A 53,852-nucleotide genomic window follows, 5' to 3' on the forward strand; every position below is an offset into this window, starting at 1 on the left:
ATCACCTCGACGCAATTGCTCTCCCGCTTGTGCAGGCGCACCACGTGATGCTCGTCATGGCCATGCGTCTTGAACCAGGCCGTATCCTCGCTCGCCCCCACCTCCACAAGACCCCAGTCCTCGGCATAAAACGCGCGCTCCGCGGCAAAATCGCTGGTGCCGTATCCGACATAGCGAATCTCGGTAACTCTGCTCATCACGTCTTCCTAAATCGCTTGGGCGGTGACTTCGAACATCTCCGCCGTGGCCTTGTGGTTGTCGACGGGAGAGCCTTTGCCGATCTGGCCGTGGCAGATCGCCAGCGAGCTCTCGACGATATACTTGCAGCGTTCGAAACGCCGCGCGCGATAGGCTTCGAACGCCTCTTGTGCCGTGTCCGCCTTCGCCAGCTCCTCGGCCAGCACGATGCTGTCCTCGATCGCCATGCCGGCCCCTTGCCCGAGGTGCGGCGTCGTGGCGTGAACGGCATCGCCCAGCAGCACCACGCGTCCCTCGTGCCACGCTCCATAAAGCATCATGGTTTCCAGCGGGCGGTAGACCACGCCATCGTCGTCGGTGATCGCCTCTGCCAGCTCGCGTATCGACGGGGCGGTGCCTGCAAGCTTTTCGCGCATGGTCCGAGCGAGGCCGTGCTTGTCATACCAGGGATTGTCCGGCTCCGGCGTGGTGACGTACATATACATCAACTCTGCGCTGATCGGGACCAGGCCAACCCCGGTCGGGCCGTTGTAAACGTGCAGGGAATCGAGATCATCCGGCCGAGGCAGGTTGTAGCGCCAGACCGCCTGACCCGTGTATTCCGGCGCTCCGGCATCGGGCATGACCCTCGCGCGCGTGTCCGAATACACGCCGTCCGCACCGATCACGATGTCGTACCGCCCTTCCCGGCCATCGGAGAAGCGGACCGTCACGCCATCGCCATCATCGTCGATGCTGTCCACCGTCACGCCGAGACGCACATCGGCGCCCGATGCGATGGTGCGATCGCCCAGCACCTCGTGCAAGGCGGGACGGCCGATGCCGACATTGGCGGGATAGCCTTCCACCAGCCGCGGAGTGGGCACCTTGGCCATCTGCGTCCCGTCGGGCGCATGGATCGCGACGAAGTCGAAACCGACCGCTGCGTCCATGTAATCGTCGAGGAGGTCGAGCTCCTTCATCGCCCGCAGGACATTGCCTTGCTGAATGATGCCCACACCGTAGACGGCCCATTCGGGATCTTTCTCGATCACGGTCACCGCATGGCCATCCCGGCGCAGTGCAATGGCCGAGGTCAGCCCCCCGATCCCGCCGCCAATGATCAAGATGTCCAGATTTCGCATGTTCAGAAACTACCCCTCCCGGGCATTGCATTTGTCGCCATGCGCCGCAGCAGGCAATCTAGAGGCTTCCAACCATCCGAATAATTTTTTCTTTTTCTCATTCATCATCGATGCCGTTTGTGGATGGCGATCGGAACTGAGGGGCATGTTCAGGGATGCGCGAACCGGGGCGCATTTCTGTGACGACTTCATCGTTCAAGATTGCAGCAGTGGTCGCAACGGCAGGTGCGAGTTTTCAGCCCTGTCGTTCGCGTCAACCGCCAGTTTGAACCTCTTGCTTTGCATCCGAAATCGGGACGTTGCCGCCTCGATCCCGCCGGTCAGCGCATTGGCCATCAATCCTCCTGCGGCGTCGCCAGTGTGCGCTGCCACCTCGCGGGCCAATGGGAAAGAGGGGCCGACGCCCGCGCGCACCTGTATCATTTTGTCGCAATGCCGCCGGGCGGCTTCGCGATGGAAACCATGACGGACGCTCGCGGGTTGGCAAAGGGGGCGGGAGAGGTTTGCTTATCCTTCGTGCAGAACACCGCCATGAAAGGGAAAACATGTCCAAGACCGTAGCGCATATCGTTCTCGATGCTCTCGAACAGGCGGGCGCGCGGCGCGTCTATGGCATTCCCGGCGATACGATCAATCACCTCACCGACGCGATCGCGAAATCGGACCTGCGCTGGATCAGCGTGCGGCATGAGGAGGCGGGCGCCTTCGCCGCCGGCGGCGAGGCCTACATGACCGGAGAGCTGGCCGTGTGCGCGGGCACGTGCGGGCCGGGCTCGCTTCATTTCGTGAACGGGATCTACGAAAGCCACCGCAATGGCGCGCCGGTGCTTCTCATCGCGTCGGACGTGGCGCGGACCGAAACCGGCTTCAACTTTCCGCAGGAAGTCGACCAGAAGAAGATCTACGAGCAGCATTCGCATTTCTGCGAATATATCTCCCATCCCTCGCAGGCCCGCCGCATCGTGACGAAGGCCGCGCAGGCCGCGCTCACGAAAAAAGGCGTCGCGGTCGTCATCGTGAACGGCGACATGTTCAGCGAGACGGACGAGGATGCGATGGCGTGGGACATCTATCGCCCCGAACCGGTGTGCCGGCCCAACGATTCCGAAATGGCGCAGCTTGCCGAAATGGTCGATGCTGCGGGCAAGGTCACGGTCTATGCCGGGATCGGGGCACGCGACGCGCGGGCCGAGATTGTCGCCTTTTGCGAAAAGGTGAAGGCGCCGATGGTCCACACGACGCGGGCCAAGGAATTTCTGGAGCCAAATAATCCCTTTAATGTCGGGGTGAACGGTATCCTCGGCAATCGCGCGGGGGTGGAGGCGCTCGAAACTGCCGATCTCGTGATCTCGCTGGGCTGCGATTTCGCCTATACGCAATATTATCCCGAGGCGAAGAAGATCGTGCAGATCGATATCGACCCGACCCATCTCGGCCGGCGTTCGGCGATCAGCATGGGGCTGGTCGGCGATGCGCGGACGACGCTGGCCGCGCTTACGCCGATGGTCGCCGCGAAACCGGACACGCGCCATCTCGAGGCGCAGCAGAAACAGTGGCAGGACGATCTGCGCGGCTATGTGGAGGAGGGGGAGGAAAGCGATCCCACGCTCATCCACCCGCAATTCGTCGCCAACATGCTCGACGAAAAGGCGGCGGACGATGCGATTTTCGTGTCCGACGTCGGCACCGCGATGGTGTGGATGCTGCGCCATCTGCGCGCCAATGGCCGGCGCCGTTTCCTCAACAGCCTGCTCCACGGCACCATGGCGAGCGGGATGCCGCAGGCGATGGGCGCCAAGCTCGCCTATCCCGACCGACAGGTCATCGCGATGTGCGGGGATGGCGGGTTGACCATGTTGATGGGCGACCTGCTGACGCTGGTGCAGGAGGAAATCCCGCTCAAGCTCCTGGTGTTTCGCAACGACACGCTCGGCTTCGTCGAAATGGAGCAGCGTGTCGAAGGGCTGGTCGATCATTTTACCGGGCTCAGGAATCCCGATTTCCCGAAACTGGCCGAGGCGTGCGGAATCGCGGGCTGGCGCGTGGAGAACGGCGGTGATCTGGCCGGCGCGATGGAGGCGTGGCTGCGCGCCGAGGGGCCTGCGCTCCTCGACGTGCGGGTGAACCAGATGGAGCTGGTCATGCCGCCCAAAATCGAGATTTCACAAGTAGCATCGACCGCCATGTTCGGCGTGAAGGCCGTGCTCGACGGAAGGTCGGGCGAGGTGGTGGAATTGCTGCGCAACAATTTCTTGCGATAGGCGGGCGATGCGTTACGCATCGTGCGCGCAGATGAAAGCATGGACAGGGGCCGATGTCAGGCCGCCTGAGACGAAGGATCGATCAGCGATGAAAACATTGTGTTACCTCTCTCTTCTCCTGCCGGTGTCCCTGGCTCTTTCCGCGTGCGGTGACGACGCGGCGCATGAACAGGGCGAGGTGCAACAGGCGACCGTCGACGAGCCCGGTTTCGAAGACACGGCGGCAACCCCGTCGCAGCTGCGATCCGAGGCGATGGAACTGGCGCAGCATCTGGAATCCGGCACGCTCGACATGTCCGAGACGGCGGTCGTTCTCGAAGATCTCGATCAGCTCGTGACGGCCAATATCGTCGAATTTCCCGAAGATATCCGCGCAAAGCTGACGCAGGACATCGCGGCGGCGAAATCGGCGCTGGAAACGAGCGACGCGAATGGCGTCGCCGAGGCCGCGGCCAGCATCGAAAGCACGCTCGCCTCCATGCCCGCCGATGCGGACGCCGAGGCTGGCGCCGCGGCGGCCATGGAGCCGCAGGCGGAAACCGACCCGGCCTGACCGCGGGCGCCGGCGCGACCCATGCCCGGCTGGCTCCATGCCCTCGCGGTCGCGTCGCTCGTGCTGGGCGTCGCGTGCGCGGGGATCATGGTCGTGCTGACCTCGGCAAGACCGCCGAAGATGACGGTCATGCGCTTTGTCTGGCCGTTGTGCGCGCTTTTCGGCGGACCGCTGCTCATCGCGTTCTACCTGCGCTACGCGTGGAAGGGCGGGGACATTCCCTTTGCGGCCTCGGTCGCGAAGGGGACGCTCCATTGCGGTGCGGGGTGCGCGCTTGCCGATCTCTTCGCCGAAAACCTTGCCCATGTCTTTCCGGGCGTGCTGCCCGTGTTCGGCCTCGGCTGGCTTTTCGGGCACGAGATTTTTGCGACCTGGGCGATGGATTACGTGTTCGCGCTCGCGACCGGGATCGTCTTCCAATATTTCGCAATCGCCCCGATGCGCGATCTGTCTTTCAGGGAAGGCATGGTGAGCGCGGCCAAGGCCGACGTGCTCTCGCTCACCAGCTGGCAGGTCGGGATGTACGGGCTCATGGGGATCGCGCATTTCGTGATTTTCAAGCGCGTTCTTAATACGCCGGTCGATGCCGGAGACGCGCTTTTCTGGTTCGCGATGCAGGGGGCGATGCTGGCCGGCTTCCTGACCGCCTATGGTCCGAACTGGCTGCTGATCCGGTCCGGGATCAAGGAGCGGATGTAGCGCCTCCATCGCCGCGCGCTGCACCGTGCGCACGGGTCGCTTCGCTGTCGTGCATCCGCCCCTGAAGGTCGGCGAGAATCCACACCGTCCCGCCCGCCATGATGGACAGCAGACACACGGAAAACAGCACCAGCAGCAGATCCTCGCGCGATTGCCCGCCCGAAAAGCTGAGATGCAGGAAATGGCGCAGGTGTGTCGCCACCTGAAGCAGCGCCGCCGCGCACACCGCGATGATCTTCACCATGGGCGCAAGCGGCGACAGCACCGCCGCGAAGGCTGCAATTGTCAAAACCACGCTGATCACGAAGCCGAGCGCATATTTGCGCAACTCCGCCTTCGCGCTTTCGCCGGGGTCCAGCTCGCCAGTATTGGGCCGGGTCATGAAAGCGGCACCAGGAAAACGAACGAAAAAATCCCGATCCAGACGAGGTCGAGAAAATGCCAGAACACGCCCAGCATGGAGAGGCGGACCTTGACCACATCGTCCAGCCCGCGCACGGCGATCTGTGCCGCGCTCGCACCGATCCACGCGATGCCGACCGCGACATGCAGCCCATGCAGCCCGACGAGCGCCCAGTACGCGCTCAGCCAGCCGCTTGCCTGCGGGATGCCGCCCTCCTGCGCCTGATGCAGGAAATCGCGAATTTCAAAGAACAGGAACCCTGCGCCAAGCCCTGCGCAGATCGCGAGCCAGGCCACCACCTTTCCCGCGCCCCCGTCGTATTTCACCGCCAGCGACACCCCGCCATAAGCCGCCCCGCCGAGCAGGAGCAGACCTGTCTGAATCGCGATGCTGCGCATGTCGAACAGCGCCTGCGGGCCCGGACCGCCGGCAAGACCCACGGGATCGAGCGCAGCGGCATAGGTGACAAACAGAATGCCGAAGATGATGAGGTCGCTCATCAAGAAGACCCAGAAACCGAAGACGCTCGTTTCCGCTTGGTCATGCGCGTCGCCGTGCCCCGCGCCGAGGTTGAGACCGGGGTAAAGGCCGTTGTCGCCGTTGCTCATCCCGCGAACTCCGTGATGTCGGGAACGCCCCTGTTGCGCGGGGTTTCTTCGTCCGCCCGGCTGGCCGGAGGGGCGGCCGCGACCCATTCGCGAAATTGCCGGTCGGCGCGTTCGACCTCGGCGGCGGGGACGATCTCGGGCTCCAACACGATCATCCCGCGCCACATCACCGCGGCCACGATCGCGAGCAGGGCGGCGACCCCCATCCACCACACGTGCCACACCATCGCGAAGCCCAGCGCAAAGGCGGCGGCGGCCAGCACAAGGCCAAAGCGCGTATTGGCGGGCATTTCGATGTCAGCATAATCGTCCGGCCCCTTCCACGGATCGCCGCCGCGCTTCGCCGCGCTCCAGTCGTCGCGCGCCTTCACGTCGGGGATGCGGGGGTAATTCCATGCCGGCACCGGCGCCGGGCTCGACCATTCGAGCGTTCCGCCGTTCCAAGGATCGCCGCCCGGAACGGCCAGATCCGCCCGGCGGCGCCAGCTGCTCCAGAATGTCCAGCCAAGGCTCCCCAGTGCACACAGCATCAACACCGCGCCCACCCCCGCGACATACATCCACGGCAGGAAATCCGGGTTCTGAAACGTGGGCGAACGGCGCGGCATGCCCATGAGACCCAGCACGTAGAGCGGCATGAAGGTCAGCAGGAAACCGCCGACGAACAGAAACGCCGTGCGCCGCCCCCATGTCTCGCAAAGCCGAAATCCGAAAGCCTTGGGGAACCAGTAATGGATGCCCGCCAGCATCCCGTAAAGCACGCCGGGAATGATCACATTGTGGAAATGCGCGACGAGGAAGGTGGAATTGTGCACCTGGTAATCGATGGATGGATTGGCGAGAATGATCCCCGACAGCCCGCCGATCACGAAGAGCATGAAGAACCCGATGAGATAGACCATCGGCGTCGTGATGCGCACCTGTCCACGCCACATCGTCGCCATCCAGTCGTAGATCTTCACCCCCGTCGGCACGCCGATGATCATGGTGGCGATGCCGAACGCGATATTGACGTTCGCGCTTTGCCCCATGGTGAAGAAATGGTGCAGCCACACGGTAAAGCTGATGACCGCGATGCTCATGCTCGCGATGACGAGCGAGGTGTAGCCGTAGAGCTTCTTTCCCGAAAAGGTCGAGCTGATTTCCGAGAACACGCCGAACGCCGGGAGGATCAGGATATAGACCTCCGGATGGCCGAACATCCAGAAGATGTTGGCGTAATTCATCATGTTGCCGCCCGCGCCATTCGTGAAGAAGTGAAAGCCGGCATAGCGGTCGAGCATGAGCATCGCGCTCGACACGGTAAGCGCGGGCATCGCGTAGATCAGCATGATCGCAACGCAAAGTGACGTCCAGCAGAACAGCGGCATGCGCATGAAATGCATGCCCGGCGCGCGCTTCTTGAAGATCGTGACCGCGAAATTCATGCCTGTCAGCGTGGAGCCGATCCCCGATATCGTGATCGCCCAAAGCCAGTAATCGACCCCCTCGCCGGGGCTGTATGCGATGCCGGTATAGGGGGGGTACACCGTCCATCCCCCGGTCCCGAACTTCCCGATGAGCAGCGACACCATCACCAGCGCCGCCCCCGCCGCCGTCAGCCCCAGGCTGACCTGATTGAGCACGGGGAACGCCATGTCGCGCGCGCCCAATTGCTGTGGAAGCACGAAATTTATGAGCCCGATGAGCAGCGGCATAGCGACGAAAAAGATCATGATCGTGCCATGCGTGCTGAACAGCTGGGCGAAATGATCGGGCGCGACGAGGCCGCTTTCCGGCGCGGACAGCGTGCCCAGGGCCGTCGCCTGATGCGCGCGCATGACGAAACCTTCGACAATGCCGCGCGCCATCATCACCAGCGCCAGCACGATATACATGATGCCGATCTTCTTCGCGTCCGCAGACGTCAGCCAGTCCCGGAAAAGCGGCCCCCACCACCCCATCCGCGTGACGAGCGCGACCGCGCCGAGCGTGCCGAGCACGAGAACCGTGGCCGCGCCCGCTCCGACGATCGTGCTGCTCGTCACATGGTGCAACAGATCGGTATAGGGCGTGACGGTCCAGTCGAGCCGACCGAAGATGGGGCTGGTGGGCTGGCTCATTCATCGCCTCCCTGCGGGCGCGAGGGGAGGCCGGTGCCGCCGAGTGCGCCCGATCCGCCGCCACCGGTCGCGTGATATTTCGCGACGACCCGCTCGAACAGATCCGGCATGGGCAGCGCGAAATAAAGCGGCGTCGCCTCCCGGCTCAGGCCCAGTTCCTCGCGCGCCTCGGCAAGGACCGACCGATGGCGCAGGATGCGGTATGTCGCCGCGTCGAGCATGGGTGCGCGGCGCGCGTCGGCGAGCCATGCGGCATGGCGGGCCGGTTCCATGGCGGTGACGGCGAATTTTTGCCGCCCGAAGCCGGCGCCGTTGAATTGCGTATTCTCACCCTCCGCCACGCCGGTGCGTGTCGCCGCGAAATTGAGCTTCGTCGTCATGCCCGGCATGGCGTAGATCTGCCCGGTGAGCGGCGCGATCAGCATGCTTTGCATCACCGTGTCGGTCGTGAGCGTGAGTTCCACCGGCCGCCCCACCGGGATGGCGAGCGCGTTCACGGTCGCCACGCCCTCGTCCGGGTAGAGGAACACCCATTTCCAGTCGAGGCCGATCGCCTGTATCCGAAGCGGCGCGGGGCCCAGCGGTTCGTAGGGATCGAGCCGGTTCGTCGAATACCACAGCCAGCTTGCGAGCACGATCACCACCGCCACGGGAACGCCCCACAACAGCCATTCCAGCTTTGCCGAATAATCCCACTCCGGCGTGTATTTCGCCCCTTTCGCACCGATACGGTAGCGCCAGACGAGCAGAGGCACCCCGATCAGGACGGGAAGGATCACGACCATGGCAATCGCGATCACCCGCCAGAGATGGGTCGCCTGTTCCTCGGCCACCGGCCCCATCGGTTGCAGGAAGGATTGCGTCGGCGCCGCCATCGCGGCCTGCGGCAAAAGCGCACAAAGGAGCAGGACGATGCCAGCGCAGACCGGAACGGACCGGAGCACCGCCTGCATCATTTTGCCTGAAGTTTCCGAATGCACAGCCTGCCCAGCGATCGTGATGCTCTCTGCGCATTCGCTGCCTGTTTCATGCGGCCGGGTCAATCCATGACGAGACTGGCCACGGGGCGGCAAGGGGCGCGAAAATCGCGTCCGCGCATTCGCCCCGATCTCTGCGCAGTGGTCAACGGGCGGCAAAGGGGGTACGATGGTGTCATGGCTGGCCATCACGCAGACTCCGTCGAAGCAGTCTTGCAATCGTCGTCGCGTGCCGCGCAATCCTTTGTCGCGGCCAGCTGGTGCCGTTCGGGGCTGAAGCACGGGCTCGTGCCGAGCGCGGAACGTGCCGCCGAGCTGGTGCCCGGCGCCGACCTCGCGCAGCGGCGGCAGCGGCACGAGCTCCTGCTGTGCGTGGCGCGCCCGCTGCTCGATCAGCTGTTTCAGACGGTTGCCGCCACCGGTTGCGCGGTCATGCTGTCGGACAATGACGGCGTCATTCTCGAAGCGCGCAGCAGCGCAGGCGACCGCGCGACATTCGATCAGGTCGGCCTGACGCCGGGCGGGGTCTGGAGCGAGAGCCGCGAGGGCACCAATGGCATCGGCACCTGTCTCGAAGAAGGCCGGCCCGTTACGATCCACCGCGACGAGCATTTCGCCAGTCGCAACATCGGCATCAGCTGCATGGACGCGCCGGTGCGGGACGCGACGGGGCGCCTGGTGGGCGCGCTCGACATTTCCAGTTGCCGGGCGGACCACACCGCGGCGATGGGGTCGCTGGTGCAGAAAATCGTGCAGGATGCGGCGCGCCGGATCGAAAGCGGGGTTTTCCGCCAGTATTTCGCAGGGCACCGCATCATCGACGCGAACCTTCCCGGCGGCGATGCGGCCTTGCTCGCGGTCGACCGGGATGATCTCGTCATCGGTGCCACCCATGCCGCGCGGCATCGTTTTACGCTGAGCGACGCCTGCCTGACCGGTTGCCGCAGCGCTGCGGACATCCCTGGCGGGGAGGAGGCGGTATCGTTCCGCGACTCGGAACGCACGGTGTTGCGCCGTGCGCTCGCACAGGCCGATGGCAATGCGACACAGGCGGCGAGAGCGCTCGGCATAGGCCGGGCGACGCTTTATCGGCGCATGGAGAAGGTCGGCCTCGTGCGCGGCTGACGCCCTTTGTCCGCAACTGTCTCGATAGCGAGACAGTTGCGCGTCCCTTCGGCCCGCCCCCTCTTTCCATCGATGCGGCAGTGCGAAAGCATCCTCCTTGCGACCGGGAGCAACCGGCGATTGTGACGAGGATGAACTGATGGACATGCAAACCAATCCGGCGGCGTCGATGACCGCGCCTTTTGCCGACAGATACGACAATTTCATCGGCGGTCAGTGGACCGCACCGCGCGACGGGCGCTATTTCGACAATATCTCCTCCATAACCGGCAAGTCGGTCGGCAAGGTGGCGCGCAGCCAGGCGGTCGATATCGAGGCCGCGCTCGACGCGGCGCATGCGGCGAGGGACGCCTGGGCCCGCACCAGCGTGGGCGAACGCGCGCTGATCCTCCATCGTATCGCCGACCGGATGGAGGAAAATCTCCAGACGCTCGCGATCGCCGAAACATGGGACAATGGAAAGCCGCTACGCGAGACGATGGCGGCGGACATCCCGCTCGCCATCGATCATTTCCGCTATTTCGCGGGGTGCATCCGCGCGCAGGAAGGCGGCATTTCGGAAATCGACCACGACACGGTCGCCTATCATTTCCACGAACCGCTCGGCGTGGTGGGACAGATCATCCCGTGGAACTTTCCCATATTGATGGCGGTGTGGAAACTCGCCCCGGCGCTTGCGGCGGGCAATTGCGTGGTCCTGAAACCGGCCGAGCAGACCCCGGCCTCGATCATGGTGCTGGTCGAACTGATCGGCGATCTGCTGCCCGCAGGCGTGCTCAATGTCGTCAACGGCTTTGGCGTGGAGGCGGGAAAACCGCTCGCCAGCAGCAATCGCATCGCCAAGATCGCCTTTACCGGCGAGACGACGACGGGCCGGCTCATCATGCAATATGCGAGCGAGAACCTGATTCCCGTCACGCTGGAGCTGGGCGGCAAGAGCCCGAACATCTTCTTCGAAGACGTGTGCCGCGACGACGACGATTTTTTCGACAAGGCGATCGAGGGGCTGGTGATGTTCGCGCTCAACCAGGGCGAGGTGTGCACCTGTCCGAGCCGGGCGCTCATCCATGAAAGCATCTATGACCGGTTCATGGAACGCGCCATCGCGCGGGTGGAGGCGATCAAGGCGGGCAACCCGCTCGACATGGAGACCATGATCGGTGCGCAGGCCTCGTCCGAGCAGCAGGAGAAGATCCTCTCCTATATCGACATCGGCAGGCAGGAAGGCGCCGAATTGCTGACGGGTGGCGGGGCGGCGCGCTTCGATGGCGAGATTGCGGGCGGCTATTACGTGAAGCCGACGGTGTTTCGCGGCAACAACCGGATGCGCATCTTTCAGGAGGAAATCTTCGGCCCCGTCCTGTCCGTTACCACGTTCCGGGATGATGACGAGGCGCTGCGGATCGCCAATGACACGCTCTATGGCCTCGGCGCCGGGGTGTGGAGCCGCGATGCGAACACCTGTTACCGGTTCGGCCGTGCGATCCGGGCGGGGCGGGTGTGGACCAATTGCTACCACGCCTATCCCGCGCATGCGGCGTTCGGCGGTTACAAGCAATCCGGCATCGGGCGCGAGAACCACCGCATGATGCTCGACCATTATCAGCAGACGAAGAACATGCTGGTCAGTTACAGCCCGAAGAAGCTCGGTTTCTTCTGAGGCGCTACCCCTCGCGATGCGGCGAATGTCCGCCGCATTGCATCGCGCATTGAAAAATCGAGGAGAGATGTCATGAGCAAGACCATGAAAGCCGCCGTCGTGCGCGCCTTCGGCGAACCGTTGCGGATCGAGGAAGCGCCCGTGCCCGAGGTGCAACCCGGCATGATCCAGGTCGCGATCCAGGCGTCCGGCGTGTGCCACACCGATCTGCACGCCGCGGAAGGCGACTGGCCGGTGAAACCCGAACCGCCCTTCATTCCCGGACACGAGGGCGTGGGCTTCGTCTCCGCCGTGGGGAAGGGCGTGACCCATGTGAAGGAAGGGGACCGGGTCGGCGTGCCGTGGCTCTATACCGCGTGCGGCCATTGCACACATTGCCTCGGCGGGTGGGAAACGCTCTGCGAAAGCCAGCTCAACACCGGATATTCGGTGAACGGCGGTTTTGCGGATTACGTGCTGGCCGACCCGAACTATGTCGGTCACCTGCCGGACAACATCGGCTTCAACGAGATCGCTCCGGTGCTGTGCGCCGGGGTCACGGTCTACAAGGGGCTGAAGATGACCGACACGAAGCCGGGCGATGCGGTGGTGATTTCCGGCATTGGCGGCCTCGGCCACATGGCGGTGCAATATGCGGTCGCGATGGGGCTGAACGTGGTGGCGGTCGACGTGGACGAGGCAAAGCTCGACCTCGCGCGCAGGCTGGGCGCCGTCGGTACGGTCAACGCGCGAACCGAGAGCGACCCCGCCGCCGCGGTCAAGCGGATGACCGGGGGCGGCGCGCGCGGCGCGCTGGTGACAGCGGTGAGCGAGGCGGCCTTCGAACAGGCGGTCGGCATGGTTGGGCGCGGCGGAACGGTGGCGCTCAACGGCCTGCCGCCGGGGGATTTTCCGCTCAATATCTTCGGCATGGTGCTGAACGGTATCACGGTGCGCGGCTCGATCGTGGGCACGCGGCTCGATCTTCAGGAATCACTCGATTTCGCGGGCGACGGGAAGGTGAAGGCGACGATTTCCACCGCCCGGCTCGACGACGTGAACGCCGTGTTCGACCGGATGCGCAAGGGGCAGATCGAAGGACGCGTCGTGCTCGACCTCACCCAATGACAAGCGCCCCCCGGGGCCGGGCGCGGGGCGATCGTGGATGGCGGTGTCGTCCGTCGCGCGATCGCCACCGCGGCGGGGGCGCGCTGCTCTGGGAGCTGATCGCGCGGCACGGTCCCGTGGTCGTCTGGAGTCGATTGGTGCTTGGGAGACACGGGGGCGGCTCATGCTGGGCCACATCCAACCGAACGTCTCAGATAAATACGCCACGCCTTACCGTGAGGCATATCTCGTCGATGCGCCTCGTCTCATCGAGGAGTTGATCGGCCGCATCGAAGCCGCCGCGCCAGCCGCGTTCTCGTCAAATTAGCCGGAGCGGGGTGACCCAGCAGGATCCAGAAAATGGCGGAAAATCTGGTGCACCCGACAGGATTCGAACCTGTGGCCTCTGCCTTCGGAGGGCAGCGCTCTATCCAGCTGAGCTACGGGTGCGTGCGGGATGCGATTAGCAGGGTGATGAATGGCTGACCAGCCCTTTTCAAAAGGCGTTGGTGCATTCAGGCAGGGAATCGCAAAATCCGCCGTGGGCGTGCATTTTCATGGGGCTCGAACATCCCGAACGCTTGCCAGGTTCGTATTTTGTTCTTTAATACGTCACCATGTCCGATTCGCTTTTACATACGCCGCCCGCGTCCCCATCCGCGCCACCGACACGGGCGCAGGTCGTCGCGCGCGGGATCGGCCGCCTCTTTGCGCGCAACGATATCTGGACCCTGCCGGAAGTCCCGCTGCGCAACGGGCGGCGGGCGGACCTCATGGGGATGGATGCGAGCGGGCGGCTGATCATCGTGGAGATCAAGGTGGCGCGCGCCGATCTGCTGGGCGATTCCAAGTGGCCCGATTATCTCGATTATTGCGATCGGTTCTACTGGGGGCTGTGTCCGTCGCTCGACCGGGCATGTATGGACATGCCGGAGTTCATGCCCGATTCCTGCGGGCTGATCGTGGCCGATGGCTACGATGCGGAAATCCTTCGGCCCGCGCCCTTGCTCACGCTCGCGCATGCCCGCCGCAAGAAAGAGGTGGAGCGGCTCGCCCGGATCGCCATCCGGCGCCGGCAGGTGGAGTGTGACCCGCAATGCGCACCCTGGGGCCAAAACGAACTGAGCTGAGCGTCTCGATGCGCTTCGCCGTTTGAATGACGGCGCTTTGCCGCTAAGGCACGGGGATGAGCGCGACGATACCGGGATGGGTTCTGGCCATGGGGGCATCGGCCTTGGCGATGACGGCCATCGTCGCGGTGCGCTACATGCTGACGAGCGGCGGTTTCGCGCTGGCCACGCGGATGACGCGGCCGGGCCATTATGCGGGGCTGAATACGCAGATCGGCAAGGAAATCGGCTGGTCACTGCTCGCCGCCGCGATCTACGGCATTCCGGCGGGCATCGTCGGCTGGGGCTGGCAGGAGCGCGGCTGGACCCGGATCTACGACGATGTGGGGGCCATGCCGCTGTGGTGGTTGCCGGTGTCGCTCTTCATCTATCTGTTCGCGCATGACAGCTGGTTCTACTGGACCCATCGGTGGATGCACCGGCCCGGCCCGTTCCGGATGATGCATGCGGTCCACCATGCCAGCCGCCCGCCGACCGCGTGGGCGGCGATGGCGTTTCACCCGTGGGAGGCGCTCACCGGGGCGGTGGTGATCCCGGCGCTGGTGTTTCTCGTTCCGATCCATGTCAGCGTGCTGGCTCTGGTGCTGGCGATCATGACGGTCATGGGTGTGACCAATCACATGGGGTGGGACATGTTTCCGGATGCCGTCGTTCATTCACGGTTGGGACGATGGCTGATAACGGCGAGCCATCACCAGGTGCATCATCACCGTTATGCCTGCAATTACGGGCTGTATTTCCGGTTCTGGGACCGGGTGTGCGGCACCGACCGTGGGCTCGCACCGCAAGGATGGGATCGCAAGCGATGAAATTTTTCGGGCCCGCTTTCCGGCGCGCAGGGGTAAGGATCGCCGCGTTGCCGGTCATCGCCTTCACCCTGCCCGGTGCGGTCGGGGCCGGCGACCTGCAGGTGACGGTCACCGATCTGCGCAATCACGATGGCAAGCTTTTCGCGTGCCTCGCCCCCGTGGCCGAGGCGTTTCCCGATTGCGCGCATGACGGGCGCAAGCAGGTCATCGGCGCCGCGGGCCAGCCCCGGCTGGTGTTCGAGGACGTGCCCCCCGGCCAATATGCGATCGCCGTCTTTCACGACGAAAACGGCAATGGGCGCGTGGACAAGACATTGATGATGCCGCGCGAAGGGTTCGGCTTTTCCCGCGATGCGAAGGTGCGCATGGGCCCGCCGCGGTTTCGCGACGCGTCGTTCCGCATCGGCGCCGATGGCGGGCGGCAATCGATCCGCATGCGCTACATGCTCTAAACGCCTGCGGTCTTTTTCTTGCCAGTGCGGCGCGCCCTGTGACAGGACACGGGGCATGACCGATGCTCCGCTCCTGCGCTCCGCCCTTTACATGCCAGGCTCCAACGCGCGCGCGATCGCCAAGGCGCGCGCATTGCCCGCCGATGCGATCGTCCTCGACCTCGAGGATTCGGTCGCGCCCGAGGCCAAGGCCGATGCCCGCGCGCAGGTGGTCGCGGCATTCGGGGAGGGCAGTTTCGGCCCGCGTTACCGGGTGGCGCGCATCAATGCGCATGACGGCGCATGGGGCAGGGCGGATCTCGCCGCGCTGGCGCAGGCGCCGCTCGACGCCGTGCTGGCGCCGAAAATCGACGATGCCGCGGATGTGCGCGACCTTGCCGATGCGATGGCCGGCGCGGGCTTTGCGGATGATGTCGCGCTGTGGATCATGGTGGAAACGCCGCTTGCCGTGCTCAATCTGGCGCAGATCGCGGCGTGCGCTGCGGACACGCCGCTTGCGGGGATGGTCCTGGGCCTCAACGATCTGGCGAAGGACAGCGGCATGGCGCAATTGCCGGGCCGCGCGGTGTTTCAGCCCGTGCTGACCATGGCGGTGCTGGCGGCGCGGGCGCATGGGCTGATCGTGCTCGACGGGGTGTGCAATGCGCTCGACGACGAGGACCGTCTTTACGCCGAATGCCGGCAGGCGCGCGATGGCGGATTTGATGGCAAGACCTTGATCCACCCCCGGCAGATCGCGACGGCGAACGCGATCTTTGCCCCTTCATCGGACGAAATCGCGGAGGCGGAAGCCATCGTCGCGGCGTTTGACGACCCGGCACATGCCGGGCGCGGCGCGATCCGTGTCGACGGCAAGATGGTCGAGCGGCTTCACCTCGCCCAGGCCGAAGTCCTGCTTGCCCGCGCGCGGCGTATTGCTGCCCGGCCGCAAGATGCGCCCCCGGAAGGTCAGGCGCAGGGGCGGAATTAACCACCGGTTTACCCGGAGCCGATAGCTGTTGTCGCTTCAAGTGGCGGCGACGGGAATGGCAATGTTGAACTGGAACGGTGAAAATCGCCGCCGGAAATGGCAGGACGAATTTCCCGCCGACGACGCTTCCCTCGACGCAATCGCCGATCCGGACATGCCCGATGCCGCGCAAATCGGCGATGACGCGCCCCCCGCCATCGGACAGGACGAACGCCGCATGCAGGTTCGCGCCTATAATTGCTGGGCGCAATTGCTGGGGCAGGGGCGCTACCCGTTGGTGAGCGCGATCAAACCGAACGAGAACGACGATTTCGGGCCGTTCAGCGTCATGCTCGATTTCGCCGCCGGGATCGAAAACCCGCTCGTCTCGCATCTGGGCGCCGCGCTGGCCGATGAATGCGGGGTCTCGGCGCCCGGCACCATCACGCAGCTATCCGATGTGCCGCCCCATTCGCTGCTGTCGCGCGTGACCGATCATTATATCCAGATCCTCGCGCATCAGACCCCCATCGGGTTCGAGGCGGAATTCGTCAATCGCGAGCGGCGGATGGTTCTGTATCGCGGTATCCTGCTTCCCTTTTCGCGCGACGGGCGGGGTATCGACCATGTATTCGGCGTGCTGAACTGGAAAGAAATGGTGGACGAGAACATTCTGGGCGGACTTCGCCACGAGCTGAGCCGGGGAGGCGGGGCTCTCGCCGCAGGGCATGGGCAGGGGCAGGGGCCACGCATCGGGGAAAGCGCGGCGCAGATGCTCGGCCCGTTTCCGACGGTCGGGCTGGACGCGCTCGATACGATCGGGCCGGAATATACGCTCCTGCTCGCGCGGCGGGACGGTTCGGGGCGGGTCGGCGTGCTGGGCGAACTGCCCCATGACGAAAGGCTCGTCACGCGGGCGGCGCGCAATCTGCTGGCCTCGTCCGGCACGAAAGCGGGGGTGCGTCGTTGGTGACCCCATGACGCTGTTTGAAAGAGAACCTCGCCTCGTTCCCTATTTCGGTTATCGCAACACCCACGGGCTGAGGATCGAGGCGCGCGCCTTGCGCAATCGCGAACCGCGGTGGGACCATTCCGCCAAATGGCGCAAGATCCGTGCCCTGCTCGACCATTTCGCATCGCGGGAGGAGCCGCGCCTGCCGGTGACGCTCCTGGTGCGTTCACCCGACGGCATCACCGCGCGGTATGAGGGCGTAACGAATGACGAGGGTTTCGTGGCCTTCGATATCGCGCTCGACAATTGGCCGATGCCGCCCACGACACGGTGGGAAACGGTGGAATTCCACTGGGCCACGCGCGAGGGGCCGCAACGGGCCGACGGCTTCGTGCTCGCGCCCGGCACCGATACCGACCGGGCGATCATATCCGACATCGACGACACCATCATCGAAACCGGCGTGACCGGTGGCCTGCGCTCGGTCCTGCGGAACTGGAACAGGCTTCTGGCGCAAATGCCGGATGAAAGGACCGCGGTGCCGGGTGTCGATACGTTCTATGGCGCGCTGGCGGGCGGGGGCGAGGGCGGCGCCCATGCGGGTGAGGCGGGCGCGGAATTGCGCGCGACGCGGCATCCGTTCTTCTACGTGTCGTCCAGCCCGTGGAACCTGTTTTCCTATCTCGTGACCTTCATGAAGACGCGCGGCCTCCCGGTCGGTCCGATCCATTTGCGCGACTGGGGCTTCAACCGCGCGACGCTCGGCTCGTCGAGCCACGGGACGCACAAGGTCGACGCCATCGACCGCATTCTCGCGTTCTATCCCGAAAAGCGGATCCTGATGATCGGTGATGATACGCAGGGCGACCTCGTCGCGTTCAGCCATGTGGCGGCGCATAATCCGGGCCGCGTCGCCGCGATCTTCATCCGCATGGCCGGCGACACCCATTCGCCCGAGGAGCAGGCGGCGAAGCAGCGCATCGCCGATGCGGGCGTGCCGCTATGGACCGGTTCCGCCTATGACGGGGGGCAGGCGTTTCTGGAGGAGATCGGCCTCGCCCACGACGGGGAGGCGGAGCGGATCGTGGAGGCCGCCGAGCGCAATGACAAGGAGAGCGCGGGCATCTGACGCGCCCGAAGATCGGCGCGGCGGGCCGGAGTTTCGGGAGGCAGAAGCGCGACACTTACGGATGCGGCCGGGATGACGACTGCGGCGAGGGCGGTGGGTGTCTTGTCCTCGTCGTGCGCTGGCCCTATCCTGCGGCTTCATTGCCCGTTCACACCGGCGGGCACACCACCGGCCTTCATGCGAGCCCGACCGATCATGCCCGTTTCCGCCCTGCGGTCCCTTCTTGCGCGAACGCTCTGCATCCTTGCGCTGGTGCTGCTGTCGGTGCGTCCGGCGGCGGCGCAGTCGATCCTGCGCGATGCGGAGACAGAGGCGCTGCTCGACGAGATGGCCGCGCCGCTGATCCGCGCGGCGGGGCTGGAGCCGGGGAACGTCGATCTCGTGCTGATCAACGACGGGTCGGTCAATGCCTTCGTCGCGGGCGGGCAGGCGGTCTATATCCATTCGGGCCTCATCGCGGAGGCGGACAACGCGCTCGAGGTGCAGGGCGTAATCGCGCACGAGCTTGGCCATATCACCGGCGGGCACGTCATCGGTTTTGGCGACGGGGCGAAGGCGGCGGGCAATATCTCGATCCTGTCGCTGATCCTCGGCGTGGCGGCGGCGGCGGCGGGCGGCGGCGAGGCCGCGATGGGCGTCATCGCCGCAGGACAGCAGGCCGCCATGGGCAAGTTCCTCGCCTTTACCCGCGGTCAGGAATCGGCCGCCGATCTTGCCGGCGCGAAATATCTGGCCGGTGCGGACCTGTCCGGGCGTGGGAGCCTCGACTTCTTCCGCAAGTTGCAGAACCTGGAGCATCGCTCCGGCTATTATGCCGATTCCAGCGATACGTTTTATCGCACGCACCCCCTCTCGCGCGATCGTATCGAAACGCTGCGCACGGTTTATGAACGCGACGATGCGTGGGACAAACCCGCCGATCCCGACATCGAGCGCCGGTTTCAGCGGATGAAGGCGAAGCTTTACGGCTATCTCGCCCCGCCGGAACAGGTGCTCATCGCCTATCCCGAATATGTGGACACGGTGCCCGCACGCTATGCCCGCGCGTATAGCCGGCACCGGCAGGCCCTGTTCGACAAGTCCGTGGCCGAGGCCGATGCGTTGTTGGCAGATGCGCCGGACGATCCCTATTTCCTGGAACTGAAGGGGCAGATCCTGCTGGAGGCGGGGCAGGCGGAGGCTGCGCTCGACCCGCTGCGCCGGGCGGTCTCGCTCACGGGGAATCAGCCGCTCATCGCGACGCTGTTCGGTCATGCGCTGCTCGCCACCGAGGATGCCGCCCACCATGCGGAGGCGGAGCGCGTCCTGCGCGCGGCGGTCGCGGTCGACAGGTTGAACCCGCAGGCATGGTATCAGCTGGGGCGGATCTATGCCGAACGCGGCGACCTGCCGCGCGCGCGGCTTGCCAGCGCGGAAACGAAGATGATGACCGGCGATCCCATGTCCGCGCTGCAGAATGCGCAGGCCGCCGAAGCCGCATTGCCGACCGGCACGCCGGACTGGCTCCGCGCACAGGATATTGCGTTGCAGGCGCGCGATGCGATTGAACGAAAGCGCAAACGCGACTAGCCTTGCAATCCATGAAGGCCGCAGATCGATCCCGCTCCCACCGCATTGCCCGGCGTCTCGTCGCGGCGTTCGCGGTCATCCTCGTCATCGCATTCGGTGCCGCCGTCCTCTACAAGACCGGCCCCGCCGAGGCGCAGTCCGACAGCGCGAGCGACATGGCCGCCGACGAATTCGACGAGGGCGAGCGCGCCGCGATCGAAGCGCTGGTCCGCAATTACATCCTCGAACATCCCGAAATCCTGCCCGAGGCGATCGAACGCCTCCGCATGAAGCAGGCGGGCGAGGAAATCTCCCGCATCGGTGATACGCTCACGGAGCCGTTCCCCGGCGCGGTGCTCGGCAATCCGGACGGGAGCCGCACGCTCGTCACCTTTACCGATTATGCCTGTGGTTATTGCCGGCAATCGGTCGCGGACGTGAAGGCGCTGATCGCAAAGGACGACGACCTGCGGGTCGTGGTGCGCGAATTGCCGATCCTTTCGCAGGCGAGCGAGGATGCCGCGCGGATGGCGCTCGCCGCTGCGAAGCAGGGCCGCTATGCCGCGTTCCACGACGCCATGTACGAAGGCGGCAGGCCGGATGCGCAGAGCATCGCTGCCGCCGCGGCGCGTGCCGGGCTGAACATGGCAAAGGCCCGAGCCGATGCCGATGGCGCCGACATCGCACGCGAGGTGGAAACCAATCGCCAGATCGCCGCCCAATTGCAGGTCGACGGGACGCCGGCCTGGGTTGCGGGCGATTCGCTTCTGCGCGGGGCAGTGGGGGCCGACGCGCTGCGCGAGGCGCTCTACCGGACCGCGGGGTGATAGACAGCTAATGGCAGGGTGATGCGCTTTCGTTCGGCTCGTTCCCTGTTCGTCGCCGTCGCGCTCGCCGCCATGGCAGCGGCGCCGCCCTCCGCCGCGCGGGATGCCGCCGCCGCGAAGGGAGACGCCTATCGCAGCCTGCTCGACCTCGATGCAAGGCTCCTCACCGTGGGATGGCGGCTCGCGCGGGCCAATGCGCCGTTCTGCCGCCATCGCCGTCCGTCCGTGGGAATACAGCTGATCGATGCGCAAAGTTTTGGCGATGCCGACGCTGCGCGCGCCTCGCTTGGGCTGTCGGGCGATTTCGGCATTGGCGGGCTGGCCGAGGGCGGGCCGGGGGACCGGGCGGGCGCCGCCGGGATCCGCGAACTCGTCGCGATCGAGGCGCGGCCCGTCGTCGATCTCACTCAGAGCGAGCCCGGCGACTATCGCCGCACGCGCGACCTGCACGATCATGTCGACAAGCTGCTGTCGCGGTGCGGGCTGGTCCGGATCGACGGCCTCGATCCCGAGGGCACCTTGCGCCGGGTGACGGTCGCGGCGGAGCCGGTTTGCGCCGGCCGGTTCGAGATCCTGACCAACACCGGCGTCGCGCGCAGCGATGGGCGCCGCGTGCTGATCGGCGATGCGCTGGCCCGCAAATATGGCGATGCCGAATTTTTCCCGGCGATCGTGGCGCACGAATTCGCGCATGTGATCCTGCGCCATCCGATCACCCTGAAGGGCAAGCGAACCATGGGGCGCGTCCGGCATAGCGAGCGCGAGGCCGATCGCCTGGCGATATGGCTGCTTGCCAATGCGGGTTACGACCTGCAGATCGGCCCGCGGCTGATGCGGGAATATCTGCGGTCGCGGGACGTCGGTGTCCTCGACCTCACCCATGATGCATGGGACGAACGCATCGATGTCATGGAAGAGGAAATCGCGATCATCACCGATCTGCGCAGGAAAATCGGCGATGCGCGCGTCTGGTTCGACTGGTCCGGATGCTTCCCGATGAGCCGGGACGAGGCGAAACCGCGACGATGAGCGTGCGCCGACCCACGGCGCCGGTGTCGCGCGGCGCATCGGCGCGCTATGGCGGGGTCATGAACCGGCATAGCCCCATGACCATGCTGCCCTTTGCCCAGGCGCCGTTCTTTCAGGACAAGAACCAGGCGTTCTGGCGGCTGCAGGCGGCGGGCTGGGGCGGGGCGATGCTGCTGCGCGGGGTGACGAGCCTTGCCAATGAACGCCCGCTCTCCTTCCTCGTCATCGTGGTCATCGGGTCGATCACCGGCTTTTCGCTGAGCCTCATTCTCTCTGTCATCTATCGCGTGCTGATGGGGCGGCGTGCCATCGTGACATGGGGCGCGACGGGGATCGTGCTGGGCTTCGCGGTCGGCCTCTATGCCTTCATCGACAGCTGGGTCATATCGCTCTACCGGCCCGCCGGGGAAACGCCGTTCGCACAATTGTTCCTCGGCGTCTTCTATCTCGACATGACGCTGCTGGGCGCGTGGTCAGCGCTGTATTATGCGATCAATTTCTATCTTCAGGTGGAGGAGCAGAACGACCGTCTGCTCCGCCTCGAAAATCAGGCGACGAGCGCGCAGCTGGCCATGCTGCGTTATCAGCTCAACCCCCATTTCCTGTTCAACACGCTCAATTCGATCTCGACGCTGGTGCTTCTGAAACAGACGGAGCCGGCCAATGCGATGCTCTCGCGGCTGTCGAGCTTTCTGCGCTATACGCTCGTCAACCCGCCGACCGGACGCGTGACCGTCGCGCAGGAGATCGAGACATTGAAGCTCTATCTCGACATCGAGCGGATGCGGTTCGAGGAGCGGCTGCGCACCCGGTTCGACATCGCAGGCGACGTGCGTGATGCGCTGATGCCCTCGCTGCTGCTTCAACCGCTGGTCGAAAACGCGATCAAATATGCCGTTTCGCCGCAGGAAACCGGCGCGGAAATCACCGTGTCGGCCGAACGCATGGGCGCGATGCTGCGGATTACCGTCGCCGATACGGGGCCCGGCCTGCCGCAGGACGTGGACCCGGAGGATGTCATCGGCGTCGCCCATGGCAACGAGGCGCAATCGACCGGTGTCGGCCTCGCCAATATCCGCCAGCGTCTGGTTCAGGCCTATGGAGAGGAGCAGCGTTTCGAAATCCGTTCCCGGCCGGAGGATGGCTTTGCCGTGGTGATCGACGTTCCGTATGACGCGGCGGAGCCATCGTCGCGTCCCGCCCCCTCCTCCTCCGCGCGCCCGGCACCCGCCCCATCGGCGCCGGAACGCAACGATGCGTGAAACCACATCGCCATGCGCCCGTTTGTTGGGCACATGTCTTTATCAGGAAATCCGATGACAATTCGCACGATCCTCGTCGATGACGAAAAACTGGCCATCCAGGGCCTCCAACTCCGCCTGCAGCAGCATCCCGATATCGAGGTGATAGAAACCTGCGCCAACGGGCGCGAGGCGATCCGCGCGATCAAGACGGAAAAGCCCGACCTCGTGTTCCTCGACATTCAGATGCCCGGTTTCGACGGGTTTTCGGTGGTGAAGGGGGTGATGGAAATCGAGCCGCCGCTGTTCATCTTCGTCACCGCGTTTTCCGAACATGCCGTCCGCGCGTTCGAGGCGAATGCCGTCGATTACCTGATGAAGCCGGTGGACGAGGACCGTCTCGCCGATGCGATCGAACGGGCGCGCACGCGCCTTTCGGAGAAGCGCGGGCTGGAAGAGGTCGAGAAGCTGAAGAATGTCCTCGCCGAGGTGGCGCCCGACGCGGTGGACCCGAACGAGGAGGACGACGCCGGCACCGCATCGTCCGGGGGGCGGTTCGAAAAAATGCTCAACGTGAAGGATCGCGGCCAGATTTTCCGCGTCGATGTCGGCACGATCGAACATATCGAGGCGGCGGGCGATTACATGTGCATCTATACCGGCGACAATTCGCTGATCCTGCGTGAAACGATGAAGGATCTGGAGCGCCGGCTCGACCCCCGCGATTTTCAGCGCGTGCACCGCTCCACCATCGTCAACCTGAACCAGGTAAGGCAGGTGAAGCCGCATACCAATGGCGAATGTTTCCTCGTGCTGGGGTCGGGGGCTGAGGTGAAGGTGTCGCGCAGCTATCGCGATGTCGTGGCAAGGTTCGTGCACTGATGAAGATCCCGCATTTCGACCTCGACGCTTTCGTCCGCGACACGCTGGCCGAGGATCTGGGCGAGGGAGTGCCCGGCGGCGGCCATGACGTGACGAGCGAGAGCGTCATTCCCGCAGACGCGCGGTTTGACGGCGTCATGGACAGCCGTGATCCGGTGACCGTCGCGGGTCTTCCCATCGCTGCTGCGTTCTTTCGCGCATTGGACCCTTCGTGCGAGATTGCGATGCTGGTCGCCGATGGCGATGCGGTTGCGCCCGGAACCGATCTGATGCGCGTGTCGGGCAATGCGCGCGCGTTGTTGACGGCGGAGCGCAGCGCGTTGAACACGGTGCAGCATTTGTCGGGGATTGCCACGATGACCGCGCGCTATGTCGCCGCGATGGAGGGGCATGCGACGCTGCTCGACACGCGAAAGACCATTCCGGGCCTGCGCCATCTCGAAAAATACGCGACCCGTATGGGCGGCGCGCAGAACCACCGCATGGGTCTCTGGGATGCGGCGATGATCAAGGATAATCACGTGGCGGTCGCAGGCGGTGTCGGTCCCGCCGTCGCGCGCGCGAAGGCGGCGGGCGTGGTCAGCATCATCTGCGAAGTGGACCGCATCGACCAGATCGAACCGGCGATCGGCGCCGGGGCGACGCATCTGCTGCTCGACAATATGGGACCGGACCTGCTGCGCGAGGCGGTCGGCATCATCGCCGGGCGCGTACCCGCGGAGGCATCCGGGGGCGTCACGCTCGACACCATCGGCGCAATCGCTGCGAGCGGGGTCGATTACGTGTCGGTCGGACGATTGACGCAAAGCGCACCGGCAGCCGACATCGGGCTGGATTTCAAACCGGCGTAGGCTGCTATTTCCGCCGTTCGGCAAAGAACGCGCGGAGCAGGGCGGCGGCCTCCGCCTCTCCGATCCCGGCGTAGACGTCGGGACGGTGGAGCCATTCCGCCCGGTCGAACAGGCGCGGACCATGCTCCACCGCGCCGCCCTTCTCGTCGGCGGCGCCGTAGTAGAGCCGCGCGATCCGCGCATGGGTAATGGCCCCGGCACACATCGCGCACGGCTCCAGCGTGACATAGAGATCGCAATCCATCAGCCGGGATGTGCCCAGCACGTGCGCCGCACGGCGAATCGCGAGAATTTCCGCATGGGCCGTCGGATCGTGGTGGCCACGCGGTTCGTTATGCGCCGCGGCAACGATCGTCCCCTGCCGGACCACGACGGCGCCGACCGGAACCTCGCCGGCATCGGCGGCGATGCGCGCCTGTTCCAGGGCGGCGGCCATCGGCGCGGGCAGGGGCCAGCGCACGCGGTCGGGCACAGGGGGCGGAGGGGGCGGCGCGTTCATCGGCGCAAGGCTTGCCCGAATCGCGGCGGCAGGGCAATAAACGCGGCATTGGTGCGACGCGGCGTGGTTTGCTTGACGATTCGGCAGGCTCTCGCTATGCGCCGCGCTTTCCCGACGAATTATACCGTCCTTTATCAAGCGAGTTAAAACCATGTCGCGCATCTGCGAACTGACCGGCAAGGGCCGACTGATCGGCAACAATGTGAGCCACGCCAACAACAAGACCAAGCGCGTGTTCCTTCCCAATCTTCAGCGTGTCACGCTGATGAGCGAGAAGCTGGACAAGAGCTTCAAGTTCCGTGTGTCGACGAACGGCCTGCGTTCGGTCGAGCACAATGGCGGGCTGGACAACTGGCTGCTGAAGACCTCGGACACCAAGCTCAGCCCCCGCGCGCTCAAGGTGAAGCGCGAGCTGACCAAGGCGAACGCCGCGGCCTGAACCGCCGCGGGCGCCTAGGGCGCCGGCCAGTCGAGGCGAAGCAGATATTGATGCTGGATGATGCTGGCGAGATTATCGTCGGACACCAGCCATATGTGCACGCCCCCGTCGCGCGCCGGCTCTATGGCCAGACCTTCGTAATTATCCGCCAATGGCCCGCTGTCGATGCGGGCCATTTCGCGTGCCTGCCATAACCCGCCCCAGCGAATCTTTGCCGGGTCGGCGATGGCGATGCTGGTCGAAAACCCGGTCAGCACGCTGAACTTCCGGCCGAGGATCAGCACGCGCCCATCGGGCAATTGCGCGCCATCGACCGGGCGGAACCCGTTCGGCATGGCGAGGTGAAAGATGCGCCCCTGTGCCCCGCTCGCCTGTTCGGCACGCGGCTGTTCCGCCGGGCGGCGAACGCCATCGCCGACCGGGTCTCCATCGAAAAGCACGCCGATATGGCTGCGTGAGCGACCGGGGCTGACGGCCTCGCCGATCACGATGAAGCGACCGTCGCGCAGGCGTATGATGGTTTCCGGCCCGGTGTTGCGCGGCCACGATGCCATCGCCGCGGGTTGCACGGCCTTGCCCGTCTCCGCGCCCGCCGCGAATCGCGCGATCGCGTTGAGATGTTCGAAAGTGATCCAGAATGTGCCGGTATCCGGGTCGACCGCCACGCCTTCGAGATCGTTAAGGGCATGCGGCCCGAAAGAGGGAATGCGCGCCGAATCGATCGTGACGCCGCCCGCGTCGCCCGGCTTCGGAAAACTCACGCGCCAGCCACGATCGGACACCGCAAGAAAACGCCCGTCGGGCAGGATCGCGAGCCCCGAAAGCCCGTGAAAATCGGGGCGCGATCCGTCGAGCCGCCATGCCCCGCCGAGCGTGAAGGGGCCGATCTGCATGCCCGCGCCTGCAACCGGGACGGCGGTAATGGCAAGCGGCCCGGCATCGACCGGCCGCGTTTCATGCGCTCCAAGCGTTGCAAGAGCACACAGGGCCAGTACCGCCGCGCCGCCGATCCGGCCGAGCCGCGCGGCGGCGCTCACCCCGTCAATTGCCCTTCATCGGCCCGGTGAAGAGGATCGGGTCGAGCCGCGCATCCTTCCATTTCATGCTCCAGTGCAGGTGCGGCCCGGTCGCGCGCCCGCTGGACCCGATGGTGCCGAGCTGCTGACCCTGGCGGACGATATCGCCTTCCTTCACGTCCAATCGCTGGGCATGGAGAAATGCGCTGTTGAGGCCGTGGCCGTGGTCGATGATGAGCAGCTGCCCTTCGAGGCTGAAGCCCTCCGGCGCGGCGAGAACCACCGTGCCGTCGGCCGGCGCCACGAAGGGCACGCCTGCGCCCGGCGCAATGTCGATACCGGAATGATAGCTGCCCGGTTCGCCGCGATAGATGCGCTGCGATCCGAAAACGCCTGAAATACGCCCCTTCGCCGGCCAGATGAAATCCTGTCGCCAGCCGGTGCTCCCGGTGTCGCGGGCGCGGGCGGTGCCGATGCGTTCGAGTTCCGGGCGGCGAATGCGCATGAACGCCTCGCTCGGTCCGCCGCTGCTGCGCGCGATATTGACCCGCTCGATCCGCCAGTCACGCGGCGAAATGGCGATCGCCTCGCTCGCACTCGACCCGTCGCTGCGCTTGGCGACGAGCGTGGCGACCGTCCCGGCATCGCGGTCGAACGCGGCGAGAAAGCTGCCGTCCTCGCCCATCGGGACACCGACGCCATTAAGCTCCAGCGTGTCGGTCCCCACCGGCGCGGTGCCGCGAATCCAGCCGCCCTGCGTCATTTCGCCATCATAGGCGAAGCGGGCGGGGGGCAGATCCTGCTGTTCAGGGAAGGTCACGTCGATGGGGCGCGGGAGCGGCACCGGGGTCCCGGACGCCTCGGGCACGCGGGCGGCGGCGTCGCCCGGTTCCGATTCGGGAACGACGGCGCATGCGGCAATCATGCCGGCCATCGCGGCGGCACCCGCGGCGCGCGAAAGGATACGCGCCATCACGACGGGTAGAGCGCTTCTGTCGCGATTTGCGCGCTGGCGTAGGGTTCCTGCTTCTCCACATCCCAGTAGCGCAGCATGTCGAGCGGGATCGGCACCCCGCTCACCGCGCAGAGCACGTGATCCCCGGCGGTAAGCTGGCGAAAGGAATTGGGGCCGTATTCCAGGCGGGCGGGCTTTGCATCGGATCTTGAAAACATGGTCGATGATCTAGCGGGCCGGACCTGTCAAAACAATGACTGCTGTTCCGGTTCGTCCCGCTTTTCCGGCGTCTTGCGGGGTGGGCGGCGGCGCGGCGCGGGTGTTTCGCGCTTCGGCGGCGCCTCGGTCAGTGGCGCCACGTCGAGCGTTCCGTCCCCGAACCGCAGGGTCAGCGCAGGCTTGCCCGCCGCGTCGTCACGGCGGCTGATGGCCTGCCCGTCGACGAGCACCATGGCATAGCCGCGCGACAATGGGGCGAGCGGGTCGAGCTGCGCCAGCACGCTGCGCAGCGCGGCCATCCGTTCGCGTTCCTGTGTCAGGCCGCGCGTGACGATCCGGTGGATGGCGGGCACCCGGTCCAGGGCGCGCCGTTCGTGACGTACCGTGGCGGACAGGGCGCGCGTCATCTGCCCGCGAAGGTCGGACAGCACCGCCCCCTGCCGCGCGATCCTTTCGTTCAGCATCGTCGGGCGCAACCGCCCGCGCAATTCGGCCAGCGTGCTGCCCGCCCGGTCGGCCCGCATGGCAAGCCCGCGCCGCAGCCTCTCGCCCAGATCGTCGAGCTTTTGCCCGCGTTCGGCCATCATCGCTGCGGGATCGGGCAGGCGCTCGCCCCACGCCGCCAGCCTTTCGCGGGCGAGCGCGACGGGCCGGGCCACGCCGCGCCGCTTGCGCAAGCCATATTCGTCGAGTGCCATGCGCAATTCGCTGCGCACGGGTACGGCGAGTTCGGCCGCGGCGGTCGGGGTCGGCGCGCGCAGATCGGCGGCGAAATCGGCGAGCGTCGTATCGGTTTCGTGGCCCACTGCGCTGATCACCGGGATCGAGCATTCCGCGATGGCGCGCACGACGATTTCTTCGTTGAAGCCCCACAGATCCTCGATCGAACCGCCCCCGCGCGCGACGATGACCACGTCGGGGCGCGGCACCGGTCCGCCCTGCGGGAGCGCGGAAAACCCGCGCACGGCGGCGGCGACCTGTTCGGCGCTTCCTTTGCCCTGCACGATGACGGGCCACACGACGACGCGGCTTGGAAACCGGTCGGACAGGCGGTGCAATATGTCGCGGATGACCGCCCCGGTCGGCGAGGTCACGACCCCGATCACATCGGGCAGGAACGGCAGCGCCCGTTTGCGCGACGCGGCGAAAAGCCCCTCCGCCTCCAGCTTCGCCTTCACCCGTTCGAGCAGGGCGAGCAGCGCCCCTTCGCCCGCGATCTCCATCGAATCGACGACGATCTGATATTTGGAGCGGCCGGGATAGGTCGTCAGCCTGCCGGTGGCGACGACCTCGATGCCGTCTTCGGGCATAAAGCCGAGCCGCCCGGTATTGCCGCGCCACATCACCGCGTCGATGACCGCCTTGTCATCCTTCAACGCGCAGTAAAGATGCCCCGATGCCGCGCGTTTCACCCCCGACAATTCCCCGCGCAGCCGCACATGGCCAAAGCGATCCTCCACCGTGCGTTTCAACAGGCTGGATATTTCGCTCACCGTGACCGGCGCATCATTGTCGCCGGGGGAAACGCGCGCTAACAGCGCGTCACTTTCATCGCCCCCGGACAGGCTGGGCGTTTCACGCGAATTGACAGGGCGACGGGCCAATGAACATCCTTCTGATCGGTGCGGGCGGGCGCGAACATGCGCTGGCGTGGCGGCTTTCGCAATCCCGGCTGCTGACCGGCGGCGGCGTGCTGTATGCCGCGCCGGGCAATCCGGGCATTGCGGATCATGCGCGCTGTATCACGCTCGACGTGGGCAATCACGATGCGGTTGCGGCTTTTTGCGAGGATAACCGCATCGGTCTGGTCGTCGTCGGGCCGGAGGCGCCGCTTGTCGACGGGTTGGGCGACAGCCTGCGCGCGCGCGGGACGGCGGTGTTCGGCCCCAACGCGGCGGCGGCACAGCTCGAAGGGTCGAAGGGCTTTACCAAGGATCTGTGCGCGCGCGCCGGCATCCCGACCGCCGATTATGCGCGCTGTGACGACAGGGATGCGGCCCATGCGGCACTGTCGCGCTTTGCCATTCCGGTGGTGATCAAGGCGGATGGGCTGGCGGCGGGCAAGGGCGTCATCATCGCCGAAACGAGCGACGACGCAAAGGCCGCCATCGACGACATATTCGGCGGCCGGTTCGGCGCGGCGGGTGCCTCGGTCGTGATCGAGGAATTCATGACCGGCGAAGAGGCGAGCTTTTTCGCGCTGACCGACGGGAGCACCATCGTGCCGTTCGGCTCGGCGCAGGACCACAAGCGCGTGGGCGAGGGCGACACCGGCCCCAACACCGGCGGCATGGGCGCATACAGCCCCGCGCCCGTCCTTTCCGCCATGATGGAGGGCGAGGTGCTGGAACGCATCATCGCGCCGACCGTGCGCACCATGGCGGAGGAGGGGACCCCCTATTGCGGCGTGCTCTATGCCGGGCTGATGCTGACCAGCGAGGGGCCGAAGCTGATCGAATATAATTGCCGGTTCGGCGATCCCGAATGCCAGGTGCTGATGATGCGGCTGGAGGACGACCTGGGCGAGGTGTTGCTGGCCGCCGCGGAATACCGGCTGGGGAGCATTGCGCCGCCGCGCTTCTCGCCGCAGACCGCGCTGACCGTGGTGATGGCGGCCAATGGCTATCCCGGCACGCCCGAAAAAGGCGGGGCGATTACCGGGCTGGACGCGGCGGAGGCCGATGGTGCGCGCGTGTTCCATGCCGGCACCGCGATGCAGGATGGCGCGCTCGTCGCCCATGGCGGGCGCGTGCTGAACGTGACGGCGAGCGGCGGCAGCGTCGGTGAGGCGCAGGACCGCGCCTATCGCGCCGTCGATGCGATCGGCTTCGATACCGGGTTCTGCCGCCGCGACATCGGATGGCGCGAGGTCGCGCGCGAGCGAGACGCATGACGCCCCGCCCGCGCCGCACCGCCTAGCCCAGACGCTGCGCCACCAGCGATTTCAGGTCCGCTTCTGGCCGCGCGCCATAGTGGGAGATAATCTCCGCCGCGGCGACGGCCCCCATGGTGAGGCACTCGGCAAGCGGGCGCCCCTTCACATGGCCGGCGAGGAAACCGGCGGCGAAGCTGTCGCCGGCGCCCGTGGTATCGACGATCTTCTGCACCGGCTCGGCCTCGACCTCGGCGCGCTCGTCCCCTGTGACCGCGACGGCGCCGTTCTCGCCGCGGGTCACGACCAGCACCGGCAATTTCGGCGCGAGCGCCGCGATGGCCGCCTCGCAGCTTTCGGTCCCGGTGAGCGCCATTGCCTCGCCTTCGTTCGCGAACAGGATGTCGATCTCGCCGCCGTCGATCAGCGCGCGAAAATCATCGCCATGCCGGTCGAGGAGAAACGCATCGGACAGGGTAAAGGCGATCTTGCGACCCGCATCGCGTGCCGCCTGCATCGCATCGCGCATGGCGGCGCGCGGCGTGTCCGGATCCCATAGATACCCTTCGAGATAAAGCACCGCCGCATCGGCGATGCGCGCGCCATCGACGACCCTGGCGGTCAGCTCCTGCGACGCGCCGAGGAAGGTGTTCATCGTGCGCTGCCCATCGGGGGTGACATGGACGAGGCAGCGCGCGGTCGGCACATCGCCTGTATGCGGGGCGGTGTCGAAATGGATGCCGGCGGCGCGGATGTCATGCGCGAACACCTGGCCGAGCTGATCGTCCGCGACCTGCCCGATGAACGCGCATTTCGCGCCCAGCGCCGCGAGCCCGGCGCAGGTGTTGGCCGCCGAACCGCCGGATACTTCGCGCCCTGGGCCCATCGCGCCGTAGAGCGTTTCGGCCCGTGCCGTATCGACGAGCGCCATCGCGCCCTTGTCGAGGCCGTGTTCGGCGAGGAAGCCGTCCTCACACGGGGCGATCACGTCGACGATGGCATTGCCGATGGCGAGAACGTCGAATTGGGGTGCGGTCATCAGGTCACTCGTCTTGCTGCATATTGCGGATGATCTTGCCGGTTAGGGAAGCGCGGCGTTGACAGCAAGCGTGTCGCGCCCCCTATCGTGCACCATGTCCATCGCCCGATCCGCGCCCGTGTCGATTCCCACCGCCTTCGCGCTGGCCTTTGCGCAGATCGCGCAGCGACGCGTGCTGGGTCTGCTGCTCAAAAGCATCGCGCTCGCGCTGGTGTTGAGCGTGGCGGTGGCGGCGGGATTTTCGGCGGCGCTGCTGTGGGGCGTCTCGGCGATCTTCGGCGCGGAATGGGCGACGGGCGGTGCGGGCACGGCGCTGGGCGTGGTGGCGAGTGTGCTCGGCGTGTGGCTTGCATGGCGGATCGTGGCGATGGCGGTGCTGCAATTCTATGCCGACGACGTGGTCGCCGCGGTGGAGGCGCGCCATTATCCCGCGCTCCGTCCGCGCGATGTGCCCTTGCGCGAACAGGCGCGGCAGGCCGCGCGCGGGGCGATGCGTGCGCTGATCGCCAATCTGATCGCGCTGCCCATTGCGCTGGCCCTGCTGTTCACAGGGGTGGGGACGGCGATCGTGTTCGCGGTGGTCAATGCATGGCTGCTGGGGCGGGAACTGCGCGACATGGTCTGGCTGCGCCATGCAACCGACCTGCGCGATGCCCCGCTTGGGCCGCTTAGCCGTTTCCTGCTCGGGCTTGCGGTGGTAGGGCTGCTGGCCGTGCCATTGCTGAACTTGCTGGCGCCATTTCTGGGCGCGGCGGCGGCCACGCATATGGTGCACCGTGCCGCCGCGCGACCTTGATTCTGGATGACATTTGAATGCTGAAACAATCCGTTGCCGCTGCCGTGCTCGCGTCCCTGCTGGCCGGGTGCGCCGTGCCCGCGTCGCAGGCACCCGTCGGGCGCCGCGATGGCGTGCCGTCATCGACACCCCTGCCGCAACGTCCCGATGTGCCGACATCGACCGCATTTCGCGCGCCGCGGGTGATGAACCTGCCGGGGCTCGAAGGGGTGATCGGCGCCGATGCCGGGCGGCTGGTGCAGCAATTCGGCACGCCGCGGCTCGACGTGTGGGAAGACGACGCGCGCAAGCTGCAATTCACGGGCAGCGCCTGCACGCTCGACATCTATCTCTATCCCGCGACCCCGCGGGCGCAGGAACGCGCGACCTATGTCGATGCCCGGCGCAGCGACGGGCGCGAGGTGGACCGGGCCGCCTGCGTGCGCGCACTGCGCCGGTAATTCCGGCTCAGACGGTAAAGCTTTCCCCGCACCCGCACGCGCCGGTGGCATTCGGATTGTCGAAGGTGAAGCCCGCCTGGAAATCGTCTTCCTTCCAGTCCATCACGCTCCCCACGAGATAGAGCACGCTCGCCCCGTCGATCCAGAACGTCCCGCCCGGCGTTTCGATGCGTTCGTCCATCGCGGCTTCCTCGGTCACGTAATCGACCGAGTAGGCCAGCCCCGAACACCCGCGCCGCGGCGTCGACAGCTTCACCCCGATGGCATCGTCGGGTGCGCGCGCCATGAGGTCGGCAATGCGCTGCTCCGCCGCCGGGGTGAGGGTGACGGCCGCGGGGCGTTCGCGCGCCGGGGCGCGTGTCTTGGTCTCGGTCATCACAGCATCCCCAGTTCGAGTTTGGCTTCATCGCTCATCTTGCCCGGATCCCATGGCGGATCCCAGACGAGGTTCACCTCCGCATCGCCGACACCGGGCACGGCGCCGACGCGTAACTCAACCTCGCCCGGCATCGATTCGGCGACCGGGCAATGCGGCGTCGTCAATGTCATCTGCACCGTGGCATGGCCGCCCTGTGTGACCTCAACGCCGTAGATCAGGCCGAGATCGTAGATATTCACCGGGATTTCCGGATCGTAGATTTCCTTGAGCGCGGCGATGATCGCCTCGTACAATTCGCCGCCGGGTTCGCCGTCGCCCTGCGCCTGCGGCTTTTCCTTCAGGAAACCTTCGAGATAATCCTTTTTGCGGCCCAGCTTCTGCGCATCGGTTTCGGGCGCGTCATCGGCCACGTCCTGCACCCGGGCGCGGGGCGGGGGGGCGACATCGCCCACGGTTTCGTTGGGCGGGGGCGCGATGATGCGGTCGTTGTTGTCGGTGTCGTTCATCAGCCGAAAATCCTCTGCGTACGTTCGATGCCGCGGATCAGCGCGGCGATGTCGGCCTCGTCGCTATACAGGCCGAAACTGGCGCGGGCCGTCGCGGCCACGCCCAGATGATCCATCAAGGGCTGTGCACAATGGTGCCCGGCCCGGATCGCGACATTCTCTTCGTCCAATATGGTGCCCAGATCGTGCGGGTGAATACCCTCGATCTCGAAACTGACGATGCCGGCGCTGTCCTCCGGCCCGAACAGGCGGACCGAATTGATGCGGCTCAGCTCGGCGCGGGCCTTCGCCACCATCATGTCCTCGTGCCGCGCGATCACGTCGCGGCCAATACCCTCGACATAATCGATCGCGGCGGTCAGGGCGATGGCCTCGGTAATGGCGGGCGTGCCAGCCTCGAAGCGCTGCGGCGCGTCGGCCCAGGTGGTTTTTGCAAAGCTCACCCGGTCGATCATCGCGCCGCCGCCCTGCCACGGCGGCATGGCGGCGAGGATGTCGCCCCGCGCCCACAACGCGCCGATCCCGGTCGGCCCGTAGAGCTTGTGCCCCGAAAACACGTAAAAATCGCAATCCAGTGCGGCGACATCCACCGCCATGCGCGGCGCCGACTGACACCCGTCGAGCAGCAGTTTTGCCCCGACGCCATGCGCCAGATCGGCGGCGCGACCTGCGTCCAGCTTCGAGCCAAGCACGTTCGACACATGAGCAAACGCGACAAGCTTGTGCCGTTCGCTCAACATCTCCGCCGCGGCGTCGAGGTCGATGGCGCCATCCGCGGTCAACGGACACACGTCGATTTCCACGCCCACCCGTTCGCGCAACATCTGCCACGGCACGATATTCGAATGATGTTCGAGCGTGGAGAGCAGGATGCGGTCCCCCGCCTTCAGATTGGCGAGGCCCCATGTCTGCGCCACGAGATTGATCGCCTCGGTCGCGCCGCGGGTAAAGACGATCTCGTCCTCGTGCCCGCCGATGAATTCGGCGACCCGCCGCCGCGCCGTTTCATAGCCCAGCGTCATGTTCGCGCTGCGCCCGTATACGCCGCGATGGACGGTGGCGTAATCGCGGCCCAGCGCATTCGCCATCGCGTCGATCACCACCTGCGGCTTCTGCGACGTGGCGGCGGTGTCGAGATAATGCCAAGCATCGCCCGTTTCGGTGACGAGGCCGGGAAAATCACCCTTGCGGCTCATGGTCGCGGTATCGGTCATAATTTGCGGTCCAGCACGGCGAGCGCCCTTTCGAGCAGTTCCTCCTGCCGCGCCTCGTCCTCCAGCGCCAGAAACGCATCGGCGACGAACGCGCGGATCTGCAACTTGCGCGCCAGTTCGGGCGGAAGCCCGCGCGCCGCCATGTAGAACGCGGCGGTCTGATCCAGCGCGCCGATCGCCGCGCCATGCGCGCATTTCACATCGTCGGCATAGATTTCGAGCTGCGGCTTCGCATTGGCTGACGCCCCTTTTTCAAGGAGGATCGCCTTGAAATCCTGCGCCGCGTCGGTTTTCTGCGCTTCCTTCACCACGTCGATGCGGCCGAGGAAATTGCCGACGGCCTTGCCCCAATGCACGGCCCGGACGACCTGGTTGCTGGTCGCGTCCGGCTCGTCATGGGCGATGCGGGTGACGAATTCGCGCGTGGCATCGCCGCCGCCGATGGTGACGCCGCCAAATTCGAAATGCGCACCCTTCGCGCAGCGCACGACGACCTCCATCCGCGAATAGGGCGCGCCTGTGTTCACGGCAAAGATCGCGGCCGTCGCCCCTTCGCCGATATTGACGCGCAGGCGGGTAAGGTCCGGCCCGTCCGCCGCGTCGAGCACGAAAGTCTCGCACATGCTTTCGCCCGCCGGCACGTCGATGTCGCGCCAGTTTTCGAATATGTCCTTGCTCATCCCCTTGAGCGTGTCGAGCGCGCCATAGCGCCATTCCTCGTCACGCCGGGTCGGCAAATGATCCATGACGATGTCGTCTGTCATTACGCGGCCACCGCTTCGTAGCCTTCGCTCTCGAGCTGGCTCGCCAGTTCCGGCCCGCCCGTTTTCACGATCGCACCCTTGGCGAGCACGTGAACGTAATCGGGCTTCACGTAATCGAGCAGGCGCTGATAATGGGTGATGAGCAGCACGCCCTTGCCGCTTTCGCGCATGATCGCGTTGATCCCGTCGCCCACCACGCGCAGCGCATCGATGTCGAGGCCGGAATCGGTTTCGTCCAGCACGGCGAATTTCGGGTCGAGAATGCCCATCTGCACCATCTCGGCGCGCTTCTTCTCGCCGCCGGAAAAGCCGACGTTCACCGCCCGCTTCATCATCTCCATGTCCATTTTGAGAAGGCCGGCCTTCTCCTTCGCCAGCTTCAGGAATTCGCCGCCCGAAAGCGGATCCTGCCCGCGCGCCTTGCGCTGCGCATTGGCGGCCTCGCGCAGGAATTGCACGTTGGAGACGCCGGGAATCTCGACCGGATATTGAAAGCCGAGGAACAGCCCCGCCGCCGCGCGTTCATGCGGTTCGAGTTCGAGGAGGTCCTGACCATCGAACGTCACCGAGCCGCCGGTCACCTCGTAACCCGGACGGCCGCCCAGCACGTAGGAAAGCGTCGATTTGCCCGCGCCATTGGGGCCCATGATGGCGTGGATCTCGCCCGCGCCGATTTCGAGGCTCAGGCCCTTGAGGATTTCGGTTCCGCCGACTTCGGCGCGAAGGTTTTCGATTTTCAGCATGGGTTTGGTCTTTCTCAACGTCGGTCGGTCGCGCCGGTGCGGTACGGGCCGCGGTCATCGGGGCGCGTGCGGTGATCGGGGCGGGAGCGCGCAATCGTGGAGCGCGGCTTGGTACGCCGTGCGCGCCAGCGTTCCTTCATCGCGGCGAGGATTTCGGCCAGCACCGCGTCGATATCCTCGGCAATGGCATCCTCGGAAAAGCGCATGAGGTGGATGCCCACCTCTTCCAGCGATTTGTCGCGGCGGCGCGCGATTGCCGAGGCGCCATCGGCCTCGCTCTCCACCTGAATCGCGAGGCCGAGCGGCTGACACGCGAAATCGACGATGGCGGAGCCGATGACGACCTGCCGGCGGAAGCGATATTTGCCGAGGTCCGCCTTTACGAAGCGGTCCCACAGCGCGGTCTGCGCCTCGGTCGGGTGGCGGCGCAATTCGCGCGCCCGGTCGTGCAGCGTGTCGAGCCGCGTCTCCGAAATGGCCCAGCCGCGCCCCTTGCGGTTGAGCGTGGGCGCCGCGTCGTCATCGCCGCGCTCGCGGATCTGAAGGGTCTTGCGCTCCGTCACCCGACGCTCCCCTCGAGGCTGATGGCGAGCAGTTTCTGTGCCTCGACCGCGAATTCCATCGGCAATTGCTTCATCACTTCCTTGGCGAATCCGTTGACGATCAGGGCCACGGCTTCCTCGGTTTCGAGGCCGCGCTGCTGCGCGTAGAACAGCTGATCGTCGGAAATCTTGCTCGTGGTGGCCTCGTGCTCGACCTGCGCACCGGGGTTCTTCACCTCGATATAGGGGACGGTGTGCGCCCCGCACTCATTGCCGAGCAGCAGCGAATCGCACTGCGTGAAATTGCGCACGTTGTCGGCATTCGGCCCCACGCGGACGAGGCCGCGATAGGTGTTGTTCGACTTGCCCGCGCTGATCCCCTTGGAAATGATGGTGGATCGGCTGTTCTTGCCATTGTGGATCATCTTGGTGCCGGTGTCGGCCTGTTGATGATTGTTGGTCACCGCGACGGAGTAGAATTCGCCGACGCTGTTTTCGCCGTTCAGGACGCAGGACGGGTATTTCCACGTCACCGCGCTCCCGGTTTCGACCTGCGTCCACGACACTTTCGAATTGCGACCCTGGCACAGGGCGCGCTTCGTCACGAAATTATAGATGCCGCCCTTGCCGTCGGCATCGCCGGGGTACCAGTTCTGCACCGTGGAATATTTGATTTCCGCATCGTCCATCGCGATCAGCTCGACGACGGCGGCGTGCAGCTGATTTTCATCGCGCATCGGCGCGGTGCACCCTTCGAGATAGCTCACATAGCTGCCTTCGTCGGCGACAATCAGCGTGCGTTCGAACTGTCCCGTATTCTCGGCATTGATGCGGAAATAGGTCGACAGCTCCATCGGGCACCTGACTCCCTTGGGGATGTAGACGAAGGTGCCGTCGGAAAAGACCGCGCAATTGAGCGTCGCGAAATAATTGTCGTGCATCGGCACGACCTTGCCGAGGTGCTTCTTCACCAGATCCGGAAATTCGCGCACGGCTTCGGAGATGGAGCGGAAGATCACGCCCGCCTCCTCCAGCTCCTTGCGGAAGGTGGTGGCCACCGATACCGAATCGAACACAGCGTCCACCGCAACCTTGCGCGCGCCTTCGACCCCGGCGAGTACTTCCTGCTCCGCGATCGGGATGCCGAGCTTTTCATAGACGCGCAGGATTTCCGGATCGACCTCGTCGAGCGATCCGATCTTCTCCTTCGCCTTGGGCTCGGCGTAATAATACGCATCCTGGTAATCGATGGGATCGACCTCCAGCTTGGCCCAGTCCGGCGGCGTCATGGTCAGCCAGTGGCGATACGCCTTCAGCCGCCATTCCAGCATCCATTCCGGCTCCTTCTTCTTGGCCGAGATGAAGCGGACGGTATCCTCCGACAGGCCCTTTGGCGCGAATTCCTGCTCGATGTCCGAGTGGAACCCATGCTCGTAGGTTTCGAGCGACTTGGCCGCGGCCTTTGCGGCCTGGTCCATGTCGGCCCGGCTTTTTTCCTGCGGTGCCTTGGTCTGCTGATTCATGGTGTCGGTCATGCCGCCACTTCCTCCTGCGCGAGTTGCGCCAATGTGATCTGTTCCAGTGCGCCGCGAATGGCGCGATTGACCTGCGGCCAGTGGGGACGCGCGCCGCATGTGCCCTCGATCGCGCAATCGCCCGTATCGGTGGCACATGTGGTCATGGCGATAGGGCCCTCGATCGCCTCCACGATATCGGCGAGCGTGATCGCCGCCGCCGGACGGGCCAGCCGGAACCCGCCGCCCGATCCGCGCACGGAATTGAGAAGGCCCGCCTGTCCCAGGCGGCTGACGAGCTTTTGCACGGTGGGGGCGGGCAGGCCGGTTTCCGCCGCGATTTCCGCCGCATTGGTGCGCGTGCCCCCGCAATGCAGCGCGGCGGCCCGCATCGCCACGACGGCGTAATCTGCCATGCTGGAAAGGCGCATATCCTGCCTTTGGTCCTTTGCGTGCCCATACCGCCCCGCCTAATCGGAGCGATTCGTTCCGATTAGGCATTTGGGAGCGGCAGGGTCACAAATCAACCATAGACCGACAGATGCGAGCGGTTCTTAACTGGCGGAATAGCGCGGGTTGTCAGGCGCCCTGTTGCGCCGCGATCCACGCATCGACGTTTTCTTCCATCACCGAAAGCGGGACCGGCCCGCTCGCCAGGATGGTATCGTGAAAGCCGCGCCAGTCGAACCGGTCGCCAAGCGCCGCCTGCGCCCGGTCGCGCACCTCCATGATCTTCAGCTTGCCGATCATGTAGGCCGTCGCCTGTCCCGGATAGACGATGTAGCGTTCGATCGCCTTTTCGATATCGCCGTCGGGATTGGGCGTGTTTTCCGAAAGATAGGCGATGGCCTCCTCCCGGCTCCAGCGTTTGGAATGGATGCCGGTGTCCACCACCAGCCGCGCCGCACGCCACAATTCCATGCCGAGCCGCCCGAAATCGGAATAGGGATCCTGGTAAAACCCCATGTCCTTGCCCAGCTCCTCGGAATAGAGGCCCCACCCTTCGGTATAGGCGGTGAAGCGGCCGAAGCGGCGGAACGCGGGAAGATCGTCCAGCCCTGTCTGAATCGACAATTGCAGGTGATGGCCGGGCAGACCCTCGTGAAAGGCGAGCGCCTCCAGCTCGTTCTTGCTCATGTCCTCCAGCCGGTAGAGGTTCACGTAATAGGTGCCGGGGCGCGACCCGTCGGGCGCGGGGCTGGAATAGAACGCCTTGCCCGCCGATTGTTCGCGAAATGCCTCCACCGGCTTCACCACCAGCGGGTCGGTCGGCAGCATGCCGAAATATTGCGGCAGGGCGGCCTCCATCCGGTCGAGCTTCTGCGACACGTCGGCAAGATAAGCCTCCCGCGTGTCGTAGTAGAACCGCGGATCGGTGCGGGTGAATTCGAAGAACTCCCGCAGATCGCCTTCGAAGCCGACCTCGGTCATGATGGCGCGCATCTCGTCATGGATGCGGTCGACCTCGCGCAGGCCGATATTGTGGATCTGCTCCGCCGTGAGGTCGGTGGTGGTGTAATCCTTCAACCGCGCGGCGTAATATTCGTCGCCTTCCGGAAAGCGCCAGACGCCGTCGTCGGTGCCGGCCATCGCCATCTGCCGCTCCATCTCGGTGCGCAGGCGGCGGTAGGACGGCGCGGCGCTATCCCGCCATGCGGCGATGGCGGCTGCGTTCAATTCCGCCTCCCGCGCGTCGGACAGGTCGAGCGCGGCAACTTTCTCGCGGAAATCCTCGATAATCGCCTGATCGCTGTAATCGGTTCCGGTTTCGAGGAGGTTGTCGATGTCGGAAATGACATAGGGATAGACCCAGCGCGGCGGCATGATCCCGTCCTGCGCACGCGCGGCGGACCGCGCGATCAGCGTGTCCATGACTGGCCCGATGCCTTCGATGCGGGAGATATAGGCGAGGGCGTGGTCCTCGTTCTCGACCACGTGCTGATTGATGAGGAACGCGGGAAAGCTGCTCTGCGCGCCGTTCATCTGGTCGAAGATATAGCCATAGTCGCGATAGGGGAAAAGCGCGGCGGAATTGCGCGCCTGAATGGCGAACAATTCGTAGGACAGCGCGTCTTCCTCGCTCAGATTGGCGGGGTCGTAATTCGCCGCGATCCGTTGCGCCGTTTGTTGGAGCAGGCGTTCGTCGGCGATTTCTGCCGCGTCGGTGCCGGGGCTCCATTCGCCATAGCTTTCGTCGCGAATGCCGCGATAGGTGCGCGATTCGGGCGACAGGGCGAGCTGCGCCTCGTCGAAGGCTTCGAACTCGGCATTGAGCGCGGCACCCTGCTCGCTCTCGGCCATGGGATAGGTTGGCACCTCCGGCGTTTCGACCGTGGCGCAACCGGCCAGTGAGGCACTGGCCAGAAGCATCGGGATAAGGGCTTTCATCTGTCGTTCTCCGCAGGATAGGAAATGCGTTTCCGCCCTTTTGTCGCAAATGCAACGATAAGGCCAGCCGCCGCCGTCCCCATCGGCATATCGACAGCCGCGCATCGGTTGCATAGAGGCAGGCGCCATGATCTATCCCGTCGTTCGTCCGCTGATCTTCCGTCTCGATGCAGAGCGCGCCCATGGTGTCGCGCTGCGGGCGTTGAAGACGATGCCGTCCGCCCTCCTCGCCAGCCCGCCACTGCCGCAGGCCAGCCTCGCGAGCGAGGTTGCCGGGCTGCGCTTTCCCAATCCGGTCGGCATGGCCGCGGGCTTCGACAAGAACGGTGAGGTGCCGGACGCGCTGCTGCGCTGCGGCTTCGGCTTTGCCGAGCTGGGGTCGGTGACGCCGCGCCCGCAGGCCGGCAATCCCAGGCCGCGCATGTTCCGGCTGGCAAAGGACAGGGCCGTCATCAACCGGCTGGGCTTCAACAATGAAGGGGCCGATGCGGTGGCGGTGCGCATGCGGCGCCGTGCCCGCATCGATGGCGCGCGCGACGGCATCGTGGGCATCAATATCGGCGCGAACAAGGACAGCGTGGACCGCATCGACGATTACGCGCGCATGACGCGCACGATGGCGCCCTACGCCTCCTATCTCGCCGTCAACATCAGCAGCCCGAACACGCCGGGCCTGCGCGCGCTTCAGGACGAGGGCGCGCTCACCGAACTGCTCGACGCGGTGAACGAGGCGCGGGGCGCGATCCGCGTGCCGGTGTTCCTGAAAGTGGCGCCCGATCTCGAGCCTGCGGACATCGACGCGATCGCGCGCATCGCGGCGGACAAGGGGCTGGGCGCGCTCATGGTGTCGAACACCACCGTGGCGCGCCCGCCGCTGGCCTCCCGCCACGCGGACGAGGCGGGCGGGCTTTCGGGCGCGCCACTGCGGGAGATGGCGCTGCTGCGGCTGCGCGATTTCCGCAAGGCGACGGGCGGCACGATCCCGCTTATCGGAATCGGCGGGATTTTCACGGCGGAGGACGCATGGGAGCGGATCCGCGCGGGCGCCAGCCTGGTGCAGCTTTACAGCGCGATGGTCTATGAAGGGCCGGGCATCGCGGCGAAGATCACGCGGCGCCTGCCCGAACTGATGCGGCGCGATGGTTTTTCCACGATTGCGGAGGCGGTGGGAAGCGAATAGCACTCGATTCCATGCTTCGCTTCAGAACCGCTTCGCTCCTTGCCCCGCTGATGCTCGCGATCACCGGCGGCTGCGCAACCCTGCCCATGAACGAGGGGGGAGGGCGCGACGCAGCCGTTCAACCCGCGCCGCAGCAGGGGATGGTCAGCGCCGCCGATCCCCGCGCGGCACAGGCCGGGGCCGAGATCCTGCGGCAGGGGGGCAATGCCACCGATGCCGCGATCGCGGTTCTGCTCGCGCTCAATGTCGTCGAGCCGCAGAGCAGCGGCATCGGCGGGGGCGGTTTCCTCGTCCTGCGCGACGACGGGGCGCTGACCACCTATGACGGGCGTGAAACCGCGCCCGCGGCGGCGACCGGCGACTGGTTCATGCGCGACGGGCGGCCCATCCCCTTTGCTGAGGCGCGGCCCGGCGGGCTTTCCACCGGGGTTCCCGGCAATGTCGCGATGATGGCGCTGGCCCATGCCGAACATGGACGGCTGCCGTGGCGCGCGTTGTTCGGGCCGGCCATCCGGCTTGCGCGCGATGGCTTCACCGTGACGCAGCGGCTGCACGATACGCTGGCGAGCGCACCCGACATCGCCGGGTTGAGCCCGGAGGGGCGTGCGCTGTTCTTTGGCCCGGACGGCGCGCCGGTGCCGGTCGGCACCACCTTGCGCAACCCGGAATTTGCGCGGTTCCTCACCCGCTTGGCGGACGAAGGGGCGGCCGCGTTCTTTACCGGCGACAATGCGCGCGCCATCGTCGCGGCGGTCCGCACCGCGCCGCGCAATCCCGCGCCGATGACGCTGGCCGATATGGCGGGTTATCGCGCGGTGGAACGGCCCGCCGTGTGCGGCGATTACCGCGCCTACGCGATTTGCGGCATGGGACCGCCCTCGTCCGGGGCGACGACGGTCTATGCCATCGTGAAGCAGCTTGAAGATTTCGACATGGCGTCGCTGGGCGCGGAGGATCCGCAAAGCTGGCACCTGATCGCCGATTCCATGCGGCTCGCCTATGCCGACAGGGGCGCGTATCTTGCCGATGGCGATGTCGTGTCGGTTCCGGTTCGCGGATTGATGGACGAGGATTACCTCGCCGGGCGCGGCGCGATGCTGTCCGCGACCGCGGCGCTCGACATGGCGGAACCGGGCACGCCGCCGGGATCGGTTGCGATTGGGCCCGCCGGCATGCACGGGACCGAGCATGGAACATCGCATTTCGTGGTCGTCGACGGCGAAGGGGGCGTCGCCAGCCTCACCTCCACGGTGGAAAGCGCGTTCGGATCGGGCCTCTTCGTCAACGGCTATTTCCTCAATAACGAGCTGACCGATTTCAGCTTCGTGCCGGTGGAGAACGGCATGCCCGTCGCCAACGCGGTCGGGCCGGGCAAGCGCCCGCGCAGTTCGATGTCGCCGAGCATCGTGATGGATCCCAATGGCGATTTCCGGCTCGCCATCGGGGCGGCGGGCGGATCGACGATCATCGCGCAGACGGCAAAGACGATCATCGCGGTGATCGACTGGAACATGGATGTCGCGGATGCGATCGCGCTCCCGGTGATTTACGCGCCGGGCGATACGGTGCTCCTGGAGGAGGGGACGGCGCTTGTGGACATGGCACAGGCGCTGACTGCGATGGGGCATGAGGTGCGCGTGTGGCAGGGCCGCTTCAAGGCCAACGGGATCGAGCGTGTCGACGGTATCCTGCGCGGCGGGGCCGATCCGCGCAGCGAAGGGGCGGTCGTCGCCGAATAGGCACGGATGCAGCGGACGCAAGACGTGCGCAAGCTTGTGCGGACGGGCGCGGCGACCTAGATCCCCCGATCAAGAGAGGAGATACCGGCCAATGGCAAGGACCCGTTCGAACGAGGGGCCGTACGCGATGACCTTGTCCGAGATCGAAAACGCGACGAATCTCGTGGCGATGTTCCTGTCGCGCGCCGACCGGATGGGCGATGCGCCGTTCCTCGTGGCGAGGAAGGACGGCGACTGGCGCCCGATATCCTGGGCGGAGGCGGCGCGCCGGGTCTGCCTCATGGCGGAAGGATTGCGGCGGATCGGGCTCGAAAAAGGGGACCGGGTGCTGCTCGTCGGGGAAAACCGGCCCGCGTGGTGCATCGCCGACCTCGCCATCATGGCCGCCGGGCTGGTCACCGTGCCCGCCTATACTACCAACACCACGGCGGATCATCTCCACGTGCTCGAAAATTCGGGCGCTCGGGCCGCGGTGGTCTCCAATTCGAAGCTCGCGGCGACCCTGCTCCCCGCCATGCTCAACAGCGATTGCGCCGAACATCTCGTCTCCATCGACCCGCTGCGGCAGGAACAGGCGGGGCAGGTGCGCTTTCACCGCTGCCCCGACCTTTACGAAGGGGATGCCGCCGCCGCCCGCGCCGCGGTCGATGCGCGCATCGCCGGCGTCACGCGCGAAGACCTCGCCTGCATCATCTATACCAGCGGCACCGGCGGCGCGCCGCGCGGCGTGCGGCAGCATCACGGCGCCATCCTGCACAATTGCGCGGGGGCGGCGCGGATCATCGCGCAGGATTTCGGATGGGAGCACGAACGCTTCCTGTCGTTCCTGCCGCTTTCGCACGCGTATGAACACACGGGCGGACAATATCTGCCGATCTGCCTCGGCGCGGAAATCTACTATGCCGAGGGGCTGGACAGGCTGTCGGCCAATATCGAGGAGACGTCACCGACGATCATGGTCGTCGTGCCGCGCCTGTTCGAAGTGATGCGGACGAAGATCCTGCGCCAGATGAAGGGGCAGGGGAAGGTGGCGAACACGCTGCTGTCGCGTGCGGTCGCGCTGGCGCAGCGGCAATCGGAAGAGCGCACCCGCCCCCTCCTCGACCCGATCGAGGACACGGTGCTCGACCGCAGCCTTCGGCCCAAGATCCGGGCGAAATTCGGCGGGCGGATCAAGGCGATGGTGTCGGGCGGGGCCCCGCTCAGCCCCGATATCGGCTATTTCTTCACCGGGCTCGGCCTGCCGCTGATGCAGGGATACGGACAGACGGAGGCTGGCCCGGTCATCAGCTGCAACCGGCCGGCGGCGGGGCTGCGGATGGATACGGTCGGTCCGCCGCTGCACGGGGTGGAGGTACGGATCGCGGACGACGGCGAAATCCTCGTGCGCGGGGAACTGGTCATGCACGGCTATTGGCGCAATGCATCGGAAACGGCGAAGGCGTTGCAGGACGGCTGGCTCCACACCGGCGACATCGGCCATCTCGATGCGAAGGGCCGGATCGTCATCACCGATCGCAAGAAGGACATGATCGTCAACGACAAGGGCGACAATATCGCACCGCAGCGGGTGGAGGGGATGCTCACCCTCGAACCCGAAATCGCGCAGGCGATGGTCACCGGCGATCGCAAACCCTATGTCGTCGCGCTCATCGTGCCCGATGCGGAATGGGCCGCGGAATGGGGCCGCGCGCACGATCGGGACGGGGAATGGCGCGAATGGACCGAGGATGCGGCGTTCAGGGCCGCGATCCGCGATGCGCTGGACCGGGTGAACGCCCATCTTTCGGTGATCGAACGGGTGCGCGGATTTGCCTTTGCCGACGAGGCGTTTTCGATCGAGAACGAGGAAATGACCCCGTCGCTCAAGATCCGGCGGCACAAGATCCGCGACCGTTACGGCAGCCGGACCGACGCGCTCTACCGCGGGTAAGCGGCGGCGCCCTCAGTGCGCAGGGGGCTGCGGTACGAGCGCCTTGTCCGCGACGAAGGTCGGCACGAATTGCGGACGCCGCGACGACCAGCCGGATGCGGTCGCGTCGTCCTCGCTTATGGATTTGAGCAATCGGGCACGGCGTTCGGGCGCCAGTTTCGGCATCGCCGCCACCGCGCAGAACGACGCGGGCAGCCACAGCCTGACATCGGGGCCGAGCATCCTTTCATACAGGAAGCGATAGGCATCGAATTTGGAGATGCAGCCCTCGCACAGGTCGAACACCGTCAACCGGACGAGGCGCCCGAAGAACAGGTCGACATTCTGATCGACATGGGTCGGGATTGCGCCGCGCAGTTCGGCGATGTCCTTGTAGGCCATGACCTGCTGCCGGATGGAGACGGCCTCCCGGCTCGTGCGGGCATAGCGTTCGTAGGGATCGTGCCGTTCGAACGCGATGTCGAGGCTGCGCCGGATATAGCGTTGCTCTGCCGGATCGAACGCGGCAAACACGCGCATCTCGGCGATAAGCTGCTCTCCTGTGCTGTCCTGACCCATCACGATACACCCCTTTCGCGTCCAAGCGGAAAGGAAGATCGCGCGGTTTGGTTAAACTTTCGTAAACACCGCGCCGGCAGGGATCAGACCCGCAGCGTCAGATCAAGCCCGAGAGCGGGCTGGACGGATCGGCATATTTGCGCGTCGCCATGCGCCCGGCGCGATAGGCGGCGCGTCCCGCCTCCACCCCCCGCCGCATGGCCTGCGCCATGAGCACGGGGTTCTTCGCCTCGGCAATGGCGGTGTTCATCAACACCCCGTCGCAGCCAAGCTCCATCGCGACCGCGGCATCCGACGCGGTGCCGACGCCCGCATCGACGAGAACGGGCACGTTCGCCCCCTCCACGATGAGGCGGATGGTCACGCGGTTCTGAATGCCGAGGCCCGAACCGATCGGCGCGCCCAGCGGCATGATCGCGACGGCGCCCGCTTCCTCAAGCTGCTTCGCCGCGATGGGATCGTCGGTGCAATAGACCATCGGCTTGAACCCTTCGGACACCAGCGTTTCGGTCGCTTTCAAGGTCTCGCGCATGTCGGGATAAAGCGTCTTCGCCTCGCCCAGCACCTCCAGCTTCACAAGGTCCCAACCGCCGGCCTCCCGTGCGAGCCGCAGCGTGCGCACCGCTTCCTCGGCATTGAAGCAGCCTGCGGTATTCGGAAGATAGGTCACCTTTTTCGGGTCGATGAAATCGGTGAGCATCGGCGCCTTGGGGTCCGTCACATTGACGCGGCGCACGGCGACAGTGACGATCTCGGCGCCCGAAGCTTCGAGCGCGGCGGCGTTCTGCGCAAAATCCTTGTACTTGCCGGTGCCGACGATCAGGCGGGAGGTGAAGCGGCGCCCGGCCACTTCCCAGCTATCGTCATCGTCATGGTCCCCGCCGCCGACGAAATGCACGATTTCGAGCGTATCGCCGTCGGACAGCGCCACATCGGCGAGCCTGGAGCGCGGCACGATCTCGCCATTGCGCTCCACCGCGATCTTCGTCGGATCGAGCTCCAGTTGACGGGCGAGGTCGGCGACGGTCGCGCCGCCGGGTGCATGCATGCGGTCGCCATTGACCTGGATTGCGATTGTGTCGGTGGTTTGGGTCATGCGCACGACATAGCGCGCGATGGCCGCTCTGCAAGGCGCGACATGGATCGCGGGGCGCAATCGCCTCAGATCGTGCAGCGGTGGAGCCGCAGGTTCCACACATGCGCCGCCGCCACGAGCGTTACCCCGCTAATGGTCAGGACCGCCTCGACCGGCCCGTGCGGTCCCGCGATCGCGCCGGCCATCAGGGCGACACCCGCCCCGCCGAGAACGAGCGGCCCGCGCCGGCCCGAGCGCAGCGCGGCCAGGCCGATCGTCGCCCCGCCAATGAGCAGCGCGAGAACCAGGCCGAACTTGTGAATATCCGGCGACAGCAGCGCGTGCCCGCCGATCCCGACCGCCCCGACGAGGAGGATCGACGCCACGCAATGCACCGCGCACAGGCCGGAGAGGCCAATGCCAAATCGGTCGAGGCTGAGCCGGCCAAGGAAACGGGGACGCTGCATGGCTCCTAGGTATGATACATTATCACATTGCGCAACCCGCTCTTGCGATTTTTCCGATTTGGTCGCAGGGGCGCACGCATGGCTGTGCAATATTCAATGCCCGAAGGCAGCTTGCCCGTCGGTCCGGCGCGTCCGCTTTCCATTGCGCGCTGGCTCATGGTCGTCGCCGTGCTCGTCGTGGCGATGGTCATCGTGGGCGGTATCACCCGCCTCACCGAATCGGGGCTTTCCATTACCGAGTGGAAACCCGTCACCGGCGCACTTCCCCCGATGAACCAGGCGCAGTGGGAGGCCGAGTTCGCCGCCTATCGTCGCATTCCCGAATATGTGCAGGTGAACGGCCCGGCGGGCATGACGCTGGCACAGTACAAGTTCATCTATTTCTGGGAATGGGCGCATCGTTTGCTCGGCCGGGTGATCGGCCTCGCCTTTGCGCTGCCGCTTGCGTTCTACTGGATCCGCGGGATGATTCCCGGCGGGTACAAACCGCGCCTCCTCGCGCTGCTCGCGCTTGGCGGGTTGCAGGGGGCGTTCGGCTGGCTGATGGTGCGTTCGGGCGTGGGGCCGGACGCGCTGGCCGATGCACGCACCGATGTCAGCCATTACTGGCTTTCGATTCACCTGATGACTGCGCTCTTCACGCTGGGCGGGCTGGTGTGGACGGCGCTCGATCTCCGGCTGAATGCGCGCGGGGTGCCGCCGGCCCGGTTGCGGGGCTTCGCGGTGTTCGTGCTCCTCGTGCTCGCCATTCAGCTTCTGTACGGGGCGTGGATGGCCGGGCTCAATGCGGGCTATGTCGCCCGGGACTGGCCCTTGATGCAGGGCGCGCTGTTTCCCGCCGGGATCGACTGGTCACAGGGCGTGCTCCATGCGTTGAGCGCGGATCCTTTCCTCGTGCATTTCATCCATCGGTGGTGGGCGTGGGCGGCGGTCGCGGCGCTGATGGTTCTGGCGCGGCGGATCAAGGTGCGGTCGCGCGGGGCATCGGTGGCGATCCATGCTGCTTTCGGGACGCAGATCCTGCTCGGCATCGCGACGGTGATGAGCGCGCTGGCGCTCTGGATCGCGGTCGCGCATCAGGCGGTCGGCGCGCTGCTGGTGATGGCGACGGTGTGGGGCGCGCATGTTCTTGGCGCCCGCGACCGCATGCCGGGAAGCGTGCTCAAATAATCAGGGGGGATCGCCGTTTCGGTTCGTGGCTGCACCGCGAACCGCCCGATCCTGCGAAGTAAAACACGGCCCATTCAAAGTGTTCGAGGCCCGTAATAACAGGGCTTGCTTGAAATACTGCCATCCCGCGACTAGCGTCCCTCTCGGGGGTGTCGGGGCGGTCGACCTTCGCATGGTTTACGAAGGTCTTGCGCCGCCCGGACGAAATAGTGATCGGGGACGCAGTCATGAAATCGCCGTGGGGACGGGCGTTTCATAGGGGGCACGGGATTTTGGACGGGTTCGGCCCGCGCGCCGGTGCGCCTGCACTCGACGATGCGGCGCCGGATGGTTGCGCGATCCGCTGGCGCCTGCGCGCGATGCTGTCGCTTGTGGCGGGGGGAACAATCGTCATGCTCGCGCTACTCGTCGTCCTCCGCCCCCAGGTCGCCCATGCCCGCACCTTGCATCTCTCCGATTTCTGTTATGCGGTCACCGCCCTGTCCACCGATGATCCGCCGGGGCCCGATGCCTACGATTGCGCCGGGCCGCCGGAGGAATACAACACGCGAAGCCTGTGGCTGCGGCTGAAGCGCACAGGCGCCGAGGATGCCGATGCCGAGGCGGTTCTCATCATCGGAAATACGCGGTTCGAACGCATGGAGGTCCGCTTTGTCGGGGTGACGGGAAAGGTGGCCCGCTACGCCGTTGCGGTCGGCGATTTTTCCGAACACTGGCGCCCCGGTTCCAAGATCGCGTTTTCGGACCATGCGTTGAATGCGCCGCTGGAATCCATCGTCCTCAGGGTCGACCGGCTTTCCGACGTGCAGTTCCTGCGCATGAACATCACGCATGACGACGAGGCCGCGCTTCAGTTCGCGGCCCTTGCGGCGACGATCGGGGCGGGGCTGACGCTGCTGTTGATCGGTGCGCTTTACAATGCCGGCCTTGCCGTCGCGATGCGGTCGGGAAGTGCGGCGTGGCAGGGGGCCTGGGCGGCATGCGTGCTGGTCTGGGGGCTGATCTGGTCGCAGATGATCCTTGCCTTCGTGCCCGGACTTGCCGGAAGGACCTCGGCACAGATTGCGACGTTTCTGGCCTGTCTGGCGATATTCCTCGCCACGGCCAGCGTGGTGAGCGCGATCCGCGAGGCGAGGGTGCCGCGCGCCTTGCGCCGGATCACGGCGGGGACGGGGGCGCTCATCGGTCTATCCGGCATACCGCTTGCGCTCATGAGGACAGGCCCGCTGCATCTTCTGGCGAATATTGTCGGGATTCTCGTTCTTGGCGTGCTGGTGCTGTGCGCGGCGTGCATCGTGGTGGCGTGGCGGCGCGGGCATGCCCCTGCGATCTCGCTGGGCCGGGCGTGGGCGGTGCCGATGCTCGCGCTCGGCAGTGTGCAGGTGTTCGATACGCAGGGCATGTTCTGGGGCGGCGGATCGCAGGTCATCGTGCTTTATGCCGCGGCGTGGCAGACCCTCTGGCTCGCCATATCGACGACCGCGAAATACGCGCATCTGCGCAACGAACGCGATCGTGCGCGCAGTGCGGAGGCCATCGCCTATCGCATGGCGCGGCAGGATGCGCTGACCGGGCTGGGCAATCGGCTGCACTTCATCGAAGCGGCAGAAGCGATGTTCGGCGCCGGTGCCGGCGTGTCGCCGGTGGCGCTTTTGCTCATCGATGTTGACCGGTTCAAGGCGATCAATGACGGGTTCGGGCACGATGTCGGCGACGAGGTGCTGCGGTGCATCGCCGATACGCTCCGCCGCACATCGCCCGCAGGTTTTCCGGTCGCGCGGATGGGCGGGGAAGAGTTCGTGATCCTGACCCACGGGTTGGCGGGCGGTCCGCTTGCGGCCTTTGCGGAGCGGGTGCGGGCGGCGGTGGCGGAATGCCGGCACGATGTGCTCGGCGACGGATCGCGGCGCATTACCGTGAGTATAGGCGTCGCCGAAACGCGTGGGCAGACCGCGTATGACACGCTTTACCGCATGGCGGATCAGGCGCTCTATGCCGCGAAGGAGGCGGGGCGGAACCGGGTGAATATCGCCGCGGTGCCGAATAGCCCGGCGATGGCGCGTCCGCTTGCGCCAGAGCCCGATACCGCACGGCCTGCCTCTCGCGTCGGCGCCCCGACGCCGTGAGCTAGGGCACGCCCCTTGATTTCAGGGTTCTTCGCGGCGGCGCCTGTTTCGTCCGCGCGTCATGGGGTCGGGCTTTTTCGGGCGCGTCCATCCCGCCGGCGGCTCGACCGTCTGGCGCCCGGTGCCAAGCCCCATGCGGCCAGGCTGTTGCCGGGTCAGTCCGCTCGTATCCGCATCCGCCGCGCCGTCGGCATCGGCGCCGAGCCTCAGCAGGTTGATACGGTCGCGCAGCCGCCGCGCCTCTTCGAAATCCATCGCCGCGGCGGCGTCTTCCATGGCTTTGCGCAGGTTTTCGATCGTATCGTCCATGATCGTGCAACGCAGGCGGTGCCGGTTTATATCCCCGCTCGCCCTGCGTCCTTTGCAGCGGGGCGGGTTTGCGGCTAGGCGGCGGGCATGTTGAACATCAAGGATATCACCGTCCGCCTCGGCGGCCGTTCCATTCTCGACGGCGCGAGTGCCAGCCTTCCACCGCGTGGCCGGGTCGGGCTCGTGGGGCGCAACGGGGCGGGCAAATCGACGCTGGTGCGCGTCATCGCCGACATGCTGGAGCCGGACGGCGGCAGCGTCGAGATGCCGAAGGGCAGCCGCATCGGCTATATCGCGCAGGAGGCGCCCGCCGGGCAAGCGACCCCGTTCGATACGGTGCTGGCCGCCGATACCGAACGCGCGGCGTTGATGGAGGAGAGCGAAAGCTGCACCGAGCCGGTCCGGCTCGCCGAGGTGCATGAACGCCTGCTCGCCATCGATGCCTATTCCGCGCCGGCACGCGCGTCGCGCATCCTCGTGGGCCTGGGGTTCGACGAGGCGGCGCAGCATCGCCCGCTCGACAGTTTCTCGGGCGGGTGGCGGATGCGCGTGGCGTTGGCCTCGCTGCTGTTTTCGGCGCCGGACCTGCTTTTGCTCGACGAGCCGTCGAACCATCTCGATCTGGAGGCGGTGTTGTGGCTGGAGGATTTTCTCAAATCCTATCCGGCGACGATCTTGCTGGTGAGCCACGAACGCGATTTTCTCAACAATGTGGTCGATCATATCCTGCATCTGAGCGGGGGGCGGCTCACGATCTATCCCGGCGGCTATGACGCGTTCGAGCGTCAGCGCGCCGAACGGCAGGCGCAACTCGCCTCCGCCAAGGCGAAGCAGGAGAGCGAGCGCAAGAAGCTGCAGGATTACGTCGCGCGCAATTCGGCGCGTGCGTCGACCGCAAAGCAGGCGCAATCGCGGGCCAAGGCGCTCGCCCGGATGCAGCCGATTGCGGAGCTGATCGACGATCCCTCGCTGAGCTTCGATTTTCCCAGCCCCGACGAATTGCGCCCGCCGCTCGTCACGCTGGACGAGGCGAGCGTGGGGTATGACGGCAATCCGGTGCTGCGCCGGCTCGACCTGCGGCTGGACGAGAATGAGCGGATGGCGCTGCTCGGCCGCAACGGCAATGGCAAGACGACGCTGGCGCGCCTGCTCGCCGGGCAGCTCGACCCGATCGACGGGGCGATGAATGCCTCGCCCAAAATGCGGGTCGGCTATTTCACGCAGTATCAGGTCGAGGAACTCGACCGCGGCGATACTCCGCTTCAGCATATGAGCAGGCTGGTGAAGGATGCGAAACCGGCGCAGGTGCGGGCGCAGCTTGGCCGGTTCGGCTTTTCCGGGCCCAAGGCGGAAACGGAGGTCGGGCGCCTGTCGGGCGGGGAGCGGGCGCGGTTGGCGCTTGCGCTGATCACGCGGGAGGCGCCGCATATGCTGATCCTCGACGAGCCGACGAACCACCTCGACGTCGACGCGCGCGAGGCATTGACTCAGGCGCTCAACGCCTATTCCGGGGCGGTCGTCATCGTCAGCCACGATCGCCACATGCTGGAGATGACGGCGGACCGGCTCGTTCTCGTCGATTCGGGCACGGCGAAGGATTTCGACGGCTCGATCGACGACTACATCGCGTTCGTCCTCGCGAAGGACCCCGGTGAGGGGGTGAAGGGCGATGCGGCCAACGCGAACAACCGCAAGGAGCAACGCCGCGCCAATGCCGAGGCACGCGAAAAGAGCCAGGCGCTCAGGAAGGCAGCGCGCAAGGCGGAAAAGGACATGGAAACCCATGCCGCCGCGATTCGCCTCCACGACCAGGCGATGTTCGACCCGGGCTCGGCACAGGGCGCGCTGGCGAAGATGACGATGACGGAGCTCATGAAGCGCCGCGCCGAGTTGCAGGACAAGCTCGACGAAGCCGAGGCGCTCTGGCTCGAGGCGAGTGAAACGCTCGAAGCTGGGGGCGTGTAGGATGGACCTCGACGACCAGCTGCAGCGCTATTTCGCCACGCGTGACCCGGAACAGATCAGCCCGGGCGCGCTCTCGGCGGGGCTCGACCGGATGGCAGTCGACCTTGGCATGGAGGAGGACGCGGGGCGGCGTTTCGCGCTCTGGTCACTGATGTTGATGCTTGGGCGGGCACCGTCCATCGATTCGACATTCGAGAGTGCCGACGAGCGGGTAGCGGCACGAAACATGGCCGCGATTATGGAGGGAGAGGCGGAGCGTTAACCAGATTAGCGACGCAAAGCCGCCATTTTCCGGCCAAATCGTAAAAAAATCGCCATGAACGCCATAAAATTGTAATCCATGTGTTGACCGAATCGAGAGTGCCCCATATATGCCCTCTCACCGGACGGCGAGACGCTCTCTAGCGGGG

At 65.8% G+C, this 53,852-nt stretch carries 55 protein-coding genes, 1 tRNA gene and 1 pseudogene; 30 read left to right on the forward strand and 27 right to left on the reverse strand.

The window, feature by feature from the left end; genetic code table 11:
* From Q0897_RS14025 to Q0897_RS14035, 3 genes and pseudogenes are all read right to left on the reverse strand, one after another.
* Window positions 1-197, reverse strand: a pseudogene (locus Q0897_RS14025) (oxidoreductase); the annotation flags it as partial.
* 9 nt (window positions 198-206) lie between these two features.
* On the reverse strand, window positions 207-1,322 hold the full coding sequence (locus tag Q0897_RS14030; protein WP_299310024.1) for an FAD-dependent oxidoreductase: 1,116 nt from the start codon (window positions 1,320-1,322) through the stop codon (window positions 207-209).
* Between the two features lie 195 nt (window positions 1,323-1,517).
* Window positions 1,518-1,658 carry a hypothetical protein gene (locus tag Q0897_RS14035; RefSeq protein ID WP_299310025.1) on the reverse strand — a complete coding sequence of 47 codons (141 nt, stop codon included), beginning with the start codon at window positions 1,656-1,658 and terminating at the stop codon, window positions 1,518-1,520.
* A 209-nt stretch (window positions 1,659-1,867) separates the two neighbouring features.
* On the opposite strand from Q0897_RS14035, the gene Q0897_RS14040 reads away from it, so the two are divergent.
* The 3 genes from Q0897_RS14040 (at window position 1,868) to Q0897_RS14050 (ending at window position 4,835) form a co-directional block, all read left to right on the forward strand.
* The gene (locus Q0897_RS14040; protein WP_299310026.1) at window positions 1,868-3,583 is read left to right on the forward strand and encodes a thiamine pyrophosphate-dependent enzyme; all 1,716 of its coding nucleotides are present in this window, start codon (window positions 1,868-1,870) and stop codon (window positions 3,581-3,583) included.
* Window positions 3,584-3,671: 88 nt separating this feature from the next.
* Window positions 3,672-4,136 (forward strand): hypothetical protein, encoded by a 465-nt coding sequence (locus Q0897_RS14045; RefSeq protein WP_299310027.1) that lies wholly within the window; start codon window positions 3,672-3,674, stop codon window positions 4,134-4,136.
* Between the two features lie 21 nt (window positions 4,137-4,157).
* A complete protein-coding gene (locus tag Q0897_RS14050) occupies window positions 4,158-4,835 on the forward strand; it encodes a DUF4396 domain-containing protein (RefSeq protein ID WP_299310028.1) in 678 nt (225 codons plus the stop codon).
* Here the strand turns inward: Q0897_RS14050 and Q0897_RS14055 are convergent.
* From Q0897_RS14055 to Q0897_RS14070, 4 genes are read right to left on the reverse strand one after another with little or no spacing between them, the layout of a single operon-like run.
* Complete coding sequence (locus Q0897_RS14055) at window positions 4,819-5,217, reverse strand: cytochrome C oxidase subunit IV family protein (protein ID WP_299310029.1); 399 nt, start codon at window positions 5,215-5,217, stop codon at window positions 4,819-4,821. The two genes, Q0897_RS14050 and Q0897_RS14055, sit on opposite strands and share 17 nt — an antisense overlap.
* Window positions 5,214-5,846, reverse strand: a complete 633-nt coding sequence (locus tag Q0897_RS14060; protein ID WP_299310030.1) for a cytochrome c oxidase subunit 3 — start codon at window positions 5,844-5,846, stop codon at window positions 5,214-5,216. Before Q0897_RS14060 ends, Q0897_RS14055 begins: the two co-directional genes overlap by 4 nt.
* A complete protein-coding gene (locus Q0897_RS14065) occupies window positions 5,843-7,948 on the reverse strand; it encodes a cbb3-type cytochrome c oxidase subunit I (RefSeq protein ID WP_299310031.1) in 2,106 nt (701 codons plus the stop codon). The genes Q0897_RS14060 and Q0897_RS14065 overlap by 4 nt, the downstream gene beginning before the upstream one ends.
* Entirely contained in the window at window positions 7,945-8,892 is a 948-nt protein-coding gene (locus Q0897_RS14070) for a ubiquinol oxidase subunit II (protein WP_299310032.1), read from the reverse strand. The genes Q0897_RS14065 and Q0897_RS14070 overlap by 4 nt, the downstream gene beginning before the upstream one ends.
* A gap of 102 nt (window positions 8,893-8,994) precedes the next feature.
* Here Q0897_RS14070 and Q0897_RS14075 point away from each other — a divergent pair, with 102 nt between their 5' ends.
* From Q0897_RS14075 to Q0897_RS14090, 4 genes are all read left to right on the forward strand, one after another.
* Window positions 8,995-10,050: a GAF domain-containing protein gene (locus Q0897_RS14075; protein ID WP_366519945.1), complete on the forward strand. Its 1,056-nt coding sequence runs from the start codon at window positions 8,995-8,997 to the stop codon at window positions 10,048-10,050.
* Window positions 10,051-10,189: 139 nt separating this feature from the next.
* The gene (gene adh / locus Q0897_RS14080; RefSeq protein ID WP_299310033.1) at window positions 10,190-11,710 is read left to right on the forward strand and encodes an aldehyde dehydrogenase; all 1,521 of its coding nucleotides are present in this window, start codon (window positions 10,190-10,192) and stop codon (window positions 11,708-11,710) included.
* A 72-nt stretch (window positions 11,711-11,782) separates the two neighbouring features.
* Complete coding sequence (adhP, locus tag Q0897_RS14085; protein ID WP_299310034.1) at window positions 11,783-12,817, forward strand: alcohol dehydrogenase AdhP; 1,035 nt, start codon at window positions 11,783-11,785, stop codon at window positions 12,815-12,817.
* A gap of 163 nt (window positions 12,818-12,980) precedes the next feature.
* Complete coding sequence (locus Q0897_RS14090) at window positions 12,981-13,124, forward strand: hypothetical protein (protein ID WP_299310035.1); 144 nt, start codon at window positions 12,981-12,983, stop codon at window positions 13,122-13,124.
* 45 nt (window positions 13,125-13,169) lie between these two features.
* Here Q0897_RS14090 and Q0897_RS14095 read toward each other — a convergent pair.
* Window positions 13,170-13,246 (reverse strand) — tRNA-Arg (locus tag Q0897_RS14095).
* A gap of 167 nt (window positions 13,247-13,413) precedes the next feature.
* Here Q0897_RS14095 and Q0897_RS14100 point away from each other — a divergent pair.
* From Q0897_RS14100 to nadC, 12 genes are all read left to right on the forward strand, one after another.
* The gene (locus Q0897_RS14100; RefSeq protein ID WP_299310036.1) at window positions 13,414-13,926 is read left to right on the forward strand and encodes an MmcB family DNA repair protein; all 513 of its coding nucleotides are present in this window, start codon (window positions 13,414-13,416) and stop codon (window positions 13,924-13,926) included.
* 56 nt (window positions 13,927-13,982) lie between these two features.
* Complete coding sequence (locus tag Q0897_RS14105) at window positions 13,983-14,735, forward strand: sterol desaturase family protein (RefSeq protein WP_299310037.1); 753 nt, start codon at window positions 13,983-13,985, stop codon at window positions 14,733-14,735.
* Window positions 14,732-15,187, forward strand: a complete 456-nt coding sequence (locus Q0897_RS14110) for a DUF2141 domain-containing protein (protein ID WP_299310038.1) — start codon at window positions 14,732-14,734, stop codon at window positions 15,185-15,187. The genes Q0897_RS14105 and Q0897_RS14110 overlap by 4 nt, the downstream gene beginning before the upstream one ends.
* A 55-nt stretch (window positions 15,188-15,242) precedes the next feature.
* Complete coding sequence (locus tag Q0897_RS14115) at window positions 15,243-16,157, forward strand: CoA ester lyase (RefSeq protein ID WP_299310039.1); 915 nt, start codon at window positions 15,243-15,245, stop codon at window positions 16,155-16,157.
* Between the two features lie 55 nt (window positions 16,158-16,212).
* Window positions 16,213-17,109: a hypothetical protein gene (locus tag Q0897_RS14120; protein WP_299310040.1), complete on the forward strand. Its 897-nt coding sequence runs from the start codon at window positions 16,213-16,215 to the stop codon at window positions 17,107-17,109.
* A 4-nt stretch (window positions 17,110-17,113) separates the two neighbouring features.
* The gene (locus Q0897_RS14125; protein WP_299310041.1) at window positions 17,114-18,217 is read left to right on the forward strand and encodes an App1 family protein; all 1,104 of its coding nucleotides are present in this window, start codon (window positions 17,114-17,116) and stop codon (window positions 18,215-18,217) included.
* Between the two features lie 195 nt (window positions 18,218-18,412).
* Window positions 18,413-19,786, forward strand: a complete 1,374-nt coding sequence (locus tag Q0897_RS14130; RefSeq protein WP_299310042.1) for a M48 family metalloprotease — start codon at window positions 18,413-18,415, stop codon at window positions 19,784-19,786.
* An 11-nt stretch (window positions 19,787-19,797) separates the two neighbouring features.
* A complete protein-coding gene (locus Q0897_RS14135) occupies window positions 19,798-20,592 on the forward strand; it encodes a DsbA family protein (RefSeq protein WP_299310043.1) in 795 nt (264 codons plus the stop codon).
* Between the two features lie 21 nt (window positions 20,593-20,613).
* A complete protein-coding gene (locus Q0897_RS14140; protein ID WP_299310044.1) occupies window positions 20,614-21,621 on the forward strand; it encodes a hypothetical protein in 1,008 nt (335 codons plus the stop codon).
* 77 nt (window positions 21,622-21,698) lie between these two features.
* The gene (locus tag Q0897_RS14145; RefSeq protein ID WP_299310071.1) at window positions 21,699-22,883 is read left to right on the forward strand and encodes a histidine kinase; all 1,185 of its coding nucleotides are present in this window, start codon (window positions 21,699-21,701) and stop codon (window positions 22,881-22,883) included.
* A 54-nt stretch (window positions 22,884-22,937) separates the two neighbouring features.
* Window positions 22,938-23,744: a LytTR family DNA-binding domain-containing protein gene (locus Q0897_RS14150; RefSeq protein WP_299310045.1), complete on the forward strand. Its 807-nt coding sequence runs from the start codon at window positions 22,938-22,940 to the stop codon at window positions 23,742-23,744.
* Window positions 23,744-24,595 (forward strand): carboxylating nicotinate-nucleotide diphosphorylase, encoded by an 852-nt coding sequence (gene nadC, locus Q0897_RS14155; RefSeq protein ID WP_299310046.1) that lies wholly within the window; start codon window positions 23,744-23,746, stop codon window positions 24,593-24,595. The genes Q0897_RS14150 and nadC overlap by 1 nt, the downstream gene beginning before the upstream one ends.
* A gap of 4 nt (window positions 24,596-24,599) precedes the next feature.
* Here nadC and Q0897_RS14160 read toward each other — a convergent pair whose 3' ends face one another.
* On the reverse strand, window positions 24,600-25,094 hold the full coding sequence (locus Q0897_RS14160) for a nucleoside deaminase (RefSeq protein ID WP_299310047.1): 495 nt from the start codon (window positions 25,092-25,094) through the stop codon (window positions 24,600-24,602).
* A 151-nt stretch (window positions 25,095-25,245) separates the two neighbouring features.
* Here Q0897_RS14160 and rpmB point away from each other — a divergent pair, with 151 nt between their 5' ends.
* Window positions 25,246-25,533, forward strand: coding sequence for a 50S ribosomal protein L28 (gene rpmB / locus Q0897_RS14165; protein ID WP_202085765.1), 288 nt, complete (start codon window positions 25,246-25,248; stop codon window positions 25,531-25,533).
* Window positions 25,534-25,547: 14 nt separating this feature from the next.
* Here the strand turns inward: rpmB and Q0897_RS14170 are convergent, their stop codons facing one another.
* Genes Q0897_RS14170 through xseA form a run of 4 tightly spaced genes read right to left on the reverse strand, consistent with a single transcriptional unit; the run spans window position 25,548 to window position 29,288 of the window.
* The gene (locus Q0897_RS14170) at window positions 25,548-26,570 is read right to left on the reverse strand and encodes an esterase-like activity of phytase family protein (RefSeq protein WP_299310048.1); all 1,023 of its coding nucleotides are present in this window, start codon (window positions 26,568-26,570) and stop codon (window positions 25,548-25,550) included.
* A 4-nt stretch (window positions 26,571-26,574) separates the two neighbouring features.
* On the reverse strand, window positions 26,575-27,522 hold the full coding sequence (locus tag Q0897_RS14175; protein WP_299310049.1) for a M23 family metallopeptidase: 948 nt from the start codon (window positions 27,520-27,522) through the stop codon (window positions 26,575-26,577).
* On the reverse strand, window positions 27,522-27,722 hold the full coding sequence (locus tag Q0897_RS14180; protein WP_299310050.1) for a DUF2093 domain-containing protein: 201 nt from the start codon (window positions 27,720-27,722) through the stop codon (window positions 27,522-27,524). Before Q0897_RS14180 ends, Q0897_RS14175 begins: the two co-directional genes overlap by 1 nt.
* Before the next feature lie 27 nt (window positions 27,723-27,749).
* Window positions 27,750-29,288: an exodeoxyribonuclease VII large subunit gene (gene xseA / locus Q0897_RS14185; protein WP_299310072.1), complete on the reverse strand. Its 1,539-nt coding sequence runs from the start codon at window positions 29,286-29,288 to the stop codon at window positions 27,750-27,752.
* 38 nt (window positions 29,289-29,326) lie between these two features.
* Between xseA and purD the strand changes: the two genes are divergently transcribed.
* Window positions 29,327-30,616 (forward strand): phosphoribosylamine--glycine ligase, encoded by a 1,290-nt coding sequence (gene purD, locus Q0897_RS14190; RefSeq protein ID WP_299310051.1) that lies wholly within the window; start codon window positions 29,327-29,329, stop codon window positions 30,614-30,616.
* A 22-nt stretch (window positions 30,617-30,638) separates the two neighbouring features.
* Here purD and Q0897_RS14195 read toward each other — a convergent pair whose 3' ends face one another.
* Window positions 30,639-31,634 (reverse strand): adenosine kinase, encoded by a 996-nt coding sequence (locus Q0897_RS14195; protein ID WP_299310052.1) that lies wholly within the window; start codon window positions 31,632-31,634, stop codon window positions 30,639-30,641.
* Window positions 31,635-31,728: 94 nt separating this feature from the next.
* Between Q0897_RS14195 and Q0897_RS14200 the strand changes: the two genes are divergently transcribed.
* The gene (locus Q0897_RS14200) at window positions 31,729-32,430 is read left to right on the forward strand and encodes an EI24 domain-containing protein (protein WP_299310053.1); all 702 of its coding nucleotides are present in this window, start codon (window positions 31,729-31,731) and stop codon (window positions 32,428-32,430) included.
* Window positions 32,431-32,447: 17 nt separating this feature from the next.
* A complete protein-coding gene (locus tag Q0897_RS14205) occupies window positions 32,448-32,870 on the forward strand; it encodes a hypothetical protein (protein WP_202085756.1) in 423 nt (140 codons plus the stop codon).
* Window positions 32,871-32,877: 7 nt separating this feature from the next.
* Here the strand turns inward: Q0897_RS14205 and Q0897_RS14210 are convergent, their stop codons facing one another.
* The 9 genes from Q0897_RS14210 to Q0897_RS14250 all read right to left on the reverse strand — a co-directional run bounded on the left by Q0897_RS14210 (window position 32,878) and on the right by Q0897_RS14250 (window position 40,920).
* Entirely contained in the window at window positions 32,878-33,246 is a 369-nt protein-coding gene (locus Q0897_RS14210; protein ID WP_299310054.1) for an iron-sulfur cluster assembly accessory protein, read from the reverse strand.
* A complete protein-coding gene (locus Q0897_RS14215; RefSeq protein WP_299310055.1) occupies window positions 33,246-33,755 on the reverse strand; it encodes an SUF system Fe-S cluster assembly protein in 510 nt (169 codons plus the stop codon). The genes Q0897_RS14210 and Q0897_RS14215 overlap by 1 nt, the downstream gene beginning before the upstream one ends.
* Window positions 33,755-34,969, reverse strand: a complete 1,215-nt coding sequence (locus tag Q0897_RS14220; RefSeq protein WP_299310056.1) for a cysteine desulfurase — start codon at window positions 34,967-34,969, stop codon at window positions 33,755-33,757. The genes Q0897_RS14215 and Q0897_RS14220 overlap by 1 nt, the downstream gene beginning before the upstream one ends.
* On the reverse strand, window positions 34,966-35,733 hold the full coding sequence (locus Q0897_RS14225; protein WP_299310057.1) for a SufD family Fe-S cluster assembly protein: 768 nt from the start codon (window positions 35,731-35,733) through the stop codon (window positions 34,966-34,968). The genes Q0897_RS14220 and Q0897_RS14225 overlap by 4 nt, the downstream gene beginning before the upstream one ends.
* Window positions 35,733-36,476: a Fe-S cluster assembly ATPase SufC gene (gene sufC, locus Q0897_RS14230; RefSeq protein WP_202085750.1), complete on the reverse strand. Its 744-nt coding sequence runs from the start codon at window positions 36,474-36,476 to the stop codon at window positions 35,733-35,735. Before sufC ends, Q0897_RS14225 begins: the two co-directional genes overlap by 1 nt.
* 14 nt (window positions 36,477-36,490) lie before the next feature.
* The gene (locus tag Q0897_RS14235; RefSeq protein WP_299310058.1) at window positions 36,491-37,039 is read right to left on the reverse strand and encodes a DUF559 domain-containing protein; all 549 of its coding nucleotides are present in this window, start codon (window positions 37,037-37,039) and stop codon (window positions 36,491-36,493) included.
* Window positions 37,036-38,541 (reverse strand): Fe-S cluster assembly protein SufB, encoded by a 1,506-nt coding sequence (gene sufB, locus Q0897_RS14240; protein WP_202087285.1) that lies wholly within the window; start codon window positions 38,539-38,541, stop codon window positions 37,036-37,038. The genes Q0897_RS14235 and sufB overlap by 4 nt, the downstream gene beginning before the upstream one ends.
* An 8-nt stretch (window positions 38,542-38,549) precedes the next feature.
* Window positions 38,550-38,963, reverse strand: coding sequence for an SUF system Fe-S cluster assembly regulator (locus Q0897_RS14245; protein ID WP_239806793.1), 414 nt, complete (start codon window positions 38,961-38,963; stop codon window positions 38,550-38,552).
* Window positions 38,964-39,111: 148 nt separating this feature from the next.
* The gene (locus Q0897_RS14250) at window positions 39,112-40,920 is read right to left on the reverse strand and encodes a DUF885 family protein (RefSeq protein ID WP_299310059.1); all 1,809 of its coding nucleotides are present in this window, start codon (window positions 40,918-40,920) and stop codon (window positions 39,112-39,114) included.
* A 127-nt stretch (window positions 40,921-41,047) separates the two neighbouring features.
* On the opposite strand from Q0897_RS14250, the gene Q0897_RS14255 reads away from it, so the two are divergent.
* The 3 genes from Q0897_RS14255 to Q0897_RS14265 all read left to right on the forward strand — a co-directional run bounded on the left by Q0897_RS14255 (window position 41,048) and on the right by Q0897_RS14265 (window position 45,772).
* On the forward strand, window positions 41,048-42,100 hold the full coding sequence (locus tag Q0897_RS14255) for a quinone-dependent dihydroorotate dehydrogenase (RefSeq protein WP_299310060.1): 1,053 nt from the start codon (window positions 41,048-41,050) through the stop codon (window positions 42,098-42,100).
* A gap of 11 nt (window positions 42,101-42,111) precedes the next feature.
* On the forward strand, window positions 42,112-43,839 hold the full coding sequence (gene ggt, locus Q0897_RS14260) for a gamma-glutamyltransferase (protein WP_299310061.1): 1,728 nt from the start codon (window positions 42,112-42,114) through the stop codon (window positions 43,837-43,839).
* A gap of 127 nt (window positions 43,840-43,966) precedes the next feature.
* On the forward strand, window positions 43,967-45,772 hold the full coding sequence (locus tag Q0897_RS14265; RefSeq protein ID WP_299310073.1) for an AMP-dependent synthetase/ligase: 1,806 nt from the start codon (window positions 43,967-43,969) through the stop codon (window positions 45,770-45,772).
* A 12-nt stretch (window positions 45,773-45,784) separates the two neighbouring features.
* Here Q0897_RS14265 and Q0897_RS14270 read toward each other — a convergent pair whose 3' ends face one another.
* The 3 genes from Q0897_RS14270 to Q0897_RS14280 all read right to left on the reverse strand — a co-directional run bounded on the left by Q0897_RS14270 (window position 45,785) and on the right by Q0897_RS14280 (window position 47,872).
* Window positions 45,785-46,330 carry a hypothetical protein gene (locus Q0897_RS14270; protein ID WP_299310062.1) on the reverse strand — a complete coding sequence of 182 codons (546 nt, stop codon included), beginning with the start codon at window positions 46,328-46,330 and terminating at the stop codon, window positions 45,785-45,787.
* Window positions 46,331-46,427: 97 nt separating this feature from the next.
* Complete coding sequence (gene thiS, locus Q0897_RS14275) at window positions 46,428-47,426, reverse strand: sulfur carrier protein ThiS (protein ID WP_299310063.1); 999 nt, start codon at window positions 47,424-47,426, stop codon at window positions 46,428-46,430.
* Window positions 47,427-47,491: 65 nt separating this feature from the next.
* The gene (locus Q0897_RS14280; protein ID WP_299310064.1) at window positions 47,492-47,872 is read right to left on the reverse strand and encodes a MerC domain-containing protein; all 381 of its coding nucleotides are present in this window, start codon (window positions 47,870-47,872) and stop codon (window positions 47,492-47,494) included.
* Between the two features lie 78 nt (window positions 47,873-47,950).
* Here Q0897_RS14280 and Q0897_RS14285 point away from each other — a divergent pair, with 78 nt between their 5' ends.
* On the forward strand, window positions 47,951-49,042 hold the full coding sequence (locus tag Q0897_RS14285) for a COX15/CtaA family protein (protein WP_299310065.1): 1,092 nt from the start codon (window positions 47,951-47,953) through the stop codon (window positions 49,040-49,042).
* Window positions 49,043-49,269: 227 nt separating this feature from the next.
* Entirely contained in the window at window positions 49,270-51,168 is a 1,899-nt protein-coding gene (locus Q0897_RS14290) for a GGDEF domain-containing protein (RefSeq protein WP_299310066.1), read from the forward strand.
* A 21-nt stretch (window positions 51,169-51,189) separates the two neighbouring features.
* Here Q0897_RS14290 and Q0897_RS14295 read toward each other — a convergent pair whose 3' ends face one another.
* Window positions 51,190-51,477, reverse strand: coding sequence for a UvrB/UvrC motif-containing protein (locus tag Q0897_RS14295; protein WP_299310067.1), 288 nt, complete (start codon window positions 51,475-51,477; stop codon window positions 51,190-51,192).
* An 87-nt stretch (window positions 51,478-51,564) separates the two neighbouring features.
* Here Q0897_RS14295 and Q0897_RS14300 point away from each other — a divergent pair, with 87 nt between their 5' ends.
* On the forward strand, window positions 51,565-53,442 hold the full coding sequence (locus Q0897_RS14300; RefSeq protein WP_299310068.1) for an ABC-F family ATP-binding cassette domain-containing protein: 1,878 nt from the start codon (window positions 51,565-51,567) through the stop codon (window positions 53,440-53,442).
* A gap of 1 nt (window position 53,443) precedes the next feature.
* On the forward strand, window positions 53,444-53,704 hold the full coding sequence (locus Q0897_RS14305) for a hypothetical protein (RefSeq protein ID WP_299310069.1): 261 nt from the start codon (window positions 53,444-53,446) through the stop codon (window positions 53,702-53,704).
* Window positions 53,705-53,852 lie beyond the last annotated feature (148 nt).

The sequence above is a fragment of the uncultured Croceicoccus sp. genome, from assembly GCF_947496385.1.
Classification (GTDB): domain Bacteria; phylum Pseudomonadota; class Alphaproteobacteria; order Sphingomonadales; family Sphingomonadaceae; genus Croceicoccus.

Bases quoted from the DNA above. Each gene is read 5' to 3' on its own strand.
- Q0897_RS14285 (WP_299310065.1), top strand. From the start codon at position 47,951: ATGGCTGTGCAATATTCAATGCCCGAAGGCAGCTTGCCCGTCGGTCCG.
- Q0897_RS14220 (WP_299310056.1), bottom strand. From the start codon at position 34,969: ATGACCGATACCGCGACCATGAGCCGCAAGGGTGATTTTCCCGGCCTC.
- Q0897_RS14140 (WP_299310044.1), top strand. From the start codon at position 20,614: ATGCGCTTTCGTTCGGCTCGTTCCCTGTTCGTCGCCGTCGCGCTCGCC.
- Q0897_RS14210 (WP_299310054.1), bottom strand. From the start codon at position 33,246: ATGACCGAGACCAAGACACGCGCCCCGGCGCGCGAACGCCCCGCGGCC.
- purD (WP_299310051.1), top strand. From the start codon at position 29,327: ATGAACATCCTTCTGATCGGTGCGGGCGGGCGCGAACATGCGCTGGCG.
- Q0897_RS14065 (WP_299310031.1), bottom strand. From the start codon at position 7,948: ATGAGCCAGCCCACCAGCCCCATCTTCGGTCGGCTCGACTGGACCGTC.
- ggt (WP_299310061.1), top strand. From the start codon at position 42,112: ATGCTTCGCTTCAGAACCGCTTCGCTCCTTGCCCCGCTGATGCTCGCG.
- Q0897_RS14030 (WP_299310024.1), bottom strand. From the start codon at position 1,322: ATGCGAAATCTGGACATCTTGATCATTGGCGGCGGGATCGGGGGGCTG.
- Q0897_RS14195 (WP_299310052.1), bottom strand. From the start codon at position 31,634: ATGACCGCACCCCAATTCGACGTTCTCGCCATCGGCAATGCCATCGTC.
- Q0897_RS14150 (WP_299310045.1), top strand. From the start codon at position 22,938: ATGACAATTCGCACGATCCTCGTCGATGACGAAAAACTGGCCATCCAG.
- Q0897_RS14145 (WP_299310071.1), top strand. From the start codon at position 21,699: ATGACCATGCTGCCCTTTGCCCAGGCGCCGTTCTTTCAGGACAAGAAC.
- thiS (WP_299310063.1), bottom strand. From the start codon at position 47,426: ATGACCCAAACCACCGACACAATCGCAATCCAGGTCAATGGCGACCGC.
- Q0897_RS14055 (WP_299310029.1), bottom strand. From the start codon at position 5,217: ATGACCCGGCCCAATACTGGCGAGCTGGACCCCGGCGAAAGCGCGAAG.
- nadC (WP_299310046.1), top strand. From the start codon at position 23,744: ATGAAGATCCCGCATTTCGACCTCGACGCTTTCGTCCGCGACACGCTG.
- Q0897_RS14160 (WP_299310047.1), bottom strand. From the start codon at position 25,094: ATGAACGCGCCGCCCCCTCCGCCCCCTGTGCCCGACCGCGTGCGCTGG.
- Q0897_RS14175 (WP_299310049.1), bottom strand. From the start codon at position 27,522: ATGGCGCGTATCCTTTCGCGCGCCGCGGGTGCCGCCGCGATGGCCGGC.
- Q0897_RS14125 (WP_299310041.1), top strand. From the start codon at position 17,114: ATGACGCTGTTTGAAAGAGAACCTCGCCTCGTTCCCTATTTCGGTTAT.
- Q0897_RS14135 (WP_299310043.1), top strand. From the start codon at position 19,798: ATGAAGGCCGCAGATCGATCCCGCTCCCACCGCATTGCCCGGCGTCTC.
- Q0897_RS14265 (WP_299310073.1), top strand. From the start codon at position 43,967: ATGACCTTGTCCGAGATCGAAAACGCGACGAATCTCGTGGCGATGTTC.
- Q0897_RS14245 (WP_239806793.1), bottom strand. From the start codon at position 38,963: ATGCGCCTTTCCAGCATGGCAGATTACGCCGTCGTGGCGATGCGGGCC.
- Q0897_RS14045 (WP_299310027.1), top strand. From the start codon at position 3,672: ATGAAAACATTGTGTTACCTCTCTCTTCTCCTGCCGGTGTCCCTGGCT.
- Q0897_RS14120 (WP_299310040.1), top strand. From the start codon at position 16,213: ATGGCAATGTTGAACTGGAACGGTGAAAATCGCCGCCGGAAATGGCAG.
- Q0897_RS14040 (WP_299310026.1), top strand. From the start codon at position 1,868: ATGTCCAAGACCGTAGCGCATATCGTTCTCGATGCTCTCGAACAGGCG.
- Q0897_RS14090 (WP_299310035.1), top strand. From the start codon at position 12,981: ATGCTGGGCCACATCCAACCGAACGTCTCAGATAAATACGCCACGCCT.
- Q0897_RS14075 (WP_366519945.1), top strand. From the start codon at position 8,995: ATGACGAGACTGGCCACGGGGCGGCAAGGGGCGCGAAAATCGCGTCCG.
- Q0897_RS14305 (WP_299310069.1), top strand. From the start codon at position 53,444: ATGGACCTCGACGACCAGCTGCAGCGCTATTTCGCCACGCGTGACCCG.
- sufC (WP_202085750.1), bottom strand. From the start codon at position 36,476: ATGCTGAAAATCGAAAACCTTCGCGCCGAAGTCGGCGGAACCGAAATC.
- Q0897_RS14255 (WP_299310060.1), top strand. From the start codon at position 41,048: ATGATCTATCCCGTCGTTCGTCCGCTGATCTTCCGTCTCGATGCAGAG.
- Q0897_RS14280 (WP_299310064.1), bottom strand. From the start codon at position 47,872: ATGCAGCGTCCCCGTTTCCTTGGCCGGCTCAGCCTCGACCGATTTGGC.
- rpmB (WP_202085765.1), top strand. From the start codon at position 25,246: ATGTCGCGCATCTGCGAACTGACCGGCAAGGGCCGACTGATCGGCAAC.
- Q0897_RS14290 (WP_299310066.1), top strand. From the start codon at position 49,270: ATGAAATCGCCGTGGGGACGGGCGTTTCATAGGGGGCACGGGATTTTG.
- adh (WP_299310033.1), top strand. From the start codon at position 10,190: ATGGACATGCAAACCAATCCGGCGGCGTCGATGACCGCGCCTTTTGCC.
- Q0897_RS14295 (WP_299310067.1), bottom strand. From the start codon at position 51,477: ATGGACGATACGATCGAAAACCTGCGCAAAGCCATGGAAGACGCCGCC.
- Q0897_RS14100 (WP_299310036.1), top strand. From the start codon at position 13,414: ATGTCCGATTCGCTTTTACATACGCCGCCCGCGTCCCCATCCGCGCCA.
- Q0897_RS14050 (WP_299310028.1), top strand. From the start codon at position 4,158: ATGCCCGGCTGGCTCCATGCCCTCGCGGTCGCGTCGCTCGTGCTGGGC.
- Q0897_RS14110 (WP_299310038.1), top strand. From the start codon at position 14,732: ATGAAATTTTTCGGGCCCGCTTTCCGGCGCGCAGGGGTAAGGATCGCC.
- Q0897_RS14205 (WP_202085756.1), top strand. From the start codon at position 32,448: ATGCTGAAACAATCCGTTGCCGCTGCCGTGCTCGCGTCCCTGCTGGCC.
- Q0897_RS14115 (WP_299310039.1), top strand. From the start codon at position 15,243: ATGACCGATGCTCCGCTCCTGCGCTCCGCCCTTTACATGCCAGGCTCC.
- Q0897_RS14250 (WP_299310059.1), bottom strand. From the start codon at position 40,920: ATGAAAGCCCTTATCCCGATGCTTCTGGCCAGTGCCTCACTGGCCGGT.
- Q0897_RS14215 (WP_299310055.1), bottom strand. From the start codon at position 33,755: ATGAACGACACCGACAACAACGACCGCATCATCGCGCCCCCGCCCAAC.
- sufB (WP_202087285.1), bottom strand. From the start codon at position 38,541: ATGAATCAGCAGACCAAGGCACCGCAGGAAAAAAGCCGGGCCGACATG.
- adhP (WP_299310034.1), top strand. From the start codon at position 11,783: ATGAGCAAGACCATGAAAGCCGCCGTCGTGCGCGCCTTCGGCGAACCG.
- Q0897_RS14180 (WP_299310050.1), bottom strand. From the start codon at position 27,722: ATGTTTTCAAGATCCGATGCAAAGCCCGCCCGCCTGGAATACGGCCCC.
- Q0897_RS14035 (WP_299310025.1), bottom strand. From the start codon at position 1,658: ATGGCCAATGCGCTGACCGGCGGGATCGAGGCGGCAACGTCCCGATTT.
- Q0897_RS14105 (WP_299310037.1), top strand. From the start codon at position 13,983: ATGAGCGCGACGATACCGGGATGGGTTCTGGCCATGGGGGCATCGGCC.
- Q0897_RS14225 (WP_299310057.1), bottom strand. From the start codon at position 35,733: ATGACAGACGACATCGTCATGGATCATTTGCCGACCCGGCGTGACGAG.
- Q0897_RS14060 (WP_299310030.1), bottom strand. From the start codon at position 5,846: ATGAGCAACGGCGACAACGGCCTTTACCCCGGTCTCAACCTCGGCGCG.
- Q0897_RS14200 (WP_299310053.1), top strand. From the start codon at position 31,729: ATGTCCATCGCCCGATCCGCGCCCGTGTCGATTCCCACCGCCTTCGCG.
- Q0897_RS14130 (WP_299310042.1), top strand. From the start codon at position 18,413: ATGCCCGTTTCCGCCCTGCGGTCCCTTCTTGCGCGAACGCTCTGCATC.
- Q0897_RS14270 (WP_299310062.1), bottom strand. From the start codon at position 46,330: ATGGGTCAGGACAGCACAGGAGAGCAGCTTATCGCCGAGATGCGCGTG.
- Q0897_RS14300 (WP_299310068.1), top strand. From the start codon at position 51,565: ATGTTGAACATCAAGGATATCACCGTCCGCCTCGGCGGCCGTTCCATT.